The 56,640-nt window shown below is 65.9% G+C and carries 53 protein-coding genes, 1 tRNA gene and 1 pseudogene; 32 read left to right on the forward strand and 23 right to left on the reverse strand.

What is annotated here, in order from left to right:
• Positions 1-147: 147 nt before the first annotated feature.
• The 11 genes from KQ304_RS05590 to KQ304_RS05640 all read left to right on the forward strand — a co-directional run bounded on the left by KQ304_RS05590 (position 148) and on the right by KQ304_RS05640 (position 12,185).
• Positions 148-600, forward strand: a complete 453-nt coding sequence (locus tag KQ304_RS05590; protein WP_259736177.1) for a HipA domain-containing protein — start codon at positions 148-150, stop codon at positions 598-600.
• Positions 601-657: 57 nt separating this feature from the next.
• On the forward strand, positions 658-2,469 hold the full coding sequence (locus KQ304_RS05595; RefSeq protein ID WP_259736127.1) for a class I SAM-dependent DNA methyltransferase: 1,812 nt from the start codon (positions 658-660) through the stop codon (positions 2,467-2,469).
• Positions 2,466-2,819: a restriction endonuclease subunit S gene (locus KQ304_RS05600; protein ID WP_259736128.1), complete on the forward strand. Its 354-nt coding sequence runs from the start codon at positions 2,466-2,468 to the stop codon at positions 2,817-2,819. The genes KQ304_RS05595 and KQ304_RS05600 overlap by 4 nt, the downstream gene beginning before the upstream one ends.
• 23 nt (positions 2,820-2,842) lie before the next feature.
• Positions 2,843-3,721, forward strand: a complete 879-nt coding sequence (locus KQ304_RS05605; protein ID WP_259736129.1) for a restriction endonuclease subunit S — start codon at positions 2,843-2,845, stop codon at positions 3,719-3,721.
• 27 nt (positions 3,722-3,748) lie between these two features.
• Positions 3,749-4,735 carry an AAA family ATPase gene (locus tag KQ304_RS05610; RefSeq protein WP_259736130.1) on the forward strand — a complete coding sequence of 329 codons (987 nt, stop codon included), beginning with the start codon at positions 3,749-3,751 and terminating at the stop codon, positions 4,733-4,735.
• A 135-nt stretch (positions 4,736-4,870) separates the two neighbouring features.
• Positions 4,871-7,228 carry a S8 family peptidase gene (locus KQ304_RS05615; RefSeq protein ID WP_259736131.1) on the forward strand — a complete coding sequence of 786 codons (2,358 nt, stop codon included), beginning with the start codon at positions 4,871-4,873 and terminating at the stop codon, positions 7,226-7,228.
• A gap of 120 nt (positions 7,229-7,348) precedes the next feature.
• Entirely contained in the window at positions 7,349-7,987 is a 639-nt protein-coding gene (locus tag KQ304_RS05620) for a type I restriction endonuclease (RefSeq protein ID WP_259736132.1), read from the forward strand.
• 6 nt (positions 7,988-7,993) lie between these two features.
• Positions 7,994-10,312, forward strand: a complete 2,319-nt coding sequence (locus KQ304_RS05625; RefSeq protein WP_259736133.1) for a type I restriction endonuclease subunit R — start codon at positions 7,994-7,996, stop codon at positions 10,310-10,312.
• A complete protein-coding gene (locus KQ304_RS05630; protein ID WP_259736134.1) occupies positions 10,309-10,644 on the forward strand; it encodes a M48 family metallopeptidase in 336 nt (111 codons plus the stop codon). The genes KQ304_RS05625 and KQ304_RS05630 overlap by 4 nt, the downstream gene beginning before the upstream one ends.
• A gap of 168 nt (positions 10,645-10,812) precedes the next feature.
• Positions 10,813-11,634, forward strand: a complete 822-nt coding sequence (ppk2, locus tag KQ304_RS05635; protein WP_259736135.1) for a polyphosphate kinase 2 — start codon at positions 10,813-10,815, stop codon at positions 11,632-11,634.
• Positions 11,635-11,813: 179 nt separating this feature from the next.
• Positions 11,814-12,185, forward strand: coding sequence for a hypothetical protein (locus tag KQ304_RS05640; protein ID WP_259736136.1), 372 nt, complete (start codon positions 11,814-11,816; stop codon positions 12,183-12,185).
• Here the strand turns inward: KQ304_RS05640 and KQ304_RS05645 are convergent.
• Genes KQ304_RS05645 through lysA form a run of 7 tightly spaced genes read right to left on the reverse strand, consistent with a single transcriptional unit; the run spans position 12,151 to position 18,731 of the window.
• Positions 12,151-12,690, reverse strand: a complete 540-nt coding sequence (locus KQ304_RS05645; RefSeq protein WP_259736137.1) for a hypothetical protein — start codon at positions 12,688-12,690, stop codon at positions 12,151-12,153. The genes KQ304_RS05640 and KQ304_RS05645 overlap by 35 nt on opposite strands.
• A complete protein-coding gene (locus KQ304_RS05650) occupies positions 12,687-13,697 on the reverse strand; it encodes a DUF952 domain-containing protein (RefSeq protein ID WP_259736138.1) in 1,011 nt (336 codons plus the stop codon). The genes KQ304_RS05645 and KQ304_RS05650 overlap by 4 nt, the downstream gene beginning before the upstream one ends.
• 15 nt (positions 13,698-13,712) lie before the next feature.
• Entirely contained in the window at positions 13,713-14,648 is a 936-nt protein-coding gene (locus tag KQ304_RS05655; RefSeq protein WP_259736139.1) for a rhodanese-related sulfurtransferase, read from the reverse strand.
• Entirely contained in the window at positions 14,645-15,634 is a 990-nt protein-coding gene (bioB, locus tag KQ304_RS05660; protein ID WP_259736140.1) for a biotin synthase BioB, read from the reverse strand. Before bioB ends, KQ304_RS05655 begins: the two co-directional genes overlap by 4 nt.
• A 27-nt stretch (positions 15,635-15,661) precedes the next feature.
• Entirely contained in the window at positions 15,662-16,465 is an 804-nt protein-coding gene (locus KQ304_RS05665) for an isoprenyl transferase (protein ID WP_259736141.1), read from the reverse strand.
• Positions 16,462-17,325: a diadenylate cyclase CdaA gene (cdaA, locus tag KQ304_RS05670; RefSeq protein WP_259736142.1), complete on the reverse strand. Its 864-nt coding sequence runs from the start codon at positions 17,323-17,325 to the stop codon at positions 16,462-16,464. The genes KQ304_RS05665 and cdaA overlap by 4 nt, the downstream gene beginning before the upstream one ends.
• Before the next feature lie 20 nt (positions 17,326-17,345).
• The gene (gene lysA / locus KQ304_RS05675; RefSeq protein ID WP_259736143.1) at positions 17,346-18,731 is read right to left on the reverse strand and encodes a diaminopimelate decarboxylase; all 1,386 of its coding nucleotides are present in this window, start codon (positions 18,729-18,731) and stop codon (positions 17,346-17,348) included.
• Between the two features lie 46 nt (positions 18,732-18,777).
• Between lysA and KQ304_RS05680 the strand changes: the two genes are divergently transcribed.
• From KQ304_RS05680 to KQ304_RS05695, 4 genes are all read left to right on the forward strand, one after another.
• A complete protein-coding gene (locus KQ304_RS05680; RefSeq protein WP_259736144.1) occupies positions 18,778-19,284 on the forward strand; it encodes a GNAT family N-acetyltransferase in 507 nt (168 codons plus the stop codon).
• 203 nt (positions 19,285-19,487) lie between these two features.
• Positions 19,488-22,058 carry an ATP-dependent Clp protease ATP-binding subunit gene (locus KQ304_RS05685; protein ID WP_259736145.1) on the forward strand — a complete coding sequence of 857 codons (2,571 nt, stop codon included), beginning with the start codon at positions 19,488-19,490 and terminating at the stop codon, positions 22,056-22,058.
• A 7-nt stretch (positions 22,059-22,065) separates the two neighbouring features.
• Positions 22,066-23,220 carry an iron-containing alcohol dehydrogenase family protein gene (locus KQ304_RS05690; protein ID WP_259736146.1) on the forward strand — a complete coding sequence of 385 codons (1,155 nt, stop codon included), beginning with the start codon at positions 22,066-22,068 and terminating at the stop codon, positions 23,218-23,220.
• Between the two features lie 38 nt (positions 23,221-23,258).
• Complete coding sequence (locus tag KQ304_RS05695) at positions 23,259-24,107, forward strand: alpha/beta fold hydrolase (protein WP_259736178.1); 849 nt, start codon at positions 23,259-23,261, stop codon at positions 24,105-24,107.
• A gap of 36 nt (positions 24,108-24,143) precedes the next feature.
• On the opposite strand, the gene KQ304_RS05700 is transcribed toward KQ304_RS05695, so the two are convergent.
• Positions 24,144-25,103, reverse strand: a complete 960-nt coding sequence (locus tag KQ304_RS05700; protein WP_259736147.1) for an outer membrane protein — start codon at positions 25,101-25,103, stop codon at positions 24,144-24,146.
• A gap of 224 nt (positions 25,104-25,327) precedes the next feature.
• Between KQ304_RS05700 and KQ304_RS05705 the strand changes: the two genes are divergently transcribed.
• Positions 25,328-25,984, forward strand: coding sequence for a DUF2993 domain-containing protein (locus tag KQ304_RS05705; RefSeq protein ID WP_259736148.1), 657 nt, complete (start codon positions 25,328-25,330; stop codon positions 25,982-25,984).
• A 19-nt stretch (positions 25,985-26,003) separates the two neighbouring features.
• Here KQ304_RS05705 and KQ304_RS05710 read toward each other — a convergent pair whose 3' ends face one another.
• Genes KQ304_RS05710 through KQ304_RS05720 form a run of 3 tightly spaced genes read right to left on the reverse strand, consistent with a single transcriptional unit; the run spans position 26,004 to position 28,942 of the window.
• Complete coding sequence (locus tag KQ304_RS05710; protein WP_259736149.1) at positions 26,004-26,888, reverse strand: phosphatidate cytidylyltransferase; 885 nt, start codon at positions 26,886-26,888, stop codon at positions 26,004-26,006.
• Entirely contained in the window at positions 26,885-27,553 is a 669-nt protein-coding gene (cbiT, locus tag KQ304_RS05715) for a precorrin-6Y C5,15-methyltransferase subunit CbiT (protein ID WP_259736150.1), read from the reverse strand. Before cbiT ends, KQ304_RS05710 begins: the two co-directional genes overlap by 4 nt.
• A gap of 12 nt (positions 27,554-27,565) precedes the next feature.
• On the reverse strand, positions 27,566-28,942 hold the full coding sequence (locus KQ304_RS05720; RefSeq protein ID WP_259736151.1) for an aminotransferase class I/II-fold pyridoxal phosphate-dependent enzyme: 1,377 nt from the start codon (positions 28,940-28,942) through the stop codon (positions 27,566-27,568).
• Between the two features lie 160 nt (positions 28,943-29,102).
• On the opposite strand from KQ304_RS05720, the gene KQ304_RS05725 reads away from it, so the two are divergent.
• Positions 29,103-30,716 carry an AarF/ABC1/UbiB kinase family protein gene (locus KQ304_RS05725; RefSeq protein WP_259736179.1) on the forward strand — a complete coding sequence of 538 codons (1,614 nt, stop codon included), beginning with the start codon at positions 29,103-29,105 and terminating at the stop codon, positions 30,714-30,716.
• 91 nt (positions 30,717-30,807) lie between these two features.
• Positions 30,808-31,245 (forward strand): hypothetical protein, encoded by a 438-nt coding sequence (locus KQ304_RS05730; RefSeq protein WP_259736180.1) that lies wholly within the window; start codon positions 30,808-30,810, stop codon positions 31,243-31,245.
• Between the two features lie 14 nt (positions 31,246-31,259).
• Here KQ304_RS05730 and KQ304_RS05735 read toward each other — a convergent pair whose 3' ends face one another.
• On the reverse strand, positions 31,260-31,730 hold the full coding sequence (locus KQ304_RS05735; RefSeq protein ID WP_259736152.1) for a hypothetical protein: 471 nt from the start codon (positions 31,728-31,730) through the stop codon (positions 31,260-31,262).
• Between the two features lie 146 nt (positions 31,731-31,876).
• Here KQ304_RS05735 and KQ304_RS05740 point away from each other — a divergent pair, with 146 nt between their 5' ends.
• Positions 31,877-32,485 carry an alpha-ketoglutarate-dependent dioxygenase AlkB gene (locus KQ304_RS05740; protein ID WP_259736153.1) on the forward strand — a complete coding sequence of 203 codons (609 nt, stop codon included), beginning with the start codon at positions 31,877-31,879 and terminating at the stop codon, positions 32,483-32,485.
• A gap of 19 nt (positions 32,486-32,504) precedes the next feature.
• Here the strand turns inward: KQ304_RS05740 and KQ304_RS05745 are convergent, their stop codons facing one another.
• Positions 32,505-32,765, reverse strand: a complete 261-nt coding sequence (locus KQ304_RS05745) for a hypothetical protein (RefSeq protein ID WP_259736154.1) — start codon at positions 32,763-32,765, stop codon at positions 32,505-32,507.
• 3 nt (positions 32,766-32,768) lie between these two features.
• A complete protein-coding gene (locus KQ304_RS05750) occupies positions 32,769-33,761 on the reverse strand; it encodes an RpoD/SigA family RNA polymerase sigma factor (RefSeq protein ID WP_259736155.1) in 993 nt (330 codons plus the stop codon).
• Between the two features lie 197 nt (positions 33,762-33,958).
• Here KQ304_RS05750 and KQ304_RS05755 point away from each other — a divergent pair, with 197 nt between their 5' ends.
• Both KQ304_RS05755 and KQ304_RS05760 read left to right on the forward strand, forming a co-directional pair.
• Positions 33,959-34,684, forward strand: coding sequence for a pseudouridine synthase (locus KQ304_RS05755; RefSeq protein WP_259736156.1), 726 nt, complete (start codon positions 33,959-33,961; stop codon positions 34,682-34,684).
• Between the two features lie 32 nt (positions 34,685-34,716).
• Positions 34,717-35,649 (forward strand): RodZ family helix-turn-helix domain-containing protein, encoded by a 933-nt coding sequence (locus KQ304_RS05760; protein WP_259736157.1) that lies wholly within the window; start codon positions 34,717-34,719, stop codon positions 35,647-35,649.
• Here the strand turns inward: KQ304_RS05760 and malQ are convergent.
• A complete protein-coding gene (gene malQ, locus KQ304_RS05765; protein ID WP_259736158.1) occupies positions 35,595-37,187 on the reverse strand; it encodes a 4-alpha-glucanotransferase in 1,593 nt (530 codons plus the stop codon). The genes KQ304_RS05760 and malQ overlap by 55 nt on opposite strands.
• Positions 37,187-38,371 (reverse strand): Coenzyme F420 hydrogenase/dehydrogenase, beta subunit C-terminal domain, encoded by a 1,185-nt coding sequence (locus tag KQ304_RS05770; RefSeq protein WP_259736159.1) that lies wholly within the window; start codon positions 38,369-38,371, stop codon positions 37,187-37,189. The genes malQ and KQ304_RS05770 overlap by 1 nt, the downstream gene beginning before the upstream one ends.
• A 163-nt stretch (positions 38,372-38,534) precedes the next feature.
• Here KQ304_RS05770 and KQ304_RS05775 point away from each other — a divergent pair, with 163 nt between their 5' ends.
• Entirely contained in the window at positions 38,535-39,491 is a 957-nt protein-coding gene (locus KQ304_RS05775) for an LCP family protein (RefSeq protein ID WP_259736160.1), read from the forward strand.
• Between the two features lie 4 nt (positions 39,492-39,495).
• Here the strand turns inward: KQ304_RS05775 and KQ304_RS05780 are convergent, their stop codons facing one another.
• Positions 39,496-40,008: a hypothetical protein gene (locus tag KQ304_RS05780; RefSeq protein ID WP_399228555.1), complete on the reverse strand. Its 513-nt coding sequence runs from the start codon at positions 40,006-40,008 to the stop codon at positions 39,496-39,498.
• Positions 40,009-40,134: 126 nt separating this feature from the next.
• On the opposite strand from KQ304_RS05780, the gene KQ304_RS05785 reads away from it, so the two are divergent.
• Both KQ304_RS05785 and KQ304_RS05790 read left to right on the forward strand, forming a co-directional pair.
• Positions 40,135-41,130 (forward strand): ribose-phosphate pyrophosphokinase, encoded by a 996-nt coding sequence (locus tag KQ304_RS05785; protein WP_259736162.1) that lies wholly within the window; start codon positions 40,135-40,137, stop codon positions 41,128-41,130.
• Between the two features lie 62 nt (positions 41,131-41,192).
• Positions 41,193-42,440: a glycoside hydrolase family 10 protein gene (locus tag KQ304_RS05790; RefSeq protein WP_259736163.1), complete on the forward strand. Its 1,248-nt coding sequence runs from the start codon at positions 41,193-41,195 to the stop codon at positions 42,438-42,440.
• Here KQ304_RS05790 and pepN read toward each other — a convergent pair.
• The 4 genes from pepN to KQ304_RS05810 form a co-directional block, all read right to left on the reverse strand.
• The gene (pepN, locus tag KQ304_RS05795) at positions 42,410-45,130 is read right to left on the reverse strand and encodes an aminopeptidase N (protein WP_259736164.1); all 2,721 of its coding nucleotides are present in this window, start codon (positions 45,128-45,130) and stop codon (positions 42,410-42,412) included. The genes KQ304_RS05790 and pepN overlap by 31 nt on opposite strands.
• Positions 45,131-45,170: 40 nt before the next feature.
• The gene (locus tag KQ304_RS05800) at positions 45,171-45,656 is read right to left on the reverse strand and encodes a hypothetical protein (RefSeq protein ID WP_259736165.1); all 486 of its coding nucleotides are present in this window, start codon (positions 45,654-45,656) and stop codon (positions 45,171-45,173) included.
• 128 nt (positions 45,657-45,784) lie between these two features.
• The gene (locus KQ304_RS05805; RefSeq protein ID WP_259736166.1) at positions 45,785-46,198 is read right to left on the reverse strand and encodes a cAMP phosphodiesterase; all 414 of its coding nucleotides are present in this window, start codon (positions 46,196-46,198) and stop codon (positions 45,785-45,787) included.
• Between the two features lie 33 nt (positions 46,199-46,231).
• Positions 46,232-46,813, reverse strand: a complete 582-nt coding sequence (locus KQ304_RS05810) for a hypothetical protein (RefSeq protein ID WP_259736167.1) — start codon at positions 46,811-46,813, stop codon at positions 46,232-46,234.
• Positions 46,814-46,931: 118 nt separating this feature from the next.
• Here KQ304_RS05810 and KQ304_RS05815 point away from each other — a divergent pair.
• Positions 46,932-48,106: pseudogene (locus KQ304_RS05815) on the forward strand (histidine kinase).
• Positions 48,107-48,156: 50 nt separating this feature from the next.
• Positions 48,157-48,229, forward strand: a tRNA-Glu gene (locus tag KQ304_RS05820).
• 127 nt (positions 48,230-48,356) lie between these two features.
• Here the strand turns inward: KQ304_RS05820 and KQ304_RS05825 are convergent.
• Positions 48,357-48,827 (reverse strand): SRPBCC family protein, encoded by a 471-nt coding sequence (locus KQ304_RS05825; RefSeq protein WP_259736169.1) that lies wholly within the window; start codon positions 48,825-48,827, stop codon positions 48,357-48,359.
• A gap of 249 nt (positions 48,828-49,076) precedes the next feature.
• On the opposite strand from KQ304_RS05825, the gene KQ304_RS05830 reads away from it, so the two are divergent.
• The 6 genes from KQ304_RS05830 (at position 49,077) to KQ304_RS05855 (ending at position 55,824) form a co-directional block, all read left to right on the forward strand.
• Positions 49,077-50,228 (forward strand): phycobilisome linker polypeptide, encoded by a 1,152-nt coding sequence (locus tag KQ304_RS05830; protein ID WP_259736170.1) that lies wholly within the window; start codon positions 49,077-49,079, stop codon positions 50,226-50,228.
• Between the two features lie 174 nt (positions 50,229-50,402).
• The gene (zwf, locus tag KQ304_RS05835; protein ID WP_259736171.1) at positions 50,403-51,926 is read left to right on the forward strand and encodes a glucose-6-phosphate dehydrogenase; all 1,524 of its coding nucleotides are present in this window, start codon (positions 50,403-50,405) and stop codon (positions 51,924-51,926) included.
• 44 nt (positions 51,927-51,970) lie between these two features.
• Entirely contained in the window at positions 51,971-53,257 is a 1,287-nt protein-coding gene (locus KQ304_RS05840) for a glucose-6-phosphate dehydrogenase assembly protein OpcA (RefSeq protein ID WP_259736172.1), read from the forward strand.
• Between the two features lie 20 nt (positions 53,258-53,277).
• Positions 53,278-54,750, forward strand: a complete 1,473-nt coding sequence (locus KQ304_RS05845; protein ID WP_259736173.1) for a cobyrinate a,c-diamide synthase — start codon at positions 53,278-53,280, stop codon at positions 54,748-54,750.
• Positions 54,732-55,001, forward strand: coding sequence for an acylphosphatase (locus KQ304_RS05850; protein WP_259736174.1), 270 nt, complete (start codon positions 54,732-54,734; stop codon positions 54,999-55,001). The genes KQ304_RS05845 and KQ304_RS05850 overlap by 19 nt, the downstream gene beginning before the upstream one ends.
• 136 nt (positions 55,002-55,137) lie before the next feature.
• The gene (locus KQ304_RS05855; protein WP_259736175.1) at positions 55,138-55,824 is read left to right on the forward strand and encodes a GAP family protein; all 687 of its coding nucleotides are present in this window, start codon (positions 55,138-55,140) and stop codon (positions 55,822-55,824) included.
• On the opposite strand, the gene KQ304_RS05860 is transcribed toward KQ304_RS05855, so the two are convergent.
• The coding region (locus tag KQ304_RS05860) for an ATP-binding domain-containing protein (RefSeq protein ID WP_259736176.1) at positions 55,821-56,640 on the reverse strand (820 nt) is incomplete at its 5' end. The two genes, KQ304_RS05855 and KQ304_RS05860, sit on opposite strands and share 4 nt — an antisense overlap.

The following is a 56,640-nucleotide window of genomic DNA, read 5'->3' on the forward strand; positions in this document are numbered from 1 at the left end:
CTCACGATGCAGTCGGGTCTGGGGATCCACGGGGGATTGGATTGGTTTCGCAGCCCCAAGCTCCCATGGCTCCCCGCCCACCCAATGAGCTGAGACCCATGCTGTTGCAAGGGCTCTCAGAGATGTGTCGGTCAGTCAGGGTCGTATCTGCTGCTGGCCGATGAACTGCGGCGGGTCAGCGCCAGGCCTGCCGAGGATCTAAGGGAACTTTTCACTCGTGTGTGCTTCAACGCGGAAGTGTCGAACCTCGACGATCACCCCCGCAACCATGCTCTGCTGGCCCGCTCCCGCCAGTGGCGGCTCAGCCCCGCCTACGACCTCACACCGGGCAGCATGCGCACGGAAACCCGCCGTGATCTGGCGATGGTCTGTGGCTTGGAGGGCCGCAGGCCCAGCCGCTGGGCCAATCGGGGCACGATTGTGGCGGGAGCAGGCCGCTTCCTTCTGGAGAAGGAGGACGCGGAAGCGATCGCGGCTCGAGTGTTCAGCACCGTGGCGGCGGAGTGGGAGGGCCTGCTGCGCCGCGTTGGCGTCAGCCAGGCCGACTGCGCCATCGTTCGGGGCGCTTTCCTGTACGGGGGGTTGGAGCTGCCCGCCTGATCCCAAAACCGCCTGCCTCAGGCAGACTCCCAGTAGTGGTGACCACCTGATCAATCGATGGCCGATCAGGAGCAACTGGACGACTTCCTCGAGGCCCTTGAAGAGCTCGGCAGCCCCACCAAGAACCCGACGTTGCAGGAGGCGCTGGGCTGGGATGAGGCCCTCTACGAGGAGGTGAAGGCCGAGCTGGTGGGCAAGCGGATTGTGGTGCGAGGAAGGGGCCGCAGCGATGCGGTGGCCCTGGTGGGCGCCGAACCGGTGGCGCAGCAACCCGCCCCATCCAGCAAAGGCAGCAAGGCCAGGGCCTCCGCCAACGGCACCCCCAAAGACAAATCCCTCGAGTCCTGGATCTGGGATGCCGCCTGCTCGATCCGCGGCGCCAAGGATGCGCCGAAATACAAGGACTACATCCTGCCGCTGATCTTCACCAAGCGGCTCTGCGATGTGTTCGACGACGAGCTGAACCGCATCGCCGCCGAGGTGGGTTCGCGCCAGAAGGCGTTCCAGCTGGTGGCCGCCGATCACAAGCTGGTGCGCTTCTACCTGCCGTTGGTGCCAGGCGACTCCGAGCAGCCGGTGTGGAGCGTGATCCGCAAGCTCTCGGACAAGATCGGCGAAGATGTCACCACACAGATGCGGGCCATCGCCCGGGAGAACCCGCTGCTGCAGGGCATCATCGACCGGGTGGACTTCAACGCCACCACCCACGGCCAGCGCGACCTCGACGACGACCGCCTCTCCAACCTGATCGAGGCGATCAGCACCAAGCGCCTGGGGCTGAGCGATGTGGAGGCCGACATCATCGGCAAGAGCTACGAGTACCTGATCCGCAAATTCGCCGAGGGCAGCGGCCAGAGCGCTGGTGAGTTCTATACCCCGCCCGAGGTGGCCAGCATCATGAGCAAGGTGCTGCAGCCGGGGCCCGGCATGGAGATTTACGACCCCTGCTGCGGTTCCGGCGGTCTGCTGGTGAAATGCGAGATCGCTATGGAAGAGAGCGTGCGGGGCTCGAACGGCGCCGCCATTGCACCGCTGAAGCTGTTCGGCCAGGAGTATGTGCCCGAAACCTGGGCGATGGCCAACATGAACATGATCATCCACGACCTGGAGGGCCAGATCGAGATCGGCGACACGTTCAAGAAACCCTGGTTCAAAAACTCAGCGGGTAAACTGCGTACGTTCGATCGCGTCGTGGCCAATCCGATGTGGAATCAGGACTGGTTCACGGAGACCGACTACGACAGCGACGAATTCGACCGCTTTCCACCGGGCGCCGGTTTCCCCGGCAAGTCGTCGGCGGACTGGGGCTGGGTGCAGCACATGCACGCCAGTCTCAAGGCCAACGGCCGCGCCGCCGTGGTGCTCGACACCGGCGCCGCCTCCCGCGGCTCGGGCAATGCCGGCACCAACAAGGAAAAGACCGTGCGCCAGTGGTTCGTGGAGCACGACCTGATCGAGAGCGTGCTCTACCTGCCAGAAAACCTCTTCTACAACACCACCGCCCCCGGTATCGTGTTGTTCCTGAACAAGGCCAAGACAGCGGAGCGCCAGGGCCAGGTCTTGCTTGTGAACGCCAGCCAGGTGTTCGAGAAGGGTGATCCCAAGAACTTCATCCCAGAGGCAGGGATCCGACTCATTGCGGACACTCTGATCGGTTGGAAGGAAGTGGAGAAGCTCAGCCGCATTGTGGTGCACCCCGAGCTGAAGAAGAACGACTACAACATCTCCCCCAGCCGTTACATCCATACCAGCGATACCGAAACCTATCGACCTATTGTGGAGATCGTTCAGGAACTGAACGCGATTGAAGCCGAGGCGCGTGAAAGAGACAAGGCTTTGAAGGAGATCTTGGAGAAGATCGATATATGAACGCCTGGAGTGAAACAACATTTGGTGAAGTTTCCACCGGCTTCCTTAGCGGAGGCACACCTGACACTTCACAGGCAGATTTCTGGTCGGGAGATATTCCCTGGATCACGAGCAAATGGCTTGGCAGCAAGCTAGAACTCACTTCGGGCGAGAAATTTATCTCCAATGATGCTGTCGAAAAATCATCAACTAAGATCGTCCCCAAGGACAGCATCATCTTCGCAACGAGGGTTGGCGTAGGCAAAGTTGGCATCAACCGCATTGATCTCGCTATCAACCAGGACCTCGCAGGTGTCCTGATTGACAACGAAGTGTATGATACAAGTTTATCGCTTATCAATTGGGTATAAGCACGATTCAGCAGTACGTCGCGATGAATAAGCGTGGTGCGACCATCAAAGGCATCACCCGAGATTGTCTGGAACAGATTCGACTCAACATCCCCCCACTCGCCGAGCAGAAGAAGATCGCGCACATCCTCTCGACGGTGCAGCGGGCGATCCAAGCGCAGGAGCGGATCATTCAGACCACCACCGAGCTGAAAAAGGCCCTCATGCACAAGCTCTTCAATGAAGGGCTGCGTGGGGAGCCTCAAAAACAGACTGAAATCGGCCCCGTGCCCGAGAGTTGGGAGGTTCGCAAACTCGGTGACATCGCGACTACGATCTCCAAAGGATCATCTCCGAAGTGGCAGGGGTTTCATTACACTGATAAAGGCATCCTCTTCGTCCGAAGCCAAAACGTGGGAAGCGGAAGGATGCTCTTGGACGACCGTACCTATCTACCCCCATCCTTCAACGAGAAGGAAAAGCGCTCGATCCTCCAATCCGGTGACATCCTGATCAATCTTGTGGGAGCATCAATCGGACGGGTTGCACTGGGGACCGACGATATTGAGGGAGGCAACTGTAACCAAGCAGTCGGGTTTGTCCGGCTTGAGAGGTCAGAGGCTATAAAACAATTGATCGTTTATTTCCTTCTCTCGCCATGGGGTCAGGAGCAAATGCGGAGGCAGAAGAAGGACATCGCGCGAGCAAACCTTAGCCTACTCGATGTGCGTGGATTTGAAATTCCGATTCCCCCTGTAGAGGACGAGATAGAAGAAATAGCTAGAGCTCTTGTGACCCTCGATAAAAAGAATGCGACGCACGAGCGAAAGCGCGATCAACTCCAAAACCTCTTCCGCACCCTCCTCCACGAACTCATGACCGCGAAGATCCGTGTTCACGACCTGCCTTTGACAGTAGGCTAACTTTTCTCAATGCAATCATGCCACCAGATGACCTTAGAATCATTACATAAAATGGCTACAGCAGATCAAATTAAATCTCTAATACGCTCGCATCTCAGCGATGATGATGAGCGCTTTTACACTCTTGCCCTGCAGGTTGCGGCTCATGAAGCTCAACAAGGGCACACTGGACTCGCGCATGATATCCGCGAGATCGTAGACAAGAGTCGGAAGACTCGGGGAACCAACACGCTGTTGAGATTTCCACGAGATTTGGCGGGAATGGTACTGTCAGAGACTTCCGATATTCCGCTCTCTGCGTTGGTGATTCCAGACGTTATTCGTGATCGAATTCAGAGAATTATTCATGAGCATCGGCAACGAGAGAAATTAAAGAAGCACGGACTCTCAAATCGCAGAAAGATTCTCCTCTCCGGCCCTCCCGGAACCGGGAAGACTCTCACTGCCCGCGTTCTTGCACACGAGTTGCGCCTCCCGCTGCACACGATCCAGGTTGATAAGCTCGTCACCAAGTTTATGGGCGAAACCAGTGCAAAACTTCGCCAAATATTTGATCTTATCAGAGAACAGCGGGGCGTTTACCTTTTCGATGAGTTTGACGCCATCGGTGGCGAACGATCTCTGGAAAATGACGTCGGAGAGATGCGACGGGTTCTCAACGCGCTATTACAGTTCATCGAGCAGGACGTTTCTGAAAGTCTCATTATTGGAGCGACGAACAATCCATTGCTTTTGGATCGCGCACTGTTCCGGCGATTTGACGATGTGCTGCACTATGAGTTGCCGGATGAAGTATCGCGTCGGCATTTGATCGACAATGTTCTTGGCTGCTTCAAGGGTCGTCTTGGATGGAAGTCGATTATTGAGCAAAGCTCCGATCTAAGTCATTCTGAGATCGATCACGCATGTAGAGACGCGATCAAGGAAGCAATACTAGAAGACAAGAATAAAGTTGATAGCAAGGCATTGATCAGGACACTTGTCGAAAGACATCAAACGCACAATCGCAAGTGATCCATGGTTGGCAAAAGATTTTCTCATCTATTCCTTCCTGGTCCATCTCATAGCCGAGATGACTACAGTAGCCCTAGACGAGGAGGTGACGGCCCACGGCTTCGTGCACAGGATAGGCCAACGCATGCGGCAGTTGTGAGACGAGCACTGGAAACAGCTTGGCAGCAAGCTGAAGAACGGCGTGCAGTAGCGCATTCCTCAAGACAAGGAGTCTATCTTGAGTTTTCAAGCGAGCCAGGATTTAATCTGACTCTTAAGAGTCTGGAGTCACGTCAGGCAGGCATAAAGCTCCTAAATGTACGGACTGAGGGACAAGACGGAGAGGAGATCACTAGGGCAACGGTTTTTATTCCGCAGGAGAAGAGTGCTCACTTTTTGCAGAAGGCGATCGCCTATGCAACGGAAGACAATCCGCCAAGGCAGGACGGAACGACCACAGCGAAAAATGCGCCGCTGATCGAGAGTATTGGGGATGTAAGGGCCGCCATCCTCGAGTCATCTTTTTGGCAGGATGCTCCTGATCGCCTTCCCAGGGATGCCCCCGAATGGGTGGAAGCCTGGTTAAGCAGTGAAGATCTCAACGTCATTGAGGCATTTGAACAATTATGCGGTGATCAAGGAATCGAACTTGGTGAGGGTTCTCTTTCCTTTCCAGAGCGTACGGTGCGGCTTATTCTGGCGAATCGGCAGCAATTGGAATCTCTAATAGAGTATTCAGACTCAATCGCTGAATTTCGCCATGCACGAGAGGTTGCCACCTTCTTTGTTGAACAAGACAACGCGGATCAATCTGAATGGCTGCATGAACTTTTGGAGCGAACGTCTGTTCAACTCCAGAATGACGTCTGCGTTCTGGTGCTCGACCACGGAGTAAATAATGGTCACAGACTCTTGCAGCCGGTTTTGCCGGATGAAGACTGCCATGCTGCAGACCTAGCTTGGGGGACGCAGGATGACCACGGTCATGGGACATTGATGGCAGGAACTGCAGCATACGGGGATATCCTTGATTGCCTCGAAAGTGGGTCTCCTATAATTGTCAGGCACTGCTTGGAATCAGCAAAGATTCTTCCTCCACCCCCAGAGGAAAACCCACGCAGACTTTGGGGCCACTTCACTGCCCAAGGAATCAGTAGAGCAGAAATTCAAGCACCTCAACGTAAGCGCGTGATTTGCATGGCAGTTACTAGTTGCGATGAAATCAATCGCGGCCGCCCCTCTTCATGGTCTGGTGAAATTGATGAGTTGGCCTCTGGGTATTCTGATGACCGACGACGACTGATCATTATCAGTGCCGGAAACGTTAAAGATCCGGAAGATTGGATGCGTTTTCCAGATTCCAACATTACTTGTGAAGTTCAGGATCCAGCACAGGCTTGGAATGCTTTAACAGTGGGGGCCTTTACCGAGAAAACTCATATTTCCGATCCATCTCTTCATTCTTATAGAGCAATTGCGGAAGCAGGAGACCTCTCGCCATTTTCATGTACATCTTCGACTTGGCCGAACAGAAAATGGCCGATCAAGCCAGACGTTTGTTTTGAGGGTGGAAATGTTGCTGCAGGGCCAAATGATACGGTTTTTGATACTGATGACTTGAAGCTCCTTTCGACCTACCGCGATCCCGGAGTCGCACAGTTTTCGTCTTTCGACGCTACGAGTGCCGCTTCTGCTCAGGCTGCATGGATGGCTGCGCGTCTTCAGGCTGAGTATCCCGCCGCTTGGCCGGAAACGATTCGGGGTTTGATAGTTCATTCGGCACAGTGGACTGGCACTCAAAAGCGAAAGTATCTTCGGGGACCTTTAAAAAGTGACTACTACAAACTGGCCAAGATCTGCGGCTATGGAGTTCCGAGCCTTGAACGCGCTATCTCATGCGCCTCAAACTCGTTATCATTAATCTCAGAAGCTAATCTTCAGCCTTTTGACAGACATGAAACTCAGAGTCGCTGCATATCAAAGGACATGCATATTTACCGGTTGCCGTGGCCAGTTGATGTCCTTCAGGAACTCCGTGAGTCGCCGGTTCAAATGCGGGTAACACTCTCATATTTTGTAGAACCTAGCCCTGGCGAAATTGGATGGAAAGATCGGTATCGTTATGCTTCACACGCCCTTAGATTCGAGCTGAACGGCCCAGGAGAGGACGAAGAGGAATTTGTCCAAAGGATCAACCGGAGAGCACGTGAGGATGACGAGCATCCAGGAACAGAGGGCGCTGCGGATCATTGGAGGCTAGGCGAAATCAGAAACGTAGGCTCCATTCATTCTGACCTCTGGTCTGGCACTGCTGTTCAGCTGGCTGGCTCAAATTTGATAGCAGTTCATCCGGCAGTGGGTTGGTGGCGAGAGCGTGCCCATCTTGGCAGATTCCAACGGCAAACTCGTTACTCATTGATAGTGTCGTTTACTCTCCCTGGGCAGGAAATTGATATTTACACACCCGTAGCGGTGCAACTTGGAATTCCTATGCCGATAGGGATAACGATTTGATGACATGCCCCCGCCCAGAGAATACAAGACCGTCCACGTGCGAATGCTCGAATCTACTGAGGGCTTCGGCTTCCTTTCGCGGCCGCGGGATGTCTCGCAAGTGAGGAAGGAATCCACGTCATGAGCACCCCCGGAGAACACAAAACCGTCCAATCCCGTATCCTTGCTTACGCCGAGGCCATCGGTTGGACGGTTATGTCCCGCGAGGAAGCCGAGAAGCGGCGCGGGTTTGATCCAGAGATGCCACCTGCCGAGCGCGCAAAGAACCGCTCGCTCTTCTTCGACGATCTGCTCGACGCCAAGGTGCGAGAGTTTAACCCGCGCTATGCCGAGGCAGAAGGCGCCCTGCTCTGGCAGTTCCGCCACCTTCACACCAATATTTATGGCAACCGGGAATTTGTCGAGCACCTGCGTAACCGGGGCAAGTTCTTCGGCCACGAGGAGAAACGCGAGCACGATCTGATCCTGATCGATTACGACGACCGCGACAGGCTGCCGGAGGCACGCAAGAACATCTATGAAGTTACCGAAGAGTGGGTCTTTCACAACGGCCACTACGGTACGCGGGAGGATGTGGTTTTTCTGATCAACGGCATCCCCGTGCTGGTGATCGAATGCAAGAACGCCGATAAGCAGGAAGCCATCGATCTGGGCATCGATCAGATCCGCCGCTACCACCGCGAAACCCCCGAGCTGTTCGTGAGCCAGCAGCTGTTCACCGCCACCGATGCCATCGGCTTTTCCTATGGCGTGAGCTGAAACACGGTGCGGCGCAACCTCTTCAACTGGAAGCATGATCAGGTGGGCCAGCTGGAGGCCAAGATCAAGAGCTTCTGCGCCATCCCGCAGCTCCTCGATTTCCTGCAGCACTACATCGTCTTTGCCGAGAAAGACGAAGAGCTCAACAAATACATCCTGCGCCAGCACCAAACTGCAGCGGTCGATGCCTCCGTGGGCCGCGCCCTGGATCCCCACCGCCGGAGGGGCCTGATCTGGCACACCCAAGGCAGCGGCAAAACCTTCACCATGATCAAGGCCGCCGAGCGGCTCTTCCGAGCCCCCGAAGCCGACAAGCCCACCGTGCTGCTGATGATCGACCGCAATGAGCTGGAAGATCAGATGCTCAAGAACCTAACCGCCCTCGGCCTGGGCAACCTGGAGCACGCCAGCAGCATCGCCCGCCTCAACCAACTGCTGAAGGACGACTACCGGGGCATCATCGTCACGATGATCCACAAATTCCGCGACATGCCGGTGGATCTCAACACCCGCTCCAACATCTATGTGTTGATCGACGAGGCCCACCGCACCACCGGTGGCGACCTTGGCACCTTCCTGATGGCAGGCCTGCCGAATGCCACCTACATCGGCTTCACCGGCACCCCCGTCGACAGAACCGCCTACGGCAAGGGCACCTTCAAAACCTTCGGCTGTGAAGACGACAAGGGTTACCTGCACAAGTACTCCATCGCCGACAGCATCGAAGACGGCACCACCCTGCCCCTCTATTACCAGCTCGCCCCCAACGAGATGCTCGTGCCCCACGAGACCCTCGACGCGGAGTTTCTCTCCCTCGCCGAAGCCGAGGGCGTGGCCGACATCGAGGAACTGAACAAGATCCTTGAGCGGGCGGTGAACCTCAAGAACTTTCTCAAGGGCAAAGCCCGCATCCAGCAGGTGGCTCGCTTCGTGGCCAACCACTACCTGCAGAACGTGGAGCCGCTCGGCTACAAGGCCTTCCTGGTGGGCGTCGACAGAGAAGCCTGCGCTCTCTACAAGCATGCCCTCGATGCCGTATTCACCGAAATGGGCCTGCCGCCCCAGCTTTCGGAGGTCGTCTACACCGGCAACAACAACGACTCGGCCCTGCTCAAGGAGTTCCACCTCAACCCCAAGAAGGAACGCCAGATCCGCAAGAGCTTCGGCAAGCTCGACCAACACCCCAAGATCCTGATCGTCACTGAAAAACTGCTCACCGGCTTCGATGCGCCCATTCTCTATGCCATGTATCTCGACAAGCCGATGCGCGATCACACCCTGCTGCAGGCCATCGCCCGGGTGAATCGCCCCTACGAGAACGAGGCCCAGGAGAAGGTGAAACCCCACGGTTTCGTGCTCGATTTCGTGGGCATCTTCGACAAGCTCGAAAAGGCCCTCGCCTTCGACAGCGACGAGATCAACGCCATCGTCAAAGACCTCAAGCTCCTCAAGGTGCTCTTCCAGAACAAGATGGAGGCCCAGGCGCCCGCCTACCTCGGTCTGATCGAGCGCAACTTCAACGACAAAGACATCGACACTCTGATCGAGCACTTCCGCGACCCCGAGCGACGCAAGCAATTCTTCAAGGAATACAAGGAAATCGAGATGCTCTACGAGATCATCTCGCCGGATGCTTTCCTGCGGCCCCTCCTGGATGATTTCGCCACCCTCTCCGGCATCTATGCCATCGTTCGCAAGGCGTACAGCACCACTGTGCCGGTGGATCGTGAGTTTCAGCGTAAAACCAATGCCCTGGTGCAGCAGAGCGTGAGCGCGAGCCAGCTCCAGGCCCGAGGCATTCTCGAAGCTGTATTGATCAACAGCGAAACGATTGAATTGATCAAGGCACGGCAGGGTGGAGACGGCAGCAAAGTGATCAACCTGGTCAAAAGCATCGAGAAGTTCGCCGAAGACCACAGCGACGACCCCTTCCTGATCGCCATGGCTGAGCGAGCCCGGCTGGTGCAGGAGAGCTTTGAACAGCGGCAGACCTCCACATCTGAGGCATTGGCGGAACTCTTTGCCGCGATTCGACAGAACGAAATCCGCAAGCAGGAGCAAGCCGAGAAGGGCTTCGATGGGCTCACGTTCTTCGTGTACCGCTCCCTGCTCAATGCGAAGGTCAACAATCCAGAGGCTGTGAGCACCAGGATCAAGGCCGCCTTCGTGGCCTACCCGAACTGGAAGCGAAGCGATAACGCCCTGCGAGAGCTGCGCAACCAGGTCACCTTTGCCATCTATGCCGAATGTGATGAGCTGGAGCAGGTCACGCCGATCGTCGATGAGCTGTTCACCCTGCTGCAGAAGGCGGACCGCATCGGATGACCAGCAACGCCAAAGCGGCCTTCAAGACCCGCGTGCGCGACTGGGCGCAGAAGCTGGATGTGCAGGTGGTATGGCTTGGCATGCGCCCGATGCGCCACAAGTGGGCCTCCTGCTCCACCAACGGCCATCTCAACTTCAGTGTCGACCTGCTCTCGCTCGACCAGGCCCTGTGGGACTACGTGATCGTCCACGAACTGCTCCACTTCAGCATTCCCAACCACGGCAGGGTCTGGAAATCCCTGATGCGGGCCCATCTGGGCGAGTGGGAGAAGGCTGAAGAGCAGCTGATGCGCCAGGCCGGATCGCTCCAACCACTCCATCCCACCCCATGACCCCCACTCGCCCCTTCGCCCTGCGCCTGTTCGTGTCCTCCGGTCAGCCGTAAGGCATGCGCATCGTGGAGAAACCAAAATTGAACGGGATCAGCTACGTGGTGGTGCCCTAGCGCGATTGACGTATAATCAACTTCGTTTGGGTACAACCAGACGATCACAACTCTCATGAGCAAGAAGCACAGCCCATCCCCCGTTGAGTCAATCGATGAGATGCAAAACGATTGTCCCTACAACGAACAGATCGACAAGAAAGACTACAAACAAGACCTCGAAGCCCTCCAGATCGAACTGCTCAAGGCGCAGCGTCACATCAAGGCTGTGGGGCAGCGGGTGGTGATCCTGTTTGAAGGTCGCGATGCGGCGGGCAAGGGTGGATCGATCAAACGTTTCCGCCAACATCTGAACCCCCGCGGCAGTGAACATGTGGCGCTGCCCAAGCCCAACGATGCCGAAGCCACCCAGTGGTACTTCCAGCGCTACGTGCCGCACCTGCCCTCGGCCGGCGCCATCACGATGTTCGATCGGTCGTGGTACAACCGGGCCGGCGTCGAGAAGGTGATGGGTTTCTGCACTCCCCAGGAGCACGCCCTGTTTCTCCGCCAGGTTCCCGGCTTCGAGCAGTCGCTCGTGAGCAGTGGAATCCTGCTCTTCAAGCTATGGTTCACCGTGTCGCAGGCCCGCCAGAAGCTGCGTTTCGACGACCGGCGCAAGGATCCTCTCAAGCAGTGGAAGCTCTCGCCGATTGATGAGGTGAGCGTGCAGAAGTACGGCGCCTACACCGAGGCCCGCAACGAGATGCTGCTCGCCACCGACACCCTCGTGGCGCCCTGGACAATCGTCAACTCGAATGAGAAGAAGCGGGCCCGTCTCGGCGCCATCCGCAGCGTCCTCCACGCCCTGAACTACGACCACAAAGACCACAACGTTGCCTGCGAACCCGATCCACGGGTGGTGCGCACGGCCCAGTCGGTGTTCATCGACAACTGAACTGCTCCCGTCGCGAGAGCGTCAGCGTCGAGGCCGCAGAGCTGATCTCCAGACCATCTGCAGCCACGCCATGCAGGAAGGCCCTGCAGCGCAGGCCGGCCCATGCCGTTCAACAGGTTGCAGTGGCCTCGGGGGTGTGAGACGCCTGTGGCACTCATCAGTGCCGCTGCTTCTCCACCTTGGCCACCCGCGCCGTCTACTCATTCACCGGCTTCCCGGGCACGGCAGAGCGCCATCTCTACCTCCACCACGACGGCTACCCCACCGGCGCGGCCTGGCGCTTCGCCACCGCGCTGCGTCACAGCCACGAGGCCTCAGCCTTTCTCGCCTCCTTCTTGAGCACCCAGCCCGGGGCGGAGGCACTCAGCAGCGCTGAGCAGTCCGCTGATGCCGAGTACCGCTACCAGGTGCGGCTGCTGGAGAGCAGCGAATCCCGCCTGCAGGTGGCGTGCTGGCGACGGCTTCCGGGGGGCTCCAGCTGGCAGCCCCGATGCGGACCGATGGCCCTGGCGGTGTTCATCCAGCGTTTCCTGCCCGGGGAGCTGCCCTGATCAGGCCAAGAGTGCGCTCACAGCGCCGCAGCCCCTCGGCGCACTCGCCCCGCATCAGCAAGCCCGAGCCGCCCCAGATCAACCGCTGCGGCAGATCGAGAGCACCCGCACCCAGCTCCCGCAGCGGCTCAAAGCCCAGCCGGCGGAAGTAGCGCACCAGGCGGCGGTGCTGGTGCTCGTCGTCGCGGATGGCCAGCAGCTCGGCGCGACGGCAGGGGGTGTGCTCCAGCGCCCAGGCGAAGGTGGCGGCCCAGATCAGCGGACCCACCAGGGCAGCCGCCGGCTCGCCGCGGGGCACCTGGATGCGCAGGGTGTCGAGATGAAGGCCACCCGGCAGAGGGATGGCCCAGCCCTTGAGCTCCCCCAGCAGCTGGGGGCCGCCCCCGGGTCCGGTTCGGGCCACCCCCACCCGCAGCCCCCGCAGCGCCGCGGGCCCACTCACCTGCAGGCGCAGCAGCAACCCCCGCGACGCTCCCCAGGCCTCCAGGTCCGCCAGGGTGCTCAAGGGCGGAACGGCTCCCAGGCCAGCACCGCCGCCAGCGGCAGCGGCCCTTGGATGTGGGGAAAGAGCTCGCCGCTGCCGGGGGCCGGCTCCTCCTCCACAGCGATGCCGGCGGCCGCCAGGCGCCCGGGATCGATCGTGAGCAGCAGCACATCCGGCGCATCGGCATAGAAGCGCTGGTGGGTGGCCTCGAGCTGATGGCTGTGGCTGGCGTGGATGAAGCCCACCTCCTCCAGGCTCAGGCCGCGGCTGGAGCGGCGGTAGATCCCCTCACTCCTGGCGGCGTGCCATTCCGGGGCCAGGGCCAGGTGATACAGCCAACGCGGCGAGCGCCAGGCCTCTCGCGCTGCCCAGGGCGGGGTCATCACCGCCGAGAGTTCGGGGCTGGCGAGGAACCGCCCCAGCCAGGCCTGCACCGCCGTCAGACCAGGTGCAGCATCGAACCTCTCCGGATCCGCCAGACGGAACTGGCGCACAAACGGCAGCAGGGCCAGATCCGCCAGGGAGGCTCGATCCACCAGCTGGGGCAAGCGGGCATTCCAGTCACGCAGGATCGTCAGGGCCGCTGCCCGGTGCTCCTCGGGATCGGCGCCGGGGTGGCGGCCGGCGTACTTGAAGCGGTCGAGGTGGTGCTTGAAGAGACCGTCGTTGCTGGCGATCAACGCCTCGATCAACGCCCGCTGGGCGCTGTGGCCAGGCCTATCGGCACGCCGCAGCAGATCACCGGGGTCGTGGCGCTCCAGGGCCCAGCGCATCACCGCCAGGCTCTGGTCGATCACGGAGCTAGCTCCATGGCTCTGACCTGCTGAGGTGCCATCCGCTGGCAGCACCAGCACCGGCACCGTGCCCTTCGCGGAGGCCTCCAGCAGTTCGGAGGGCCTGGCCTTCAGGTTCACCTCCCGCAGCTCCAGGTCAAGGCCGGGCTGCACTCCCGCCGCCGCCAGGGCCAGCCGCGCCCGGATCGCATAGGGGCAGCGGCGGAAGCTGTAGAGGATCGGCCGCTCAACCATGGGGCATGGCTGAGTTCAGCTGCTGAACACCTGGGCGATGTGAACCTCGCCGCGCCGCTCGGCCAGCTCCACCTGGCGCTGGCGTTCCATCAGCTGGGCGCGGCGCTCCGGGGAGAGCCCGGCGACGCAATGGCGGCAGCTCACTCCCGTCACGTAGCTGGCCAGATCGCGGTCGCTGGGCGAGAGGGGCATGCGGCAGCCGTGGCAGAGGCTGTGCTCACCGGGCTCCAGCTGGTGATTGACGGCCACCCGCTGGTCGAACACGAAGCATTCGCCGCGCCATTGGCTGCTGGGCTCGGGCACCTGCTCCAGATAGCGCAGGATGCCGCCCTCCAGGTGATGCACCCCGCCAAAGCCCTGCTCCAGCAGATGGGCGGTGGCCTTTTCGCAGCGGATGCCACCGGTGCAGAACAGCGCCAGGGCCTGGGGCGCGCGCTCCGCCACCAGGGGGCGCAGCACCGTGTCAACCCAGCGGGGGAAATCAGCGAAGCGCTCCAGGCCCGGATCCATCGCCCCCTCGAAGCTGCCCAGCGCCACCTCATAGGCATTGCGGGTGTCGATCACCAGGGTGCCGGGATCATGGATCAGCTGATCCCACGCCGCGGGCGACACATAGGTGCCCACCTGCTCGCTGGGCCTGGCTTCGGGGCGACCCAGGGTCACGATCTCCGGCTTGAGACGCACCTTCAGCCTGTGGAAGCTCGGCCGCTCGCTCCAGCTCAGCTTGGCCTCCAGATCCGCCAGGCGTGGGTCGGCACGCAGGTGCTTCAGCACGGCCATCACCCCCTGCTCAGGGCCGGCGATCGTGCCGTTCACGCCCTCCTCCGCCAGCAGCACCGTGCCCTTCACTCCCTGGTCCGCGGCCAGCTCCAGCAGCTGCGTGCGCCAGAGCGGCAACTCGGCGGCCGTGAAGGTCACGAACTTGTAGAAGGCCGCGATCCGGGCCCTCAAACCGCCATCTCCACACTGACTCCCGCCGCCGCCAGCAGCGCCCGGTCGGAGGCCACATCGGGGTTACCGGTGGTGAGCAGGGTGTCGCCGTAGAAAATCGAATCAGCCCCTGCCTGCAGGCAGAGGATCTGGGCCTCACGGCTGAGCTGCTCACGGCCGGCACTCAGGCGCACCCGGCTGAAGGGCATCAGGATGCGGGCGGTGGCCACCATGCGCACCAGCTCGAGCGGATCAATCGGCGGCTGCTCCTCCAGCGCTGTGCCCTCCACCGCCACCAGGGCATTGATCGGCACGCTCTCGGGATGGGGATCGAGGCCGGCGAGCACCTGCAGCAGCCCGGCGCGGTCGTTGACGCTCTCCCCCAGGCCGATGATGCCGCCGCAGCAGAGGGTGATGCCCGCCTGGCGCACCCGGGCCAGGGTTTCCAGCCGCTCCTGGTAGGTGCGCGTGGTGATGATCCGCCCGTAGTGCTCAGGGCTGGTATCGAGGTTGTGGTTGTAGGCGGTGAGGCCCGCCGCCGCCAGGCGCTCGGCCTGGGCGTCGCTGAGCATGCCGGCGGTCACGCAGGCCTCCAGCCCCAGCTCGCGCACGCCGCGCACCATCGCCAGCATCGCCTCGAAGGGGGCGCCGTCGCGGATGTCGCGCCAGGCCCAGCCCATGCAGAAGCGGTGGGCACCGGCCGCCTGCGCCGCCCGCGCCCGCGCCAGCACCGGCTCCACCTCCAGCTCCGGTCGGCCGCTCACATCGCTGCTGTTGTGCATCGACTGGGGGCAGTAGGCGCAGTCTTCCTCGCAGCCGCCGGTCTTGACGCTGAGCAGGGAGGCCAGCTGCACCCGGTAGCCGGGGTTGGCGGCCCGGTGCACCCCCTGGGCCCGCCAGAGCAGGTCGATCAGCGGCATCTCCAGCAGCCCCTGGATCTCTGCGCGGCTCCAGTCGTGGCGCAGGTCAGGGGCCGCAGCGGCAGCGGGGTGGGCGGTGGTGGTCAACGGGGCAGGGAGCGTGGGGAGAAAGGGTCAGGCGCTGGGGGGAAGCAGGGGCTCGACCCCCCCGAAGCGGCGCTGACGGCCCTGGTAATCCAGCACAGCCCGCAGCAGAGCCTGTTCATCGAAATCGGGCCAGAGCACATCGGTGATGTGGATCTCGGCGTAGGCCAGCTGCCAGAGCAGAAAATTACTGATGCGGTGCTCGCCGCTGCTGCGGATCAGCAGGTCAGGGTCCACCTCACCGGCGGTGAGCAGCTCGGCCTCGAAGTGGGCTTCATCAATGGCGGCGGGATCAAGCTCACCGCGGGCCGCCTGTTCCGCCAGGCGCCGCGCCGCCTGCACCAGCTCCCGCCGGCCGCCGTAGTTGGTGCAGACGTTGAAATGAATGCCGGTGTTGGCGGCCGTGCGGGCCTCGGCGGCGGCAATGCGCTGCTGCAACCCCTCGGGCAGCTGCTCCAGATCGCCCAGGAAACGGATGCGCACGCGCTCCCGCTCCAGGGCCTGCAGCTCGCGGGCGAGCACCCGCTCGAACAGGGCCATCAGGAAAGTCACCTCCTCGCCGGGCCGGTTCCAGTTCTCCGTGGAGAAGGCGTAGACGGTGAGGGCACCGATGCCCCAGTCGCTGCAGAGGCGCAGGGTGCGCTTGAGCGCTTCCACCCCCTCGCGGTGACCCATCATCCGCGGCAGGCGCCGTCGCCGGGCCCAGCGACCGTTGCCATCCATGATCACGGCCACATGGGCCGGCAACCGGGCGGGATCCAGACAGGCCGGCACCAGCTCGGAGGGCTGGGCGGAAACCTGGATCGGGTCGGTGGTCGCCGGGGAGCGACTCATGCGCGGGATTCGGGCGTGTCCTCGGCCACGGTACGTCCAGTGGGAAGCGGCACCACCGAGCCGCCCACAGCCTTGGTCGGGGTTTTGGTGGAGGAAGGGGCCAGGGCGGCCGTGAGCAGCTCCCGCAGACGGCTGCTGGTGATCGGCCGCTCCAACCTGCCCTGGCGGGCCAGGGAGAGGGTGCCGGTCTCTTCCGAGATCACGATGCAGAGGCAGCGATCGAAGCGCTCAGTGATGCCCAGGGCCGCCAGGTGGCGGGTGCCATAGCGGGTGATGCCCTGGCGCGAGAGGGGCAGGATCACCCCTGCCGAGAGGATCCTGCTGCCGCGCAACAGCAGAGCACCATCGTGCAGAGGGGTGTCGGCGGCAAACAGGTTCAGCACCAGATCCACCGAGAGCATCGCGTCGAGCTCGATGCCGGGGTTGAGAAAATCCTCCGGGCGCAGATCACTGCCCAGATCCACAAGGATCAGGGCGCCGCGGCGTCCTTGGGAGAGGCGGCCAGAGGCTTCGGTGAGCATCGCCACCGCCCCCGACATCTCCTGATCGACCCCCTGGTTCCCCAGCAGCACATCGAGGCGACCGGTGCCCAGCAGCTCCATCAGGCGCCGCAGCTCCCCCTGCCAGAGAATCGCCAGGGCCAGGCTGCAACCCAGCACCACCGCCTCCAGCAGGCGGGTGGTGAGCGGCAGGTTGGCGAAGCGCTGGACCACCCAGACCAGGGCCACCAGAAACAGCCACCCGCGCAACAGCCAGAGGGTGCGGGATTCGCGCACCCGGGCCAGCAACAGCATCCCCAGGGCCGAGGCGAACAGCAGATCCAGCAGCAGGCGCAGATCGAGGAGCCTCAGCCAGACCACAGATCCCTACAGCACTTGGCTCATGCTATCGGCCGAAAACGTTCTGGCAGCACATCGTGGAGCAGCAGCTCGTCTGGTCGCTCCCGCCGCTGCACCAGCTCCGCCTGACCCCCGTGCACCAGCACCGCCGCGGGTCTGGGGATGCGGTTGTAGTTCGAGGCCATCGAGGCGTTGTAGGCGCCGGTGGCGAAGACCACCAGCAGATCGCCGCTGCTGCTGGCCGGCAGGGCCAGGTCCTTGAGCAGCACATCACCGGATTCGCAGTGCTTGCCCGCCACCGTGACCGTTTCCGTGGGCGTGGCCGTGGGCCGCTCCGCCAGCACAGCCGTGTAGCTCGATTGATAGGTGATCGGCCGGGGGTTGTCGCTCATGCCCCCATCCACCGAGAGGTAGGTGCGCAGGCCAGGGATCTGCTTGCGGCTGCCGATCGTGTAAACGGTGAGGCCGGCGGTGGCCACCAGGGAGCGCCCCGGTTCGCACAGCAGCCGCGGCAGCTCCAGATCCCGCTCGCGGCAGGCACGCACCACGGCCTCGGCCACGCCCCTCACCCACTCCTGGATGGTCGGGGGATCGTCGGAGCTCACATAGCGGATGCCCAGGCCGCCGCCCACATTCAGATCGGTCACAGGGTGGCCGAGGGAGCGGGCCAGGGCCAGGGCATCGGCCATCACCCCAGCCAGATCACGGTGGGGCTGCAGCTCGAAGATCTGCGAGCCGATGTGGGCATGGAGCCCCGTGAGCCGGGCCCAGGCACAACTGGCCAGACGGCGCAGCACCGGTTCGAGCTGGTCGGGGTCGAAGCCGAACTTGCTGTCGAGGTGGCCGGTGCGGATGTACTCGTGGGTGTGGCACTCGATGCCGGGAGTGAAGCGCAGCATCAGCGGCACCACCCGGCCGGCGGCGGGGGCCAGCTCGGCGAGGCGCTCCAGGTCGTGGTCGTTGTCCACCACCACGGTCACGCCGTGGGCCACCGCCAGGGAGATCTCCTCATCCGACTTGTTGTTCCCGTGCAGCACGATCCGCTCCGGCGGCATGCCCCCCTGCAGGGCCGTGAGCAGTTCACCCGCTGAGACGGCATCGAGGCCGAGGCCTTCTGAGGCCACCAGGGCACTGAGCATCAAGCTGCTGTTGGCCTTGGAGGCGTAGAGCGCCAGCGAGGGACCGGGATAGTGGGCGGCGAGGGCCTCGCGATAGGCCCCGCAGCTGGCCCGCAGCGTGGCTTCATCGAGCACATACAGCGGTGTGCCATAGCGGCGGGCCAGATCACCCAGGTCACAGCCGCCCACCTGCAGCTGCTCACGGTCGTCGAGGGCTGTGGTGAGCGGCGTGAGATTGCGGTTGGGGCTGAGCGAATCAGCGTTCAACTCAAAGGGGCGCGTCGCCTCAGTGACGGAAGAAACGGTCATCGGCGCCATCCTTGGATCTGAATCCTGATTGCAGACAATCGTAAGGATGAGCCTCGAAGCGGCAGGGCCGGGGGAATTCAAGACGCGGCGCCTGGGGCCCGACCACGCTGAGGCCTGCCACCAGCTCGATCGGCTCTGCCGCCCCCAGGGCTGGGCGCTGAACCAGTGGCACCAGGAGCTGGAGGCCCAGGAGCTGGCGGCCGGCGAGCGCTGGGTGCTGGGCGTGCTGGGTGGATCACAACTGCTGGCGGTGGGCAGCGGCTGGCTGATCCTCGATGAACTGCAGATCCTGCTGGTGCTGGTGCACCCCACCCGGCGGCGAACCGGCCTGGCCCGGCGGCTGATGGGCGAGCTGATGCACCAGGGGCAAGAGCGGGGTGCCAGCGCGGCCAGCCTTGAGGTGGCCGCCGGCAACATCGCCGCCCTGGGGCTCTACGCCTCGCTCGGATTCCGCAACACCGGCCGTCGTCGCGGTTACTACCGCGATGGCCAGGATGCTCTGATCCAATGGTGCCAACTCAAGGGCTGCGCCGGATCGTTCAGCCCCTATTGAGTGCAACTGCACTGGCTGGCGTTGACGAAGGTGCGGATTGCCGCCCTTTGTTGATGCGTAAGGCCGTACGAATTCAAGCTTGAACGTGTGGCAATTGAGCCGGAACACCCCAGTGCTGCCAGCGGATTCGCCCGAACTCAAGTCAGAATCACGCACACCCTCTCAGCCCTGATAGATTGGGGTGACTTGCACAGGCACCGCAGATGTTCGAGCGGTTTACCGAGAAGGCCATCAAAGTGATCATGCTGGCCCAGGAAGAGGCTCGAAGGCTGGGTCACAACTTCGTGGGCACTGAACAGATCCTGTTGGGCCTGATCGGTGAGGGCACCGGTGTGGCCGCCAAGGTGCTCAAGTCGATGGGGGTCAATCTCAAGGATGCCCGGGTCGAGGTGGAGAAGATCATCGGCCGTGGCTCCGGCTTCGTGGCGGTTGAAATCCCCTTCACTCCCCGCGCCAAGCGGGTGCTGGAGCTTTCCCTCGAAGAAGCACGTCAGCTCGGCCACAACTACATCGGCACCGAACACCTGCTGCTGGGTCTGATCCGCGAAGGCGAGGGCGTCGCTGCCAGGGTTCTGGAGAACCTCGGTGTCGACCTGGCCAAGGTGCGCACCCAGGTGATCCGCATGCTCGGCGAAACCGCCGAGGTCACCGCCGGCGGTGGTGGCAACAAAGGCTCCACCAAAACGCCCACCCTCGACGAATTCGGCAGCAACCTCACCCAGCTTGCCGCCGAGGGCAAGCTCGACCCCGTGGTGGGTCGCCACAACGAAATCGATCGCGTCATTCAGATCCTCGGGCGCCGCACCAAAAACAACCCGGTGCTGATCGGTGAGCCCGGCGTCGGTAAAACCGCCATCGCCGAAGGTCTCGCCCAGCGCATCATCATCGGCGAAATTCCCGACATCCTCGAGGACAAGCGGGTTCTCACCCTCGACATCGGCCTGCTGGTGGCCGGCACCAAATACAGGGGTGAATTCGAGGAGCGCCTCAAGAAGATCATGGAAGAGATCCGCAGCGCGGGCAACGTGATCCTGGTGATCGATGAGGTGCACACCCTGATCGGAGCCGGTGCCGCCGAAGGAGCCATCGACGCCGCCAACATTCTCAAGCCGGCCCTGGCCCGCGGCGAACTCCAGTGCATCGGCGCCACCACCCTCGATGAGTACCGCAAACACATCGAGCGCGATGCTGCCCTGGAGCGCCGCTTCCAGCCAGTGATGGTGGGGGAACCCTCCGTGGTCGACACCATCGAGATTCTGCGCGGCCTGCGCGAGCGCTATGAGCAGCACCATCGCCTCAAAATCAGCGATGAAGCTCTTGTGGCCGCCGCCACCCTCGGTGATCGCTACATCTCCGATCGCTTCCTGCCCGACAAGGCCATCGATCTGGTGGATGAAGCCGGCAGCCGCGTGCGCCTGATGAATTCCAAGCTGCCGCCGGCCGCCAAGGAGCTTGACAAGCAACTGCGGGGCATTCAGAAGCAGAAAGAAGATTCCGTCCGTCAGCAGGATTTCGGCAAAGCCGGAGAACTGCGCGACAAAGAAGTGGAACTGCGCGATCAGATCCGCTCGATCCTCCAGGCCCGCCGCGACGAGGAACCCACCGTCTCCACCGCCGTGGAAGGCTCCAGTGAAGCCATCGCCGAGGCCGAAGCCAGCACTGCGGCCGACAACGCCCTGAGCTCCTCCAGCGGCGAACGCCATCCGGTGGTCACCGAGGAGGACATCGCCCAGATCGTGGCCTCCTGGACCGGTGTTCCCGTTCAGAAGCTCACCGAGAGCGAGTCGGTGAAGCTGCTGAACATGGAGGAGACCCTGCACCAGCGCCTGATCGGTCAAGACGAAGCCGTCAAGGCCGTGTCCAAGGCCATCCGCCGCGCCCGGGTGGGCCTGAAGAACCCCAACCGTCCGATCGCCAGCTTCATCTTTTCCGGTCCCACCGGCGTCGGCAAAACAGAGCTCACCAAGGCCCTGGCTGCCTATTTCTTCGGCAGCGAAGAGTCGATGATTCGCCTCGACATGTCCGAATTCATGGAGCGGCACACCGTCAGCAAGCTGATCGGTTCGCCTCCTGGGTATGTGGGCTTCAACGAAGGCGGTCAGCTCACCGAAGCCGTGCGCCGTCGTCCCTACACCGTGGTGCTCTTCGATGAGATCGAGAAAGCTCACCCCGATGTCTTCAACCTGCTGCTGCAGCTCCTCGAAGATGGTCGCCTGACCGATTCCAAGGGCCGCACGGTGGACTTCAAGAACACCTTGATCATCATGACCTCGAACATCGGTTCGAAAGTGATCGAGAAAGGCGGTGGTGGCCTGGGGTTCGAATTCTCCGGCGCTGCGGTTGAAGAAACTCAGTACAACCGCATCCGCTCGTTGGTGAACGAGGAGCTGAAGCAGTACTTCCGCCCTGAGTTCCTCAACCGTCTCGATGAGATCATCGTCTTCCGGCAACTCAGCCGCGACGAGGTCAAGGAAATCGCCGAGATCATGCTGCGCGAGGTGTTCGGGCGTATGCAGGAGAAGGGCATCGGCCTTTCGGTCACCGAGGCCTTCAAGGAGCGCCTTGTCGAAGAGGGCTACAACCCCAGCTACGGCGCCCGTCCCCTGCGGCGAGCCGTGATGCGCCTGCTCGAAGATTCCCTGGCGGAGGAATTCCTCTCCGGGCGTCTCAAGGATGGCGATTCGGCCCTGGTCGACGTCAACGACGAGAAGCAGGTGGTGATCCGCCACCAGACCGTGGTTGCGGAGCCGGAACTGGCTGCTGCCAGCGTCTGACGTTTCGATGGTGACAGCCCTCAGTCAGCATGCGATCGCCCCCGCCCGCCTGGTGCGGGGGCCTTCGGCCTGGAAGGCCTCGCTTGATTCCCTCCCCTCCCTCTGCCGTCGGCCGTTGCTGCTGGGCCGCAGCCAGGCCACCGCACTCCTGCGCCAGCAGGCCTGCGCTGATCTGCAAAGCCTCGCTCTGGAACCCCTCGCGGCCGACCTTCAGTTCGATTGCTGCGAGATTGATCTAAAGCGCCTGGCAACCGAAGCTCAGGCCGGCCGCTGCGACGGGGTGATCGCCATGGGCGGCGGCAAGGTGCTCGATGCCGGCAAGCTGCTGGCCCATCGCCTCGGCCTGGCCTGCATCACGGTGCCCACCAGCGCCGCCACCTGTGCCGGCTGGACGGCCCTGGCCAACCTCTACTCAGCGGAAGGCGCCTTCCACTCCGATCTGGCCCTGGATCGCTGCCCCGATCTGCTGATCTTCGACCACGACCTGGTGCTGCAGGCCCCTCACCGCACCCTGGCCAGCGGCATCGCCGATGCCATTGCCAAGTGGTATGAGGCGTCGGTGAGCAGCGGCGCCAGCGGCGACGGCCTGGTGCAGCAGGCCGTGCAGCAGGCCCGGGTGCTGCGCGACCAACTCCTGCTGGAGGGAGACCTGGCCATGGCCGAGCCCGGCGGCGACGCCTGGGTACGGGTGGCTGAGGCCTCGGCACTCACTGCCGGCCTGATCGGCGGCCTCGGTGGTGCCCGCTGCCGCACCGTGGCCGCCCACGCCGTTCACAACGGCCTCACTCAGCTGCCCGCCTGCCATCACCTGCTGCACGGCGAGAAGGTGGGCTTCGGCGTGCTCGTGCAGCTGCGGCTGGAGGAGTTGCTCGGTGGCCACCGGCTGGCCAGCCAGGCCCGCCGCCAGCTGATTTCTTTCTTCCGTTGTCTGAATCTGCCGGTGAGCCTGGAAGATCTGGGCCTGGCCGAAGCCAGCCTCAACGACCTCAACAACGTCTGTACCTTTGCCGTTCGCCCCGGCTCCGACCTGCACCACCTGCCCTTCCCCGTGAGCGCCAACGACCTGCTGACCGCCATGGTGAGCACCACAGCGGAGTCGAAGCCGGCGGCGGAGTGCAGCCAGATCAGCGAAGCCCAGCTCTGCCCAGAGACCAGTCCTTGAGCCGCTTCCCCCAGGCGGAGTGGTGCCAAGGCCCGGAGTTGATTGCCAGAGCCGCCGGCACCCTGCTGGACCCCCAGGGCCGCGATCTGGCTGGACAGGTGCAGTGGTGGGAGTTGCCGGGCTTGAGTGATCGTTGGCCCGTGGCGGTGCTGGGGGAAGGGGAGCCACTGCTGCTCCTTCATGGCTTCGACAGCTCGCTGCTGGAATTCCGCCGGCTGGCACCGCTGCTGGCGCCCCGCTTCCGGCTCTACATCCCTGACCTTTACGGCTTCGGCTTCAGCCCCCGGCCTGCCGCAGGCCGCTACAACCCCGATGGTGTGCTCGACCACCTCATGGCCGTGCTGGAGCGCATCGAGGCGGAATCCTCCCCAAAACCATCACGGCCCCTGGGCGTCATCGGCGCCTCCATGGGCGGATCGGTGGCTGTGGAGCTGGCCCGCCGCTGCCCAGAGCGGGTGAACCGCCTGCTGCTGCTGGCACCCGCCGGTCTCACCGGACGTCCGATGCCGCTGCCCCCCCTGCTGGATCGCCTCGGCGTGCGTTTTCTGGCGCTGCCTGGAGTGCGGCGAGGGCTTTGCCGGCAGGCCTTTGCTGATCCTGGCGCCAGCGTTGGGCCCGCTGAGGAAGAAATTGCTTCGCTGCATCTGCAGGTGATCGGCTGGGGCGAGGCGTTAGGTCGCTTCGCCCGCAGTGGAGGCTTCGCTGGTTGCGGTGTCCCCCTGCCCGCCCAGCCCCTGAAGGTGCTCTGGGGAGCCGAGGACCGCATCCTGCGCCAACCGCAGAAACAGGCAGCCCTGGCACTGCTGGGCGATCGGGTGGAGGAACTGACGGCCTGCGGTCACCTGCCCCATCTCGACCGCCCCGAGGCCGTGGCCGCCGCCTGCTGAGGGCAGAGGCGGCCAGAGGGCCTGTGGGGTCTCAGATCACCAGAGGCCGCGGATCGGTGCCGACTCGGGGATGGGCTCCATGAAGGGCTCGGGCTCAGGCTGGGGCTGCGCCCGGGGGGTCGGGGCGGGGGTCACGACCACCGGCTCAGGAGCCGGCTGTCCGAAGCGATAACGGAAGCCCAGCTTGGCCCCGAAGTCGTTGTAGGCGTCGTAACGGATGTTCTCGCCGCTGAATCCGGAGGCGCCGGAGTAGGTGCCTTCGAGGTAAAGGTCACTGGCATTGCTGAGGCCATAACTGACGCCGAGCTTGGCCTGCCAGCCAAACAGACCCTGGTTCGTGCTTCCGGTGGAGACGCTGTCACCACCACTGAAGATCCTGATGCGTGGGGTGCTCAGGTTGGTGTAACCGATGCCTCCACCGAGGTAAGGGGTCCAGCGGCTGCCGGTGCTGATGTCCCAGTAGGCGCTGGCAAAGATGTCGTTCTTGTTGATGACGCCAGAGGAACCGACGTCAAAGTTGGACCCGTTGACCGAGAAGGAGGCGTCATTGACGCTGGCCCGGGTGTAGACGTAGCTCAGTTCGGTGCGGATCGCGCCGAAGTCGTAGCCGACGGCCAGATCACCGGAGAAGCCGCCACCGAAACCCAGATCGCCGTTCACGTTCTGGAAGCCGGCGTTGTCGAGGTTGCGCGTGCGGATGCCCGTATCGGTGGGCCAGGCGGCACCGAGGCCAAGGCCGAGATACCAACCAGTGGCCTGTTCATAGAGGGGTGTTTCAGCGCTTCCGAAGCTCTGGGCAACGGTGTCGCTGGCCTGGGAGCCTGGCTCGGCACTGGGGGGCAGGGCGATGGCGGCGCCATCGGGGGCCAGCAGGGCGGCAGCTCCGGGGCCCACCGCAGCCGCTGGCTCGGCGGCACGGGCTGGGAGGGGCAGGAGGGTGCCCGCTGCGCTGGCGGCAGCCGCTGCCAGGGCAACGAAGGAAACTCTGGTTTTCATGATGAATCGTCCGGTCACTTTTATTCTCTAGATCTGGGGGTAACCTCCAAAGCAAAAACGGGCCAGAGCTTCACATGGCCGTCACCATCAGCTGGCGCTGACAATCAGCGTTCAACGAACGATCGCCGCCCAGCCGCCAGCCAGGGGAGAACCAGACCAGCAGGCTGCCCGCTGAGGAGGATGGATCCGTTTCTGTTAGGAGACACCATCTCGACGTCGAATGCATGGCTGGAGCTGAACCCCCACAGCCATCTCCATCGCCCAACAAGGGTCCTGTGCTGCAGCTGCTCGCCTCAGGTCTCCAGATCTGGATCCGCAGCCAGTGCGAGGCCGTCGGCAGCCTGGAGGTGCAGCTGCATGGCTCCACCCTCAACCTGCTGCGCGGTCGCCTGGACGGGGTGAGCCTGATGGCCCGCCAGGTGGTGTACCAGGGGCTGGAGATCGAACTGGTGGAGCTGAAAAGCGATCCCCTGCGCATCCAGCTCGGTGGAGTGCTGCGCGGCCAGCCGGTGCAGTTGGAGCATGCCTTCCTGATCCAGGGCCTGGTGGCCTTCACGGCCGTTGGCCTGAGTGGCTCCCTGAACCGTCCCCGCTGGCAGGAACTCAGCGACCACCTCGGCGAACAGCTGCTGGGCCTCGGACCCCTGCGCCAGCTGCGCATCGCCCGGGGCGTCCTGGTGGTGGCTGCCGAGGCCCAGGGAGAAACTCAGCTGGTCGAGCTGGAAACCCGCCCCGAAGCCGACGAGGGCAGTGTCGCGATCCGTGACCTCAACGGACAGCTGCGCGGGCGCCTGCCGATGGACCCGAACATCCGCATCGAGCGCGCCAGCCTCGAGGCCGACATGCTGCAGCTGCGGGGCGAAGCCCGGGTCACCCCCTGAGCAGGCCTCAGTCCAGCGCTCAGCTCAGCAGTGGCACCAGCAGGGTCACGAAATAGAAGACCACCGCCGGGGTGAACAGGAAACTGTCGATCCGATCAAGGATGCCGCCGTGGCCAGGGATGGCATCGCCGGAATCCTTCACGCCCGCATCCCGCTTCATCATCGATTCGGTCAGGTCCCCCACCAGGGCAAACAGCGACACGATTCCCCCCAGCAGGCCCCCCACCACCCAGCCCCAGCGCCAGCCCAGCAGCACTCCCCCCACCACACCCACGAGCACGGCACTGGCCACCCCACCGAGGGCCCCCTCCACCGTCTTGCCCGGGGAGATCGGCGAGAGGGGATGCAGCCCGAAGCGGCGGCCGATCACGTAAGAGCCGATGTCGGTGGCCACCACCATCAGGCAGGCCATCAAGGTGAGCGCCATTCCAGGGGTGAAGGGCCAGCCGGCTCCCTGCAGATGGGGAGCCAGAGCTGGATCGAGCAGATCCCGCAGCCGCAGCCAATGGCTGGGCAGAAAGCCCAGATAGAACAGGCCGAAAATCGAAGCGGCGATGTCGGCGATGGTGCCGGTCACCGGCTGCAGCAACAGCCAGCCGCAGATCACCGCCCCCGACACCGGCACCACGGAGGCCGCCAGATCCACCGCCATGCCACCGCCGCTGGCCCACTGGGTGGCGAACAGCAGCAACTGGCAGGCCACCAGGGTGGTCTTGCTGGCGGGTCGGATGCCCTTGAACTGGGCCAGCCGAAAGAACTCCAGCAGCCCCAGGTGCACGATCACACCCACCGCCACGGTGAACCACCAGCCCCCCAGGCCCACCACCACCAGGCCGAAGCCCCCCGCCGCGAAGCCGCTGACCAGCCGTGAAAGCGAGGTGCGCGGCCGTGAACCCTGGCTCACCCGTGACGCTCGGCAGCGATCAGAAACAGGGGTTCAGCCGCCGCCAGACGCGCCTGGCTGCCCCGGCGCTGCATGCGATGGACCGTTGCTTGCACCACCTGTACGTCCTGGGCTTCCAGATGCCCCAGGGTATCGGTCGCATCCACGAGGCCCTCCAGGCTGGCGGTGCTGATCACCAGCCGTCCCCGGGGCTGCAGTGCCGCCCAGACGGCCCTCAGCACACTGGCCAGCGGGCGGCCCACCTCCAGCACCACCCGGTCGGGATGCGGCGGCAACAGGGAGAGCCCATCGGGGGCCTGGCCGGCATGGATGTGCAGATTGTCGATGGCCAGGTGTCGTCGGTTGCGTTCCAGCAGCTCAATCGCCTCCGGATCCCGCTCCAGGGTGTGCACCTGGCCCAGCGGCATCAGTCGGGCGATCTCCAGGGCCAGGGCCCCGGTGCCGCCGCCCACATCCCAGACCGTGGAATCGGCACGGGGACGCAGGTGGGCCAGCAGCATCACCCGCAGCTCCATCGGCGTGGGGCTGAAGCCCGGGGCCTCATCAAAGGCCTGATCGGGCAGCCCTGGGGTGACGAAATCCCACCGAAAGGCAGGTTCAGACTCGGCTTGGCGCCCGCGATCACTGGGCTGGCCCGGAGCTTCGCCTCGCTGGCTTGGGCCCATCCGCAGCGCCCATCAGGCCACAACCTTCACCGTATCAGCGATCTGACCAGGCCAGAGGCGCTGCTGCTCCAGCAGCCACTCCAGCCGCGCCCCATCGATCCGCTCACCTGGAATCAACAGGGGGATCCCCGGGGGATAGGGGCAGATCGGCTCCGCCGCCAGCCGCCCCAGCGCCTGCCCCAGGGGAAGGCTCTGCTGGGGCAGCCGCCAGGCTTCACCAGGGGTCAGCTCCGGCTCCGCCAGGGCGGGAATGGGTGGTGGCGAGAAGGGGGGGAGCGCAGCCCCACCCAGGGCCTGCCGCAGCTGCTGGAGCCGGGCAGGCAGCAGCCTGAGGGCCCGCCGCGGCGGCCTCTGCCCCAGACAGAAGGTGAGGCAGCCGGGCTCGGGCAACTCAGCGATCACGCCCCGCTGCAACAGCCAGGCATCGGCCGCCAGCCCATTGATGCCCAGGGCGCCGCTGTGGAACACCAGGCGCAGGGGATCCTGATTGACCGCCAGGGGCAGCGAGGCCGCCGCCAGGGCCTGCCGCAGCGCCTGGGCCCGCTTCAGGGCCAGGCGCAGGCCGCGGTCGCCGGCGGCACTGTGGCGGTGCGCAAAGGCCGCCGCCGCTGAGGCCAGCAACAGGGCGCTGGGGCTGGAGGTCTGCAGCCAGAGCAGGGAGCGCTCAATCGCCTGCTCACTCACCCGCCCGCGGCGCAGCAGCAGGGCAGCGCTCTGGGCCAGCCCCCCCGCGCTCTTGTGCAGGGACTGCACCACCAGATCAGCCCCGGCCGCGATCGCCCCCATCGGTAGACCCGATTGACCGAAATGGCCCCCGTGGGCCTCATCCACCAGCACCGGCAGCCCCTGGCCGTGGGCCACAGCGATCAGCCCCCGCAGGTCCCCCGCCAGTCCCTGGTAGGTGGGATGCACCAGCACCAGCGCCGCCAGGGGCGGAGCCTGCTCCAGGCGCTGCTGCAGCCAGGCCGGTGTTGGCGGCAGCCACAGCCCGGTGGCCGGATCAAAGGGCAGATCGAACAGCACCGGCCGCAGGCCACCGAGCACGCAGGCATGCAGAAGGCTGCGGTGCAGATTGCGGGGCAGCAGCACCCGCTGGCCGGGCCGGGCCAGGGCCAGCAGGGCCACCTGCAGCATCCCGCTGGCTCCGTTCACCCCGAACCAGCAGCGATCAGCGGCGCAGAGGCGGGCGCACTCGGCCTGGTCAGCGGCCACGGCACCGCCAGGCTCCAGCGGCCCTCCGATCTCCGGCAGCTCCGGCAGATCCCAGCGGCCGGGGCGCCGCCGCAGCAGCCGGCGCAGATCAGGCGCCAGCCCCCGGCCGCGCCCATGGGCGGGAAGGTGCAGATCCAGGCGAGGGGGGGCCTGACGCAGGGCTGACAGCAGGAGCATCACCAGCCCTGGACTTTCTAGAGTCTGGGGTCACCACCCCAGGCTCCGCAGGAGTTCCCCCATCACCGCCAGCTCCCCCGTGCGCCCGGCCCCACCGGCGCGTCCCGCCCGGGTCGAAGGTCCGCCGCCCCGCTACGACCCCGCCGCCGACCTGCGCTGGATGCTGCTGCGCCCCTGGGTTCTGGTGTCGCGTGTGCTGGTGGTGCTCTGGCAACTGGGCTGGCTGGCCCTGGTGCTGGTGGTGCAGGGCAGCAGCAGCGAGCGCGCCGTGCAACAGCGCCTCGGCCGCCGCATCCTCGAAACCCTCACGCAGCTGGGTCCCTGCTTCATCAAGGTGGGGCAAGCCCTCTCCACCCGCCCCGACCTGGTGCGCCGCGACTGGCTCGACCAGCTCACCCAGCTGCAGGACAACCTGCCTCCTTTCCCCCACGAACTGGCCCTCGCCGAGATCGAGGCGGAGCTGGGAGCACCAGCGGTTCAGCTCTACGACCATTTCCCGCCCTACCCCATGGCGGCAGCCAGCCTGGGCCAGGTGTACAAGGCCGAGCTCACACCGGGCCAGTGGGTGGCGGTGAAGGTGCAACGCCCCAACCTGGCTTACATCCTGCGCCGCGATCTGGTGATCATCCGCCTGCTCGGGGTGCTCACCGCGCCGTTCCTGCCCCTGAACCTGGGCTTTGGCCTGGGCGACATCATCGATGAATTCGGTCTCACCCTCTTCGACGAGATCGACTACCGCCGTGAGGCCGATAACGCCGAGCGCTTTGCCGCCCTGTTTGCCGACAACCCCGCCGTGACGGTGCCACGGGTGGAGCGGCAGTTCTCCAGCCGACGGGTGCTGACCACCAGCTGGATCAACGGCATCAAGCTGCAGGACCGACTGGAGCTGGAATCGCACCGGCTGGAGCCCGATGCCCTGATCCGCACCGGCGTGATGGCCGGTCTGCAGCAACTGCTGGAGTTCGGCTACTTCCACGCCGACCCCCACCCCGGCAACCTCTTTGCCCTGCCGGGCCGCACCGGTGCCATGGGCCATGTGGCCTACGTCGATTTCGGCATGATGGATTCGATCAGTGACGCCGATCGCCTCACCCTCACCGGCGCGGTGGTGCACCTGATCAACCGCGATTTCGAAGCCCTCGCCGGCGATTTTCAGACCCTGGGGTTTCTGCGCCCCGACGCCGATCTCGTCCCGATCGTGCCGGCCCTGGAAACCGTGCTCGGTGGCCAGCTGGGGGAGAGCGTGGGCTCGTTCAACTTCAAGGCGATCACCGATCGGTTCTCGGAGTTGATGTTCGACTATCCCTTCCGGGTGCCGGCCCGCTTCGCCCTGATCATCCGGGCGGTGGTCAGCCAGGAAGGTCTGGCCCTGCGGCTCGATCCAAGCTTCAAGATCATCCGCGTGGCCTACCCCTACGTGGCCCGGCGGTTACTGGCCGGCGACACCGCCGAACTGCGCGAGAAGCTGCTGGAGGTGCTCTTCGATCGCCGGGGTCACCTGCAGCTGGAGCGGCTCGAAAGCCTGCTGGGCGTGGTGGAGCAAGACGAAGCCAACCCCGACCTGCTGCCGGTGGCCGGTGCCGGCCTGCGCCTGCTGCTCGGTCCCCGCGGCAGCAGCCTGCGGCAGCGGCTGCTGCTGATGCTGGTGCGCGACAACCGCCTCAACACCGACGATCTGCGGGCCCTGATGGGGCTGCTGCGGCGCACCTTCTCCCCCGCCAAGCTGGCGGGCGGCGTGCTGCAGCGGCTTAACCCCCTGGCACCGGCCACCTGATCAGCAGGGCGCTCCCCTGCTGATCGCTAGGGTCAGCTTCATCTTCCTGTTGGCACCGCCCGTGATCAGCGATCCCACCGGTCCAGAGGCCGTGAGCCAGGGCTACGCGGCAGGCGCCTTCGCCGATTTCGAAGGCGCCGACATCCTGCTTGAGTATGTGCCGGTGGGACAACCGCCGTTCTTTCTGGCGGGGGTGGGTCTGGCGATCGCGATCCTCTGCGGCCTCACTTTTTCGCGGCTGGTGCAGAACCGCCTCGACGGCTGGAAGCAGGACCGGCTCAACCTGCTGCCGCTGGCGGTGGCTGAAACCGTCTCGTCCTACGCGGGACTGATCCTGGGGGTGACCCTGTTCATCGGTGGCAGCCTGCAGGTGTTCGGCTTCGGCGCCGGCACGGCCCTGCTGGTGGCCCTGCTGCTTTCCCTGCTCACCGGTGGCGCCCTCTGGGTGCAGCTGGAGGGCCTGATGCGTCAGGTGCAGGACGGCAGCTTCAAGGCCGTGGACTTCGACAATTTCGATCAGTTTTTCTAACTCATCTGGCCAGATCAATTCAGCCATTCAATCTGATTGGGATGCAGGATCCTGTGGGGGCCAGCGGTTGCGTTGGCCGGCAGCAGCACCTCCAAATGACGGCCCTTCAACGCTGAGAGCCCCACGTCTGAAACCAGCTGATCGAGCAGAGAGCGCCCGATCGTGATGGTCATCGGTTGGCGGTTGATTCCCGTGGCGCTGAAAATCACGCTGGTGCCCGCCACCGAGACATCATCGATCCAGAGCTCGTGGGCAACGATGTTCAGCTCGGGTGGGCAGATGATCGAGAGGATGCCTCCATCCAGTTTCAGGCAGGCGCTGAACGAGCGCACTTCCGCCACCAGCCGCTCCATGGGGCCGTAATCGGGGATGGCACCCGGTCCATAGTTCGCCTGGCCCTTGCTGCGGATATGGGCGGGAAGCTCCATCAGCACTCGCTCAAGCACATCGCGATCCCTGTCGTCGAGGCGAGGGTGGGCGTTCACACAAGGATTCCCAAGATCGATGCTCGTGAACCCGTTCGTCCAGATTCGCCTGGCCGATCCAACGGTTGAGAGCTGCAGCCTGCGAAGAACCCGCCCGCCGCTTGCGCCATAACTGAAGGGCAGGGCATCGCCACAACCCACCACCGATGGATTCTCCCCAACACCGGCAGGCCCCTGGCCTGGCCCTGCGGCTCTGGCCGAGTTGGGCCAGTGATGCCGATCAGCAGCTGAGGCGGTTGCAGCAGGAGGTCCCCTGGCGGCAGGAGTCGATCACCCTCTTCGGCCGCAGCCGGCCCATGCCGCGGCTCACCTGCTGGGTGGCGGATCCCGGCTGCACCTACCGCTACAGCGGCCTGGCCAACGAGCCCCAGCCCTGGTCAGCAGGGCTGCTGGAGATCAGGGAGGCACTGGAGGCCAGCCTCGGCTGGCGCTTCAACTCGGTGCTGCTCAACCGCTACCGCGATGGCAACGACGCCATGGGCTGGCATGCGGACAATGAACCGGAGCTGGAACCGCAGGCACCGATCGCCTCGCTGAGCCTGGGGGCCAGCCGCAGCTTTCGCCTCAAGCCGCGGGCGGGCACGGTCGGAGCCGCCGAGCCCATCAGCCTGGAGCTGGGCCACGGGGATCTGTTGGTGATGGACCCTCCCACCCAGCAGCACTGGCTGCATGCTCTGCCCCGACGGCTGCGGGTGCGGCAGGAGCGGCTGAACCTCACATTTCGGCTGATCCGGACCCAGGCCAACGGCCTTTGATCAGGCTTCGCTGGCCAGTTCAGGCTTCGCTGCCGGCCAGCTCGAGCATCGCCAGAGTGACAGGGATCGTCTCAAGGGCCTCCTCGTTGTCGAGGAAGGCATCGAAGGAGCGGTAGCGACAGACGCAAGGGAGCGGATCACCTTCGGCCTCGGCCTGAGCCCAGGCCTCCGGCCAGCTCAGTTCTTTGGGGCGGACCTGGATGTAACAGGCCAGAGCCTCCTCCAGGTCGCCGGCATCAGCGATGCATTCCCCGCGCCAGTAGACCTCGAAAAACGGCATGGCTCAGGCCACCAGGTAGCCCTCAAGGCGGCAGGAACGGGAACGAATGCCCTCCAGGGCGCGGCGTTCGAGGTTGCGGGTCTTGTCGCGGCTCATCCCCAGGGTGCGGGCGATGGAGGTGAGGCTCATCGGTTCATCGCCGTCGATGCCGTAGCGCATGGTCAGCACATTGCGCTGCAGTTCAGGCAGTTGCTCCAGCAGGGCCCGCATGTCGCCCCGCAGGCACTCGCTGTCCACGCTCTCAGCAGGCAGCGTCCCGTCCCCCTGCAGCAGGTCCAGCAGTTCGGTGTCCTCTCCGTCGCCCACCTTCGTCTCCAGGCTCACCGGTTGCCGCGCCCGGCAGAGCAGATCCTTCACCTCCTCCTCCGGCAGCTCCACAGCCACCGCCAGTTCACCCAGCGTGGGCGTACGGCCCAGTTCCTGGCTCAGTTCCCGCTGGCCCTTCTTCAGCTTGTTCAGCGTTTCGGTGATGTGGATCGGCAGCCGGATCGTGCGGCTCTTCTCCGCGATCGCCCGCGTGATCCCCTGCCGGATCCACCAGTACGCATACGTACTGAATTTGTAGCCCCGCGTCGGGTCGAACTTCTCCACGCCCCGCACCAGACCGATCGTTCCCTCCTGGATCAGGTCCAGCAGTTCCATGTTCCGCTTGGTGTATTTCTTCGCCACGCTCACCACCAAGCGCAGGTTCGCCGCCACCATCCGCTCCTTGGCCCGGCGGCCGCTGGCCAGCTTGCGCTTCAGCAGCGCCGGGCTCACGCCCGCCGCGCTCGCCCATTCCGCCGCGCTGGGCTTCTGCCCGCCCGCACGCATCTCCAGTTCCTGCTCGGCTTCCTCCAGCCGCATCAGCTCCTGCACCTGGCGGCCCAGCGTGATCTCCTGCTCATGCGTCAGCAGCGGCACCCGGCCGATGTCACGCAGGTAGGAGCGCACCAGGTCGCCGGTGGGCACCAGGGACGAGGAGGCGGCTGCGGCGGCCACGGGGAGAGAGGACATGGTGCCGGTTCGGGGAGTTAGGAAACCTATGTGTTTCGAAAACTACCACCGATCCGCCGCTCCAGGCCAGACCAGCCGCTTACAACCCAGCTCCCCAAGAGCCTCCGCTCTGGAACGTCCGGCCCAGAAAAGGCAACACTGGTGGCACGGGTTCCCCCTCGCCCATCCTCAGTCCTACCCCGAGCGCAGCACCTGCCATGACGGCGCAACGACTCCAGAAATTGCTGGCCAGTGCCGGACTCTGCTCCCGCCGTCGCGCCGAGGAGCTGATCCTGCAGGGGCGGGTGACCTTGAACGGAGCCATGGCAAGGCTGGGGGACCAGGCCGATCTCTCCAGCGACCGGCTGGAGCTGGACGGGAGGCCCGTGGCGGCGGCAGCCCCCGCCATCACCGTGCTGCTCAACAAGCCCCGTGGTGTGATCTGCAGTTGCCACGATCCCGAGGGTCGACGAACGGTGCTGGATCTGCTGCCGCCGGAGCTGAGCGAGGCGACCGGCCTCCATCCGGTGGGGCGCCTCGATGGCGCCAGCCGCGGTGCCCTGCTGCTCAGCAACGACGGTGCCCTCACCCTGCGCCTCACCCATCCCCGCTTCGGCCACCGCAAGCACTACCGGGTCTGGGTGGCCGGTGAGCCAGCGCCGGAGGCCCTGGAGCAGTGGCGCCAGGGGGTGCCCCTTAATGGCCAACCGAGCCAACCGGTGGCGGTCAGGCCGCTGGCACGGGGAGTGCGGGGCACCCTGCTGGAGCTGGAGATGGGCGAGGGCAGAAACCGGCAGATCCGGCGCACCGCCGAACTGCTGGGTCACCCCGTGCGCGATCTGCAGCGGGTGGCCATCGGTCCGCTGCGCCTTGGGGAGCTGCCCGAGGGACGCTGGCGCCACCTCGCTCCCCAAGAATGGAAGGATCTCGACGCGCGGGCCTGAGCCGCTCAGCGACCGCCCCACTGACCTGATCGATGCCGCCCTCCAGGATTCCCACGGTCGTTCCACCGCCACTCAGGCGTTGGTGGCCCTGGCGGAAAGCCGCACCCAGCCGGCCGGTTGAGCCCCGGGAGGATCCCCTGCTCAACGCCGGACGGCAATTGCGCCAGCAGCGGGAAGCCCAGGGCCTGAGCCTGCGCCAGCTGGCGATCGAGACGCGGGTGAGCACGCCGGTGCTCGAAGCCCTGGAGCGGGGATGGCGGGAGCGGCTGCCGGAGGCCGCCTACCTGCGCACCATGCTGCCGCTGCTGGAGCAGCACCTGAATCTTTCAGCCGGCGCCCTTGACGGGGCCCTGCCGGATCGACCCGAGATGGCCCAGCACGGCGATTCGGGCCGTCAGGCCCTGCTCGCCCGCTTCACTCCGGGCTCGATCGATGTCTTCACCACCTGGCAGGGAACCGTGCTTTACGGCGGCCTGGCCCTGGCGTTGATCTACGGCGTCAACCTGCAGCAGCGACAGCTGGCGGCGGAGAACCTGCTGACCCTGCGGCCGATCCAACCCCTGCCTGTTGGGGAGCAACAGGCTCCTGATCCCAGCACCGAACTGCTGCAGGCCTATCCGGACCTCAGGCCCCTGCAGCAGGCCGCCCAGGGTGTGGCCAGGCAACGGCTGCAGGGGGGAGGCCTCGAGCGCCGTCCTGCCGCCGGGGTGCTGCAGCTGAAGCTGGGGCAACCCACCCGGATCAGCCTTGACAGTGAGACCGGGGTGAAGACCGAACTGAACGGAGCCACGGGCGAACTGGTGCTGCAGTTGCGTCCTCCCCTGCGCCTCAGCCTGAATCCCGTGCCCCCGCAGGGGGCGGTGCTCTGGGACGGCCAGCCGCTGACGCCAGAACCAGGGGGCGATGGCCGTTACCGGCTGCCGCCGGCCACCGCTTCAGAGGCACCAGCGCCCAGGCGCCCGTAGCGCAGCGCCAGCCCCTGGAGACCCTCCAGGGGCTGCTGAAGGCTGGCGATCGGTTGGTTCAGCCGCCAGGTCCAGTTGCCCGAGGCGGTGCCGGGGGTGTTGAAGCGGGCCTGGTCATCGAGGTGGAGCAGGTCCTGCAGGGGCACCACCGCCAGCTGAGCCGAGGAGCCCAGCGCCAGCTCCAGCAGTTGCCAGCCCGGGGCATCGATCGTGTGTCCCACCAGCTCACCCACCTGACGCCGCTGGTCCTCCTCCAGCTGCTGCCACCAGCCCACGCAGGTGGCGTTGTCGTGGGTGCCGGTGTACACCACCCAGTGGTCGCCTTGGTAGTTGGCCGGCAGATAGGGGTTCTCGGCGTTGCCATCGAAGGCGAACTGAAGGATCTTCATGCCCGGCAGGGCGAAGCGATCACGCAGGGCCTCCACCTCAGGAGTGATCACACCCAGGTCTTCGGCGATCAGGGGCAGGGCTGGGGCGGAGCGGTCACCGGCGCCCTGCCGCCGCTGCCAGCGGCTCTGCAGGCTGGCGAGCAGGGCCTCACCCGGTGACGGCTTCCAGTGGCCCTCCTGGGCCGTCTCGGCCTGGCCGGCCACGCTCCAGTAGGACTCCAGGGCACGGAAGTGGTCGAGGCGCAGCAGATCGAGCAGCTGCAGCTGCCGCTCCAGCCGGCGCATCCACCAGCGGAAGCCGGTGAGCCGGTGCAGGCTCCAGCGGTAGACCGGGGTGCCCCAGAGCTGGCCGGTGTCGGAGAAGTAATCGGGGGGCACGCCGCTCTGCTCACTGAGGTCGCCATCGGCGCGCACCGAAAAGAGGCGGCGATTCGCCCAGACATCGGCGCTGTCGTGGGCCACATAAAAGGGCAGATCCCCGATCAGGCGCACGCCGCAGCTGCTGGCGTGCTGGCGCAGCTGCTGCCATTGCCGCTGCAGCTGCCACTGCACCAGGGCCTCCTGCAGCAGGGGTCCGGCAGCATCCCGATCCAGCTGACGCAGCGCCAGACGACCACGCCGCGCCAGGGGCCTCGGCCAGGCCCACCAGGGCTGCTGGCCATGGCGCTCGCGCAGCACCATGAAACGGCAGTGGTCGCGCAGCCAGTGATCCTCCAGGCGCCGCCAGCGGGCGAAGGCCTGCTGGCGCTCCTGGCTCTGGGCGGGCCAGCGCTCCAGCAGACATGCCCCCAGGGCCGCAGCCCGCAGCCGGGCCGGCTCCAGGTCAAGCCGCTCGCGGCTGCCGCCGGGCAGATCCTCGGCAGCGGCGGCGTCGAGAAAACCCTCGGCCACCAGGGCCTCGACATCGAGGAACCAGGGATTGAGGGCGAAACCGCTGGGGGAGCTGTAGGGGGAGCCGGTGCCATCGGTAGGGGCCAGGGGCAGCAACTGCCAGGCGGCGATGCCGGCGCCGGCCAGCTGGTCGATCCACTGGCGAGCCGCCAGACCGAAGGTTCCACAGCCCGGGGTGTCCGGCAGGGCGGTGGGATGGAGCAGCACACCGCACTGCCGACTGGAGGGCCCGTGCTCAGGGCCGGAGGGCAGGGGCATCAATCGGGCAGGCGATACCGGCTGATGATCGCCTTGGCGAAGGCCGGGATGTGACGATCCGCCTGATCGGGGTGGTGGCGCCTCACCCAGATGGCGTTGCGGGTGAAGTGGGAATCGATCGAAAAGCGGCCGTATTCCAGCCCCTTGGGACCGAAGCGCTTCACGAAGAAACCCACCAGCTCCGCCAGCCAGAGGGGCAGCTTCACGGCCTTGTCGTAGGCCTCGATCCCCTGCTGCACGGCGGCGCGGCGGTCCCCCTGGCTGCTGACGGGAGCGGTGTCGAGCTCGGCCTCCACCAGATCCAGCAACTGCTGGCCCCTGGGGTTGCGCACCACCAGCCACTGGCGGCCGAAGCTGGCCCCCATGTAGCCCACCACCAGATCGGCGCCGGCATTGGTGTAGTCGAAACAGCTCAGGCAGCTGGGGGCGAAGACGTCCTTGAGCTTGGGGGTGTCGAGCCCGAAGAACGGCACCGTTTCCTCACTGCCGTCGCTGTGGCGGAAGTGGATGCGGAAGTCCTGCATGAACTCGTAGTGCACCACCGTGTCCGGCGAACGGCTGGCGCTCTCCAGGAAGGTCTGCAGCCCGCTGCGGCTGACGTTATCGACGCAGGGCATGCCCAGCACGTAGAGCTCGTCGAGTGGCAGGGTGCTCTGCACGGCGCGCAGGGCCTGGATCTGGCAGCCCACCCCGATCGCCAGCAGGCGACGGATGCCGCTGCCCGGCAGCTGCTGCAGCACCTCCAGGTTGGGGGAGAGGGTGGGCTTGTTCACCCGGGCGGCCAGCACCTCCTCAGGGGTTCGCGCCAGCACCGGCACCGGGGTGAAGCGATCCTCCGGGCTCTGCTGCACGCACAGCACCGCGTCCACCAGGCCGCTCTCGAGGGCGAGCACACCGATGCGACTGACGATGCCGGTCCACTGGGCACCATCGATCGGCGCCTGCAGGCGGGCGGTGAGCATGCGCTCATGCACACCGAAGTAGAGCTCGTCGTCGTTGGTCAGATCGCGACGGCGGCCGTGGGCCCGCTCCTCCATCCGATCGAAGCCCTGGGTGAGGAAGGCGCAGGCGTCGCGCACATAGGCCACCCAGCCCGTGTCGCAGAGCCCACACTCACTGCAGAGATCCCGGGCCGGCTTGACACTGCCCTTGGCCAGGGGTCGGGCCCGTTCATGGGGAGCCAACGGCTGACCGGCAGCGGCTGCAGCGGCCGAGGCAGGTCCTGAACGGGAAGCGGCGCTCAATGCTGAATCCCGACGGAGAGGGGAGGTTCACAACCTATCGGCCACCGCACCGGCCTGAAGCAGCTGAGTCAAAGTGAGGGGAATCCCCCAGGCCCATCCAGTCGTGGCAGGCAAGCCCAGATCAGACAAGAACCGGCGAAAGCCGCCCTGGACGCGGCTGGCGGGGCTGGGCCTCGGTGTCCTGGCTTTGGTGGCCTCGGTGGGCCTGATCGATCTGCTCTGGCCAGCCAGGGATCAGAGCCTGAGCAGCGAGGAGCAAAGCGGCGAGGCCGTCCCCCTGGCCAGCCCCCCCTCACGGCCGATCACCGTGCTGCTGATCGGCAGCGACGCCGATCGCCTCGCCGCCGCCAGCAACGGCGCGGCCCCCGCCGGGGCCGCCAACAGCGACACCCTGCTGCTGCTGAGGGTGGATCCCGCCGGCCCTCTGCAAATCCTCGCCATCCCCACCGAACTGGCGGTGAAGGTGCCCGGGCAGACAAGCGTTCAGCCCCTGGGGTCCCTGTTCAAGCAGGGGGGGCCAGCCCTGACCGCCGGAGCGGTGGCCGAACTGGTGGGCCTCGATCCCGGCCAGCCGGAGCGCTACGTGGTGCTGCCGCGCTCGGCCCTGCGCGAGCTGGTGGACGGCCTGGGGGGACTGGAGGTGAACCTGGATCAGCCCCTCACCTACAAGGACAAGAGCCAGGCGTACAGCATCGATCTGCAGGCCGGGCTGCAGCGCCTCAAGGGTGTCCAGGTGGAGCAGCTGGTGCGCTACCGCAACAAGGCCGAGGGGGAGGAAGGCCGTCGGGCGCGGCAGCAGAGGGTGGTGACGCAGCTGGCGAGCGAGCTGGTGAGACCCCAGCAATGGGCCCAGTTGCCGGAACGCTGGCAGCGGCTCACCTCCCAACTCGACACCAATCTCAGCCAGGGGGAGGCCCTGAGTCTGATCACGGCCGGCCTGCGTCAGCAGAAGCCATTGCGTTACAGCCAGCTCCCGCTGGAGCCTCCGGCCAAGCCGGACCAGGCCCTGCGCGAGATCAGCAGCAAAGCCCCCACGCCCCTGTGGCCGGCAAAGCCCTGAGGCGCTATTTCGCTTCAGCGGCGATCCGGTCCCAGCGCTGTTTCAGGCTCAGGGCCAGCACCTGATCGGCGTCTGTGCCTGTGCCCTGGGCCAGGCAGCCCAGCCAGGGAAGCCCATCGCGGCGGCGCGCTTCGGGATCGAAGCTCCCCCCCCACTGAATCAGGCCCAGGAGGGGCACATTGCAGCACTGCAGCAGGGCGGTGCTGGCCGAGGGCAGGCCCCCATCCGCCTGGTGGTCCTCGATCAGCAGCACCGTCGGCTGGCGCCAGGCCCCCAGCAGCTCCGACCAGCGTCCGCCCCAGGGCTGAAAGCGCCCTGGATCCTGGGGCAGCGGCACCAGCCAGGAACCATCACGACCCAGCAGCTCGGCCATCAACGCGTCCACCCCCGCCTGCGCCCGCTGATCCGTGGCCGCCTGCAGCGGCGGCAGGGCACTGACTCCGATCAAGGCGGCCAGCCGGCCGGCAGCCGGCTCCACGCCAGAGGCGGCCGCGGCCGCCGCGGCCCCCACCAGCACCAGGCGCAACGGCGGAGTTGAGGCTGTGGCGATGGGGGATGTCCCCGCTGCCTTCATCATTGTTTACCTTCAATGGGCCGGGAGGCTTCTACCATCGGGCTCCAGCCCTGCTCGCTCACGCCCGCCGTGACCAGTTTCTTGACTGCTGAACGGGTGGAGCAGGACAGCAAGCCCCATGACACCCGCCGTCTGCGCCTGTTCAGCGGCACCTCCAACCCCGCCCTGGCCCACGAGATCGCCAGCTATCTCGGCGTGCCCGATGGTCCGAGGGTGATCAAGCGCTTCGCCGACGGCGAGCTCTACATCCAGATCCAGGAGTCAATTCGCGGCTGCGATGTCTTCCTGATCCAGCCCACCTGCGCTCCGGTGAACGATCACCTGATGGAGCTGCTGATCATGGTGGACGCCTGCCGCCGGGCCTCCGCCCGCCAGATCACGGCGGTGATCCCTTACTACGGCTACGCCCGCGCCGACCGCAAGACCGCCGGGCGGGAGTCGATCACCGCCAAGCTGGTGGCCAACCTGCTGGCCCAGTCGGGCGTCGATCGGGTGCTGGCGATGGACCTGCACTCCGCGCAGATCCAGGGCTATTTCGACATCCCCTGCGATCACATCTACGGATCACCGGTGCTGGTCGACTACCTCTCCGCCCGCGACCTGGGCGAGATGGTGGTGGTGTCCCCCGATGTGGGCGGTGTGGCGCGGGCGCGGGCCTTCGCCAAGCGCATGCACGATGCCCCTCTGGCGATCATCGACAAGCGCCGATCGGATCACAACGTGGCCGAAAGCCTCACCGTGATCGGCGATGTGGCCGGCAAAACGGCGGTGCTGATCGACGACATGATCGACACCGGCGGCACCATCTGTCAGGGGGCACGTCTGCTGCGGCGCGAGGGAGCCAGGCGGGTGCTGGCCTGTGCCACCCATGCCGTCTTCTCACCGCCGGCGATCGAGCGCCTCTCGGAGCCGGGACTGCTGGAGGAAGTGCTGGTGACCAACAGCATCCCGATCAGCGACGAGCGCAGCTTCCCCCAGCTGAAAGTGCTGTCCGTGGCCAAAATGCTCGGCGAAGCCATCTGGCGCATCCACGAAGAGAGCTCGGTGAGCTCGATGTTCCGCTGAGTCAGAGGCTCCGCTGAGCCCTGCCACCAGCCCCTGTCCCCTCGCCCACGCCCCCCATCCTGTTGCCTCGCCCCACGTCTCCTGGTCTGAGCGGGCCACTCCCCCGCCGCGTCCGCCTGAAGCGGACCCTGCCGGCCCTGGCCACCGTGCTGTTCACCTCCTGTCTGCAGGCCGTGGGCAGCCTGCCGGCCCTGGCCGCCAGCCAGCGGGTGGGGGTCTGGCTCACCAACAGCCCCAGCCCCCTCTACTACGACGCCAACTTGATCGAGAAGACGGTGGGCGAACTCGATGCCGCCGGCTTCAACACCCTCTATCCCAACGTCTGGAGCCGGGGTTACACCTTCCATCGCAGCCGCTACGCGCCGATGGAGCCGAAGCTGCAGCAGGTGAATGCCTCCCTCGACCCCATCTGCCGCCTCACCAAGGCCGGCCAGCGGCGCGGCATGAAGGTGATTCCCTGGTTCGAGTACGGCCTGATGGAGCCGGCCGACGCCGAAGTGGTGCGCCGCCATCCCGAATGGGTGCTGAAACGCAGCGACGGCTCCACCCTCTATGCCATGCATGGAGCCAACCTCAAGACCTCACCGCTCAAGGACCTGCGGGTGTGGCTGAATCCGGCCCATCCCGGGGTGCGAGAGCGGGTGATCGGCCTGATCGGTGAGATCGTGCAGCGCTGCGGCGTAGACGGGATCCAGCTCGATGACCACTTCGCCTGGCCGGTGGAGCTGGGCTACGACACCTACACCCGCGCCCTGTTCCGCCAGGAGAAGGGCCGCGAACCTCCCCGCGACTACAACAACCGTGAGTGGATGACCTGGCGGCGCCAGAAGCTCACCGGGCTGCTGCGGGAGTTGCGAGCCACGATGCAGAAGGAGCGCAGCGGCGCGGTGATCAGCCACTCGCCAGGGCCATTCCGCTTCGCGTACAACCACTGGCTGCAGGACTGGGAGATCTGGGCCCTGGGCCAGCTGGTGGACGAGCTGGTGGTGCAGAACTACGCCTTCTCCGTGGCCGGGTTCACCAAGGACCTCGACCAGTCGGCTCTGGTGAAGGCCCGGCGCTGGGGCATGCCTGTGCAGATCGGTGTGCTGGCGGGCTTCGGTGGTCGCACCACGTCTTCACCGGTGCTGGAGAAGAAGGTGCAGCAGGTGGCCAAACGGGGCCTGGGGGTGATTTATTTCTATTGGGAAGGCCTCTGGGGCACCTACGCAGGGCCCGAAGGACCCGGAGCGCGCCGGGCCTCATTCCAGCGCCTGCACAGGTCCCTCTACCCGGATCCCTACCCCAGCAGCTCCCGTCCCAGGCTCTGACCCAGCACCTCCCGGGTGTTGGCCGAAAGGCCGGCCCCAGCCAGCTGCTCCATCGCCTCCCGCATCCGCTCACCCCGCTGGGGGGCATAGCTCTGCCAGCGGCTGAAGACCTTGGCCAGGCGTGAGGCGGTGATCGGATTGCGCTGATCGAGCTGGGCGATCTGCTCAGCCAGGAAGCGGTAGCCACTGCCATCGGCGGCATGGAACACCGGCGTGTTGGCCACGAGGCCACCCAGCACGGCCCGCACGGAGTTGGGGGCCGCCGGGTCGTAGCGGGGATGGGCCAGCAGGGCCTCCACCCGCTGCAGCCCATCGGCGAAGGGAGCGGAGGCCTCCAGGCTGAACCAGGCATCGAGAATCACCGGCTTCTGCTGCCAGCGTCCGTAGAACGCCGCCATCGCCCGCTCCCGTTCGCTGCTGGCCAAGGGCTGCAGGGCCCGCAGTCCGGCCCGCGCCAGGGTCATGGAGGGACCTTCCACGGCGTCGGCGGCTTCGGCCATCACCGCCCCGTCGCCTGCAGCCGCGCGCCAGGCCCAGACCAGTCCTGTGAGCTGCCGGTCGCCCACGCCCTCAGGCCAGGGCAGACCCCACTGGGGCCGGCAACGCTCGAGGCAATCGGCCAGGGGTGCGGCCAGGGCCTGGCCGAAACGGGTCTGCAGAGCCCTGATCGCCCCGAAGAGCGCCGGTGGATCCGGCTGTTCGCTGGCCGCCTCCAGTTCAGCCAGACCCGGCATCGAGAGCAGGGCGCAGCGGTTGCCGTCGCTGAGGGTGCCCTCCACCAGGATCCGCCCGAAGGCGGCCACCAGGCCGTCTTCGAGGGCCTCATCGGGAGCTCCTGCCGCGCGGCGCAGCAACACCTGGCGCAGCAGGTCCTGGCCGGCATCCCAGCGGGCCAGCGGCTCACCATCGCTGCTGAGCAGATGCAGCAGCTCCGTGATCGGGCGCCGGAACTCCAGCTGCACCGGAGCGGAGAAGCGGCGCAGCAACGACAGGGCCGGCGGGTGGCTGTGGGGCTCAAAGCCCTCGAAGACCACGGTCTGCTCGGCCTGATCGATCACCAGCAGCCGCGTCTGCGGCCCCCAGGGATGCCCCAGGCTGGCGGCCTCGGCGCTGGCCGTGGTTTCACCGGGGCGTTGCAGCCGCAGGGGCTCACCGGCCTGGTCCACCGCCCCCAGCGCCAGGGGGATCACCAGCGGTAGCTTCTCGCTCTGCCCCGGGGTGGGCGGGGTGTGCTGGCGGATGGTCAGGGTCAGGCGGCCCTGATCCTCATCCCAGTGGCGCTCCAGTTCCAGCCGTGGCGTGCCCGCCTGGTGATACCAGCGGCGGAACTGCTCGAAGCTGAAGGGGCTCCACTCACGCGTGCCGGCAACCCCCGCCGCCGCGGCGGCATCCTGCATGGCCGCAACGAAGTCGTCGCAGGTGGCGGCGGTGCCGTCGTGGCGCTGCACGTAGGTGGCCATGCCACGCATGAAGGTATCCGGACCCAGCAGAGTGTGCAGCATGCGGATCACCTCCGCACCCTTTTCATAGATGGTGGTGGTGTAGAAGTTGTCGATCGCCTGGTAGTGATCAGGCTGAACCGGATGTGCGGTGGGGCCGGCATCTTCGCGGAACTGGGTGTTGCGCAGCATCGCCACATCCTCGATCCGCTTCAGCGCCGGTGCATGCAGATCAGCCGTGAAACTCTGGTCTCTGAACACGGTGAGTCCCTCCTTGAGGGAGAGCTGGAACCAGTCGCGGCAGGTGATGCGATTGCCCGTCCAGTTGTGGAAATACTCATGGGCGATCACACTTTCGATCCGCTCCAGTTCGCCATCGGTGGCCGTTTCGGCATCGGCGAGCACCAGCTTGGAGTTGAAGATATTGAGGCTCTTGTTCTCCATCGCGCCCATGTTGAAATGACGCACGGCCACGATGTTGTACTCATCGAGGTCGTATTCCAGGCCGTAGACCCGCTCATCCCAGGCCATCGAGCGCTGCAGCGAGCGCATGGCATGGGCCGTGTAGGGCGCATCGCCGGGCTCCACATGCAGACGCAGCTGCACCGTGCGGCCACTGGCGGTGGTGAAGCTGTCGCGCACCTCCTCCAGCACCCCGGCCACCAGGGCGAACAGATAGGAGGGCTTGGGGAAGGGATCGTCCCAGATCACGTAGTGGCGCTCCGCCTCGCCGGCCGCAGCCGGCAGGGGGCCCTGCTCGATGCAGTTGCCGTTGGAGAGCAGCACGGGAAAGGCCGCGCGCTCGGCCTCGATGCGCACCCGGAACAGGCTGAGCACATCGGGGCGATCGGGATGGAGGGTGATACGACGGAACCCCTCCGCTTCGCACTGGGTGGTCACCATGCCGCCGCTGGCATAGAGCCCCTCAAGGCTGGTGTTGACGCGGGGCTGCAGGCGCACTGCGCTGGTGAGGCGGAACGGCTGCGAGGGAGTGTCCGTGAGGATGTAGGCGTCGCCATCGCGCCCGATCTGGTCAAGCGCCAGCGGCCGGCCGTCGAGGCTGAGGGAAAGCAACTCCAGACCCTCGCCACGCAGCAGCAGCGGCTCACTGCTGCCGCCACCGGCGCCAAGGGGCACCAGCTGCAGCGTCGACTCCACCAGAGCCTCCTCGCCGAGAAGGCGCACCGTCAGGTCGGTGCGCTCAAGCCGGTAGGGGTAGGGCCGATAGTCGGCCAGCCGCACGACGCTCATCAGGCGAGGGGGAGAAGACCCCCTGATCCTGGCGCCCCGCTCACCAGGGCAGTGGCCCCCGGCCCTGGCCGGTGTTGCAGCCCACCTGCGATCCCAGCAGGGCACCGAGGGGCACCGCCCAGGTGCGGCCGCTATCCCGGGAGGCGGCATAGCCGAGGCCACCGCCGAGCACCCCACCCACCAGTCGGCCGATCGAGCAGCGCTGCTGCAGCATCTGGGCTTCCTCCCAGGTGCTGGGCACCGGCTGGCCGAAGCGGTCGCCGCCAGTGGGCAGCTGACTGTTGTAGTCCTGGTAGGGAGCAGGCGGCCAGTTGCGGACTGGAGTCACAGCGGAAGCGCCGTTGCGGGACACAGGAAAACGATCGATGGGAATCCGGTACCCCTGGTTGCGCTGATAGCCCTGATACCCCCGGGAAAAGTCTTGAGCGGAGGCGGCGGAGGGCAGCACCAGGGAGGGCAGCAGGACGGTGAGGCCGCAGACCCCGGCAGCGAGCAGCAGGGGGAGCCGGCGAGTGGAGACGGTCATGGCGATCAAGCTGGAGGACAGCCCCGAAGGGATGCCATCAGCAAAGCCGCCAGGACCGCCTGAACTGCAACTGGGAATGGGGCCGACTGTGTCCGGATGCGTCCGCCGCAGACCAGCCGCCCGTGGACCTAGCGACCGCCCTGCTGCTTGAGGGCGTCAGTGACCTGCTTGACCACCGCGGCCGGCACCTCCTTGGGACAGAGCTCGACGGCACCGATCACCGCGGAATTCACCGAACCACGGCGCAGCTCTTCAATCGTGAGGGCCTTGGCACCCACCTGCTTGATCAGGCCGTCGTGCTGACCCTGGATCAGTTGGGCAATGGTTTCGCCGGCGATGCCCGCGGCCTTGTCGAACTCAACGCCGGCGCCCCGGGCAATGCAGACATTGACGGCGGCAATCCTGGTGTACAGCGACATCTCGCTTTCACTGGCGGGTGCCGCCTGGGCGGGCGTGGCTCCGGCAACGGCGGGAATGATCAGAGCAGCCAGCAACAGGAACCGGCGGAAGCGGTGCGTGAGGCGCAAGGAGAGCATGTTCATCAGACCCCATGCTGATGCACCGGGGCACGAACTTCAATCCGCAGGCAGCGGATCCCCCGGCCCCTCCAGGCGGATCTCATGGTGCGTCTCACTGATATCAAGTTCACCGTCACGCCAGGAGAAGATCGAGCAGGCCCGGATGCGGTCCTGATCAATCAGGCGGACGTGCTGCTGAATGTCCCAGTGCTGATGCTGCGACTCGAAGATCAGCTGGTGCTCATCCACCTGGCGGATCTGGGAGCGCATCGGCTGCTCCACGAGGTATCCCTGGCTGCGGCGCAACTGATGACCGCAGAGGTAGGCATCAAGTCGGCCCTCGCTCTGGTACTGGGGTTTGCGCCCATAGAAGCCATAATCCCGCTCCGGTGTCCAGCTGAAGCGGTAGGCCGCCTCCCCCTCCACTGGCCGCTCATAGGTTTCGATCCGCAGCAGCAGGTCGAGGCGCAGGGCCTCCTCCTCGCCCCGGAAGAAATAGAGACGGCGGGAGCGCCAGAGGCCGAGGTTGCGCGAGAACCAGCGGCGCAGGTTGCTGTCCAGCTGGATGCGGCTTCCCTGGGGGTCCCGCCGCGACGGTCCGGACGGGTCCAGCGGCACCCGCTCGGTGGATGGAGTCATGGGGAGGGGGATCTGCGGAAGGTCGAGCAACAGCCTTGTCATAGCCATCTCCCGGCCCAGCGATGGGCGCCATAGGGTGAGCACCACGATTTCGCCAGCCATCACGGTGCCCGAAGCGGTGAAAGCCGACCCCGGCAACAGCAAGGGCAATCCACCCGCCAGGCGACGCCCCCTGAAACTGCTGCTGGTGGCAGCCCCGCACCATCTGGCTTCCGCCGATCTGGGCGGAGTGCTGCACTATCTCGAAACTGGCGACTGCGGCTTTGAGGTGGCGCTCGAGCTGGCCGACCCGGCCCTGCGCCCTGAGCTGCTGGAGCTGCATCGCCTGGTGGCCACCCCCGCCCTGGTGAAGCTGGAGCCACCCCCCCGCCAGGTGCTGGCGGGGAATGCGGTGCTGGAGCAGCTGAAGGGCTGGCTGCCGCGCTGGCAGCAGCTGGAGATGGTCAGCGATCTGGGCATGAGCCTGCGGCCGGCCGAAATGGATGGCAGCCGCTCCCAGCGGGAGCTGCAACTGGAGGATCAGGTGCTGGTGCTGCGCCAGGAGAACGAAACCCTGATCGAGCGCCTGCGGGTTCAAGAGAGGCTGCTGCGCATGGTGGCCCACGAGCTGCGCACTCCTCTCACCGCCGCGAAACTGGCCCTGCAGAGCCTCCAGCTCGGCCACATCAACAACACCCGCTGCCGGGATGTGCTCGACCGCCGCCTCGATGACATCGAGCACCTCTCCAAGGATCTGCTGGAGGTGGGCACCACCCGCTGGGAGGCCCTGTTCAACCCCCAGCGGCTCGACCTGGCTCCGGTGGCCGCCGAAGCCATCCTGGAGCTGGAAAAGCTGTGGGTGGGACGGACCCTCCAGCTGATCACCGACATCCCCGCCGATCTGCCTGATGTCTTCGCCGACCAGCGGCGCATGCGCCAGGTGCTGCTGAACCTGCTGGAAAACGCACTGAAATACACCCCGGATGAGGGCGAAGTGACCCTTTCACTGCTGCATCGCACCAGCCAATGGGTGCGGGTGAGTATCTGCGATACCGGCCCAGGAATTCCCAGGGGCGAGCAGGAGCGGATCTTCCTGGAGCGGGTCCGACTCCCCCAGACCTCCAGCACCACCTCCGGCTTCGGCGTGGGCCTCTCGGTCTGCCGTCGCATCGTTGAAGTGCATGGCGGGCGGATCTGGGTGGTCTCCGAACCCGGAGAGGGAGCCTGCTTCCACTTCACCGTCCCGGTGTGGTCAGGGCAGAGCGCTCCCAGCCAGGTCGTCTCTCCTTGACGAAGGGACACTCCGACCCGTAGCGTCCACACAACGGAGACGGCGCCTGAAAACGCTCTTGCTCCGTGGCCTCGCCCCCATCGTCTAGAGGCCTAGGACACCTCCCTTTCACGGAGGCGACAGGGGTTCGAATCCCCTTGGGGGTATCACGTTCAGCTTTCATTGGCCACGGACTGAATCAGTCCATGGGATCGCAAGATTGTGGCCTTTGATCAGCAGCAGGCTCGGATCAAAAGGGCTGGTGAGGTTAATCCTGAGCCAGTGGGCAATCAGTCAGGCCAGACTGGAGCGGCGCAGAGCTTCCCGCTGTACGGCGCGCAGATTGGCGGCTAGGTCCTCGCGCAGGCGCTGCTCGATCAGCCCGATCGGCATGCCCTGACGTCCCTGAACGGTGAGTTCGTAGAGCAGGCGCGAACCAGTGGGTTCACCCCAGACCTGCCAGGCCCCCTCAAAACGACGGAAATCTCCCTGGCGCATGCTGAAACTGAGCAGGCCATCGTCATGGTGCTCACGCAGCTCCAGCTCGACGCGGGCACTGAAGCGCAGGCCGCAGAACTGCTGACAGCCCACCTGCTCCAGGCCCACGATGTTGCCCCGGCGCCAGAGCAGACGGGAGGTGGAGAGGTTGGGGATGAAGCGGCTGAGGTTCTCGTAATCGGTGAGAACAGTCCAGATCTGCTGGGGGGGAAGCTCCAGGCGCAACTGAACCGCCAGGCGCCGCGCGCCCTGGGGCAGACGCTCCATGTCCTGCTGGATCGTGTCCAGTGAACAGGTGTCCTGGCCGCTGGGAAGGCCCTGGATGGCGGGGGTTGTCAGAACCGAAAGCTGCGCCAATGGGGGGACACGAGTGATTCGGGGCAAGCCGGATCGATCCAGCCGAAGCCAAACCTAACCGCATCGGACGGTTCCCAGTGCGGAAAGGCCCACGCTCCAGCGGGCCCAGACCGTAGGCGTTGCCTATGATCAGGCCGGTTTTCCGGAGTTTGAGGGTTCATGCGCATCTCGACCGCAGCGCTTCGTCAGTCCGATGCCCGGATGTTCACCCTTGTGGTGCAGGGCCTCAAAGCGGCTGGAACGCGCACGGCGGAGCGTTGCTTCAGCATCCCTCTCTCCCAAATGCAGACCACCCTGCGCATGATCAATCAGCAGGGCGGACGTCTGCTCTCGGTCACCCCCACTGACCAGGTCTCGGCCTCTCCCGCGCCCGCCCCATCCGCTGCCAACGCCGCCCCAGCTCCCGTGACCACCCCCGTCAAGCACGAAGCACCCCCCGTCAACCTCTACAAGCCAAAGGATCCCTACTTCGGCACCGTGCTCGGAAACTATTCCCTGCTGGCCGAAGGGGCGATCGGCCGGGTCAATCACATCACCTTTGATCTCTCCGAGGGCAACCTCCACTACGTGGAGGGCCAGAGCATCGGCATCATTCCCGATGGTGTCGACAGCAACGGCAAGCCCAACAAGTTGCGCCTCTATTCGATCGCCAGCACCCGCCACGGCGACAACCTCGAAGCCAAGACCGTTTCCCTTTGCGTCCGCCAGCTGCAGTACGAAAAGGACGGTGAAACGATCTACGGCGTCTGCTCCAGCTTTCTCTGCGACATCGAACCCGGAGCCAAGGTGAAGATCACCGGACCGGTGGGCAAGGAAATGCTGCTCCCGCCCGATGAAGACGCCAATGTGATCATGCTGGCCACCGGCACCGGCATTGCGCCGATGCGGGCCTACCTGCGCCGCATGTTCGACGCCGGCGAGCGGGCCAAGAACCCCGCCTATCAGTTCCGTGGCAAGGCGTGGCTGATCATGGGCGTTCCCACCACCCCGAACCTGCTCTACGAAGAGGATCTTCAGGCCTATCAGGCTGAGTTCCCCGACAACTTCCGCTACACCAAAGCGATCAGTCGTGAGCAGCAGAATCCCAGCGGCGGCCGGATGTACATCCAGGACCGTGTGGCTGAGCACGGTGAAGAGATCTTCACCATGATCGAAGATCCCAAGACTCACGTCTACATGTGCGGTCTGCGGGGCATGGAGCCCGGCATCGATGAAGCCATGAGCAAGGCCGCTGAAGCCAAGGGCCTCAACTGGTCGGAACTGCGCCCCCAGCTCAAAAAAGCCGATCGCTGGCACGTCGAGACCTATTGAATCGGCGCCTTCCGGGCAGGTCGCTCCCCAGCGGCTTCCTGCTCGATCCAGCTTCAGCCCGCCTCTGTGGCGGGCTTTTTTTTTGCCGAAATCAGCACAGAGGGGAACCGCCCCTGCCCTTTGCTGGGTGTTCCCCGCTTTCGTGGGTAAACCAGTGTCACCAGCCGCACCTCCATGACCGTCACGCTCACCAATCCACTGAGGGTCGGGCTTCGCCAGGAGCGTGTGGTGTCGCCCCAGTGCCTGGTGATTTTTGGCGCCAGTGGCGATCTCACCCACCGCAAGCTCGTACCCGCCCTGTTCGAGCTGTTCCGCCAGCGGCGGCTACCCACCGAATTCGCCGTGCTGGGCTGCGCCCGGCGCCCCTGGAGCGACGAGGACTTCCGCGGCCACATGGCCGAAGCTCTCGGCGATCTGGTTCATGAGCACCGCGGTGCCTGGGACCAGTTCGCCGCCGGCCTCTTCTACGAGCCGGTGGACCTGCAGCAACCCGAGCACCTGGTGCGGCTGGCCCAGCGGCTGGAGGTGATCGACCGCCAGCGCGCCACCCGCAGCAACCGCACCTTCTACCTCTCGGTGTCGCCGAAGTTCTACGGCAGCGGTTGCAGCGCCCTGGCCGCGGCCGGGCTGCTCAGCGATCCCGAGCGCAGCCGGGTGGTGATCGAGAAGCCCTTCGGCCGCGACTACGGCAGCGCCCAGGAGCTCAACCGGATCGTCCAGGCCAGCGCCAAGGAGAGCCAGGTCTTCCGCATCGACCACTACCTCGGCAAGGAAACGGTCCAGAACATCCTGGTTCTGCGCTTTGCCAACACGATTTTCGAGCCGATCTGGAACCGGAACTACATCGCCAGCGTCGAGATCACCGCCGCTGAGACCGTGGGTGTGGAGGAGCGAGCGGGCTACTACGAAAGCTCCGGCGCCCTGCGGGACATGGTGCAGAACCACCTGACCCAGATGCTGGCGCTCACCACGATGGAGGCCCCGGGGCGCTTTGATCCGGAGGCCATCCGCAACGAAAAGGCCAAGGTGCTGCAATCGGCCCGGCTGGCCGATGAGCTCGAACCCTGGAACTGCTGCGTGCGCGGCCAGTACAGCCCTGGCGGCAGCGCCGAGCGCCCCCTGGCCGGCTACCGCCAGGAACCGGGGGTGAACCCGAACAGCACCACCGAAACCTATGTGGCGATGAAGCTGTTCATCGACAACTGGCGCTGGCAGGGGGTGCCCTTCTACCTGCGCACCGGCAAGCGTCTGCCCAAGCGCATGAGTGAAGTGGTGCTCACCTTCCGCGAGGCCCCGGTGCACCTGTTCGACGCCGCCGGCGGCAGCCCCACCGCCAACCAGCTGATCCTGCGCATCCAGCCCGACGAGGGGGCCGGGTTCCGCTTCGAAGTGAAATCCCCCGGCTCGGGCATGCGCAGCCGTCCGGTGGACATGCACTTCTCCTACGACGAATCCTTCGGTGAACCCTCCGATGAGGGCTACGTTCGCCTGCTCGCCGACGCCATGCTGGGGGATCCCACCCTGTTCACCCGCGGCGACGAGGTGGAGGCCGCCTGGCGGATGTACACCCCCCTGCTGGAGCTGATCGAGGACAGTCCCTGGCAGCTGCCCGTCCACCCCTACGAAGCCCGCACCTGGGGCCCCGCCGCCTCCGACAGCATGCTGGGCCGCGATGGCCTGATGTGGCGTCGCCCCTGACGCGAGCAGCACCGCAAGCACCCCTCCCCTGACGAGCCAAGCCCATGTCCCCCCAGCTCACGCTTCAGGCTCCCGTGGCCCTGCCACCCCCTGAGCTCACCGACTACCTCGACAAGCTCTGGAGTCACGATCTGGAGTCGTCCAGCGGGGCTTCCACCTTCACCCTGCTGGTGTGGCAGCCGGCCTGGGTGGAGCAGCATCTGGTGCGCACCGGGCGTCTGGATGGTCCTGTCACCGGCGTGGTGCGCAGCGAATTGCTCGAGGCCGCGCGCGAAGCCGTGCCTGCCTGCGACCTGCCCCTGAGCATCTCCCCCCTCTCGCCCAAGCTGGCCTGGGCCCTGGGTCAGCAGATCGGCAACCACCCGATCGAAGATCTGCGCGGCCAGCACATCGACTCCGCGATCAGCGCCTTCCAGCCCCGGCGACTGATCACTCTGGCACCCACCCTCAACCACGGCCAGCCCCTGGAAACCCTGGTGGCGGCCTACTGCCCGCTGCCGGGAGAGGGCACGGCCGCGGCCTGCGGCGATGTGGTGGTGCTGCGGGGTGATTTCGGCGCGCTGCAGCAGGGTCTGCAGTTGCTGCAGCCGCTCGTTCCCGCTGATCTGCCCTGCTGGGTGTGGTGGAACGGTTCGCTCGATGAGGCACCGGAACTGCTGGAGGCCCTCGCCGAACCGGGCCGCCGCCTGGTGATCGACACGGCCATGGGCACCCCGCGCCGTTGCCTCGATCTGCTGGAGAGCCGTGTGGCCAGCGGTGGGCCCGTGAACGACCTCAACTGGCTCCGGCAGCGGGCCTGGCGCGAATCGCTGGCCATGGTCTTCGATCCCCCCAGCCGCCGCGATGCCCTCAACCACGTGGTGCAGCTCGACATCGACGTGGAAGGCACCCATCCGGTGCAGGGGTTGTTGCTGGCTGCCTGGATGGCGGACCGCCTTGGCTGGCACTGGGTGGAGAGCCATGCGGCCCCGGGCGATGAGATCCGTGCCGAATTCGAACGCACCGATGGGGTCACCGTTCAGTTCCATCTCACCCCCGTGCCGGTGGGTGTGCCCAGCAGCCATCCGGGCAGCGTCGTCGGGCTGCGCCTGATCTGCAAACCGCCCGGCCGTCAGGCCCTCTGCGTGATCCTCTGCTCGGAATCGGGCGGTTGCATGCGCCTGGAGGCCGGCGGCATGGCCCGCATGGAGCTGGCCGAAGAAGTGGTGCCCATGGGCCACGCCACCGATGAATGGGAGATGGCCCGGCTGCTGGGCGGTGGTCACGATTCCACCAATCCCCTGCTGGCCACCGCCGCGCCCCTGGCTGCCAAACTGCTGCCCAACGCCTGACGGCCTGGGGCCTCGATGCCATGGCCTGCCTGATCGCCGCCCCCTGCAGCGGCAGCGGCAAGACTCTTCTGAGCCTTTCCCTCAGCGCCCTGCTGCGCCGAGGCGGGGCCAGTGTTCAGGTCTTCAAGGTGGGGCCCGACTACCTCGACCCCCAGCTGCTGGGGCGGGTGAGCGGCCGTCCCTGCCGCAACCTCGACCGCCTGCTCTGCGGGCAGGAGTGGCTGGAGCGGGCCTTCCACTGGTGGGGCCATCAGGCCGACCACTGCCTGGTGGAGGGGGTGATGGGTCTCTTTGACGGCCGCGGACCCAGCGCCGAGGGCAGTTCCGCCGAGGTGGCCAGCCTGCTGGGGCTGCCGGTGGTGCTGGTGGTGGAAGCCAGCCGCCAGACGGGCTCCCTGGCCGCCCTGGTGCGGGGCTTCCGCGATCACCAGCCGGGGCTGGAGCTGGCCGGAGTGGTGCTCAACGGCGTGAGCACCGAGCGCCATCGGGCCCTGCTCAGCGAGGCCCTCGCCTCGATCGCCATGCCCCTGCTGGGGGCCCTGCCCCGCCACCCCGACCTGAGCCTGCCCTCGCGCCATCTGGGGCTGCTGCCTCCCGATGAACTGCAGGACTTCCAGGCCAGAAGCGGCGAGTGGGCGGCCCTGGCGGAGCGCCATCTGGACCTGGAGCGGCTGCTGCCCCTGCTGGCGCCGCCGCCAGCCCTGAGCAGCGGCGAGGGCAGCGCCCGCGATCCCATCCGCTGGTGCCTGGAGCGCTCCGCGGCGGCACCGTCAGCCGTGGACGTCAAGAGCGGCGCAGAGCTGCCGGTGGCAATCGCCAGCGACGCCGCCTTTCACTTCCGCTATCCGGAAGCCACGGAGCTGCTCACGGCCCTGGGGGTGACTCCCGTTCCCTGGCAGCCCCTGGCGGATCAACCCCTCCCCCGGGGTTGCCGCGGGGTGATTCTGCCGGGGGGCTACCCGGAGCTGCACGCCGCCGAGCTGGCCGCCAGCCAGCGCAGCCAGGGGGAGCTCAGGCGCGCCGCCGCCGCCGGCCTGCCCATCTATGCCGAGTGCGGCGGCCTGCTGCTGCTGGGCCAGCAGCTGGAGGACCCCCAGGGTGAAGCCCATGCCATGGCCGGCCTGCTGCCGTTCAGCGCCCGACGCGGCTCCCTGCAACTGGGCTACCGCCAGGCCACCCCCCTGGGCGACGGCCTGGTGACCCGCCGGGGTGAGCCGCTGAGCGGCCATGAGTTTCATCGCTGGGAGCTGATCGACGCCGTGGTGGACGGCAGCGAACGGCTGTGGCAGCTTGAAGGCTGGGGTTGGGCACCGCGGCAGGAAGGATGGACGACACCGACGCTTCACGCCAGCTGGCTCCACCTCCACTGGGCTGGATGTTCGGCGATCTGCCGGCGGCTGCGCGACGCGGCCGCCCGGGCGAGTCCCCTAGCGCTGGCGACGGCAGCCGGGGGCAACGGGGGGGCAACGCCTCCGTGGAGCGTTGGCGCCTGATCGTGAGTGGCCGGGTCCAGGGGGTGGGCTACCGCCAGGCCTGCTGTCAACGGGCCCAGGCCCTTGGCCTGGGGGGCTGGGTCAGGAACCGCCCCGACGGCCGGGTGGAACTGGAGGCGGAAGGGTGCAGCCAGGTGCTGGAGCAGCTGAGGATCTGGTGTGAATCCGGCCCCGCCGCCGCCCAGGTGAGCAGCGTCAACGCGAGCGTGATTCCGCTGGCCGGTCAAGACTGGTTTGAGGTGCGCCACTGAACATCGAGTCGCCAGCCAGCGCTGAACTGTGGCTGCTGCGCCATGGCGCCACGGCCCGATCCTTGAGCGTGCTCGGCCGGGAGTGGGAGGAACCCGTCATCCTGCGCTGGAACGTTTCCTGCAGCGCCCCCGCCCCATGACCGATGCCACGCTCTGGGCCGAGCTGCTCGCCTACGGCAGCGGCATCAGCCTCAGCCCGATCCACATTGGCCTGCTGCTGCTGCTGCTGCTGGGGCCCGACCCCCTGCGCCGGGGCGGGCTGTTCCTGCTGAGCTGGATCCTGACCATCGCCACAGTGATCACCCTGCTGCTGACCGTGGGCCATGGTCTGCTGCTGACCATGGAGCAGGGCAGCGACCACCGCACCGGCCTGGATCTGATCGGCGCCGGGGCTCTGCTGGCCCTGGGGATCAGGGATCTGCTGCCCACCAAGGCCGGAGGCGAGGAACCCGCCGGCTGGATTCGCCAGCTGGATCGCTTCTGCACCCTGCCCCTGCCCCTGCTGATCGGCGTGAGTGTGGCGATCGAGCTGATCAGCCCCGACGACCTGGTGCTGCTGGCCAAGGGCGCGTCGGCTCTGCTGGCTGCAGGCCTGGGCCGCGGTCAGGAGGTGCTGCTGGCCGGCTTTTTCACCCTGGCGGCCAGCCTGCTGCTGCTGCTGCCCGTGCTGGGGATGGCCCTGGGCCGCGAGCGGATGCTGCCGCTGCTGCAGCGGGGCAAGCAGAGCCTCTACGCCAATGGTGAGCTGGTGATGGGCAGCATCAGCCTGGCCCTGGCCGCCTACCTGGCCTGGCAGGGCATCGAGGGTCTGCAGCTGGCCTAGGTGACCGCCGGCCCCTCGGCCAGGGCCTCCTGCCAGCGACGGCGATCCGTGGCGTCGCCGGGACCACCGGCCAGCCACACCCCGCGCCGGGCCCTGGTCACGGCCACATAGACCAGCTGGCGGCGCAGCCGCAGGTCGGAGGGCCAGAAGACATCGGCAGCGATGAACACCTCCCCGAAGCCGCTCCCCTGGGAGCGATGCACGGTGAGCACCGCGGCCGGCCCCAGGGACGCGAAGGCATCACGCACCAGGAAGTAACGACGCCAGAGGGAGCGGCCCTTGTCCTGGCCCGCCTCCCGGGCCTGGCTGCGCAACGAGGCCAGCACCGCCTCCAGCTGCTGCCGCGCGGCGGTGCCCACCGGCGGCAGCAGCCGCAGGCTCAGGGGGGTCTCGCCGAAGGCCACCTCCACCAGCTGGGTGTCGATCACAGGCGCCTCAGCGACGCCGAATTCGGCCAGATCGCAGCGCTCCGGGGTCACATCCCGCACCAGCAGCTCCCGGTTCGAGGCCAGCACCATGTCCGGCTCCTCGCCGCCCTCGGCCCCCTGGCGGCAGGCGGGCGCCATCACCGCCATGCGGCTGAGCAGCACCTCGCCGGGCAGCACCGGCAGCTGATCGGCCATGGCGCCGTGGATGGCGCGGCGGGCCAGGGGCACCAGTTGCTCCAGGGAGCGGTTGGTGTAGCAGAGGATGCGTGCCTGGTCGGGGTCGTCGCTGGCGGCGGCCCGGCGCAGGGCCGCCTGGGCGGCCGCCAGCCAGGCGCTGCGCTCCAGCACGGCCACATCCCCCTGGGCCGTCTGCCGCTGGGGCCCCACC

Source organism: Synechococcus sp. CS-1329 (genome assembly GCF_025128055.1).
Taxonomy (GTDB): domain Bacteria; phylum Cyanobacteriota; class Cyanobacteriia; order PCC-6307; family Cyanobiaceae; genus Regnicoccus_A.

Bases quoted from the DNA above. Each gene is read 5' to 3' on its own strand.
- KQ304_RS05705 (WP_259736148.1), top strand. From the start codon at position 25,328: ATGGCTGGAGCTGAACCCCCACAGCCATCTCCATCGCCCAACAAGGGT.
- KQ304_RS05700 (WP_259736147.1), bottom strand. From the start codon at position 25,103: ATGAAAACCAGAGTTTCCTTCGTTGCCCTGGCAGCGGCTGCCGCCAGC.
- KQ304_RS05600 (WP_259736128.1), top strand. From the start codon at position 2,466: ATGAACGCCTGGAGTGAAACAACATTTGGTGAAGTTTCCACCGGCTTC.
- KQ304_RS05855 (WP_259736175.1), top strand. From the start codon at position 55,138: ATGACCGATGCCACGCTCTGGGCCGAGCTGCTCGCCTACGGCAGCGGC.
- KQ304_RS05825 (WP_259736169.1), bottom strand. From the start codon at position 48,827: ATGGAGCGTCTGCCCCAGGGCGCGCGGCGCCTGGCGGTTCAGTTGCGC.
- KQ304_RS05610 (WP_259736130.1), top strand. From the start codon at position 3,749: ATGACCTTAGAATCATTACATAAAATGGCTACAGCAGATCAAATTAAA.
- KQ304_RS05690 (WP_259736146.1), top strand. From the start codon at position 22,066: ATGGTGACAGCCCTCAGTCAGCATGCGATCGCCCCCGCCCGCCTGGTG.
- lysA (WP_259736143.1), bottom strand. From the start codon at position 18,731: ATGACCGTTTCTTCCGTCACTGAGGCGACGCGCCCCTTTGAGTTGAAC.
- KQ304_RS05620 (WP_259736132.1), top strand. From the start codon at position 7,349: ATGAGCACCCCCGGAGAACACAAAACCGTCCAATCCCGTATCCTTGCT.
- KQ304_RS05840 (WP_259736172.1), top strand. From the start codon at position 51,971: ATGTCCCCCCAGCTCACGCTTCAGGCTCCCGTGGCCCTGCCACCCCCT.
- KQ304_RS05680 (WP_259736144.1), top strand. From the start codon at position 18,778: ATGAGCCTCGAAGCGGCAGGGCCGGGGGAATTCAAGACGCGGCGCCTG.
- ppk2 (WP_259736135.1), top strand. From the start codon at position 10,813: ATGAGCAAGAAGCACAGCCCATCCCCCGTTGAGTCAATCGATGAGATG.
- KQ304_RS05845 (WP_259736173.1), top strand. From the start codon at position 53,278: ATGGCCTGCCTGATCGCCGCCCCCTGCAGCGGCAGCGGCAAGACTCTT.
- KQ304_RS05750 (WP_259736155.1), bottom strand. From the start codon at position 33,761: ATGTCCTCTCTCCCCGTGGCCGCCGCAGCCGCCTCCTCGTCCCTGGTG.
- pepN (WP_259736164.1), bottom strand. From the start codon at position 45,130: ATGAGCGTCGTGCGGCTGGCCGACTATCGGCCCTACCCCTACCGGCTT.
- KQ304_RS05720 (WP_259736151.1), bottom strand. From the start codon at position 28,942: ATGCTCCTGCTGTCAGCCCTGCGTCAGGCCCCCCCTCGCCTGGATCTG.
- KQ304_RS05755 (WP_259736156.1), top strand. From the start codon at position 33,959: ATGACGGCGCAACGACTCCAGAAATTGCTGGCCAGTGCCGGACTCTGC.
- KQ304_RS05830 (WP_259736170.1), top strand. From the start codon at position 49,077: ATGCGCATCTCGACCGCAGCGCTTCGTCAGTCCGATGCCCGGATGTTC.
- zwf (WP_259736171.1), top strand. From the start codon at position 50,403: ATGACCGTCACGCTCACCAATCCACTGAGGGTCGGGCTTCGCCAGGAG.
- KQ304_RS05595 (WP_259736127.1), top strand. From the start codon at position 658: ATGGCCGATCAGGAGCAACTGGACGACTTCCTCGAGGCCCTTGAAGAG.
- KQ304_RS05630 (WP_259736134.1), top strand. From the start codon at position 10,309: ATGACCAGCAACGCCAAAGCGGCCTTCAAGACCCGCGTGCGCGACTGG.
- KQ304_RS05745 (WP_259736154.1), bottom strand. From the start codon at position 32,765: ATGCCGTTTTTCGAGGTCTACTGGCGCGGGGAATGCATCGCTGATGCC.
- KQ304_RS05800 (WP_259736165.1), bottom strand. From the start codon at position 45,656: ATGACCGTCTCCACTCGCCGGCTCCCCCTGCTGCTCGCTGCCGGGGTC.
- KQ304_RS05685 (WP_259736145.1), top strand. From the start codon at position 19,488: ATGTTCGAGCGGTTTACCGAGAAGGCCATCAAAGTGATCATGCTGGCC.
- KQ304_RS05740 (WP_259736153.1), top strand. From the start codon at position 31,877: ATGGATTCTCCCCAACACCGGCAGGCCCCTGGCCTGGCCCTGCGGCTC.
- cbiT (WP_259736150.1), bottom strand. From the start codon at position 27,553: ATGGGCCCAAGCCAGCGAGGCGAAGCTCCGGGCCAGCCCAGTGATCGC.
- KQ304_RS05665 (WP_259736141.1), bottom strand. From the start codon at position 16,465: ATGAGTCGCTCCCCGGCGACCACCGACCCGATCCAGGTTTCCGCCCAG.
- KQ304_RS05650 (WP_259736138.1), bottom strand. From the start codon at position 13,697: ATGGTTGAGCGGCCGATCCTCTACAGCTTCCGCCGCTGCCCCTATGCG.
- malQ (WP_259736158.1), bottom strand. From the start codon at position 37,187: ATGCCCCTGCCCTCCGGCCCTGAGCACGGGCCCTCCAGTCGGCAGTGC.
- KQ304_RS05760 (WP_259736157.1), top strand. From the start codon at position 34,717: ATGCCGCCCTCCAGGATTCCCACGGTCGTTCCACCGCCACTCAGGCGT.
- KQ304_RS05810 (WP_259736167.1), bottom strand. From the start codon at position 46,813: ATGACTCCATCCACCGAGCGGGTGCCGCTGGACCCGTCCGGACCGTCG.
- KQ304_RS05805 (WP_259736166.1), bottom strand. From the start codon at position 46,198: ATGAACATGCTCTCCTTGCGCCTCACGCACCGCTTCCGCCGGTTCCTG.
- KQ304_RS05725 (WP_259736179.1), top strand. From the start codon at position 29,103: ATGCTGCTGCGCCCCTGGGTTCTGGTGTCGCGTGTGCTGGTGGTGCTC.
- KQ304_RS05605 (WP_259736129.1), top strand. From the start codon at position 2,843: ATGAATAAGCGTGGTGCGACCATCAAAGGCATCACCCGAGATTGTCTG.